The organism is Cellulosimicrobium sp. CUA-896 (assembly GCF_001942335.1).
Lineage (GTDB): Bacteria > Actinomycetota > Actinomycetes > Actinomycetales > Cellulomonadaceae > Cellulosimicrobium.
This window is the reverse complement of the sequence record NZ_MKKH01000020.1, coordinates 1-53,003: the sequence shown is the minus strand read 5'-3', so window position 1 is coordinate 53,003 and position 53,003 is coordinate 1. Positions and strand designations below refer to the sequence as shown.

The window sequence follows — 53,003 nt, the reverse complement described above, 5'->3', positions numbered from 1 at the left end:
CCGGAGCCGACACCGGACCCGGAGCCGACACCGGACCCGGAGCCGACACCGGACCGGAGCCGACGCCGGACCCGGAGCCACCCGCGCCGGAGGTCGCCCCGCTCGTCGTGTCGTCCGCGCCGCCCGCCGGCGCGCTGACCGTGTTCCCGGTCGTGCGCGGGACGGGCGATCCCGGCGCGCTCGTACGGGTCACGGACCGGCACGGTGAGGTCGTGGCGAGCGCGACCGTCACCCCGGACGGCGGGTGGGAGGTCGCCGTGACCCGCCTCGCCGGCGTCGGCGAGCACGCGCTGCACGTCGCCCAGGTCGTCGGGGACGAGGCCTCGACGCCGTCGGCGCTCGGCCCGTACGTCTTCGACCTGCCGCGCGTGCTGTCACCGGGCCCCGGCGAGCTCGTCGCCGGGCAGCTCGGCGGCTGGTCCTGGTCGGGTCCGCTCTACACGACCGACATCGTCCTGGACGGCACGCCGGGGCTGCGCGTCGAGGCGTTCCTCGACGGCCGGCCGACCGGTACCGTCCACACGCTCGGCGACGCACCTCTCGTGCGCCAGGCCCGCGACCTCGCGCCCGGCGGCCACACGCTCTCGGTGCGCGTCGTCGACCCGGCCGCACCGGGCCCCGGCTACGGCCCGACCGTGACGGTGCCGTTCACGCTCGTCGGCCTGCTCTGAGCCGACCGGTCTCAGGCCCGCGCGGTCTCACGCGCGCGCCGTGCGCTCGAGCACGCCCCGCACGTAGGCGGCCTGGCCCGCGTGCTCCAGGCTGTCCACGGCGACGCTCACCAGGCGCGCCCCCAGCGTGATGGGCGGGTCCCAGCTCTCGTCGACGACACGGTCGAGGTCGGCGTCGGAGAGCGAGCCGAGCACGTCGGCCGACTCCGCCTGGACGGCGTGCACGTACCCGAGGAGCTCGTCGGCGCTCGCTCGGACCTGCGCCACCTCGTCCGGCGACTGCCCGTAGCCCGACGCCGAGTCGTCGAACGGCAGGTCCAGCCGGCGGGCCCACCCGTCACGCGTCCACACCTCCTCGCGCCCCACGGCTGCGGCGACCTGGGTGTCCTGGCCACGGGCGAGGTGCCACGCGAGCCACGCGATCGTGTTCGCCCCGGGGTCCAGCCGCGCCGTGAGCGCGTCCTCGTCGAGTCCCTCGACCGCCCGGTCGGCCGTCGGTCCGATGCGTCCGAACAGGTCCTCCAGCAGTGCGCGCGCGTCCACGTCTCACCTCTCGTCGGTCGATCGGGTGCACGTGCAGCCTCTCCGCCACCGCGCCTCCCCGCGACCCGGGCCACCACCCGGGACCGCCGAGCCCCGGGTTGTGTACCGCCGGGACCGCCGAGCCCTGGGTTGCGTACCGCCCGGCCTGCCGAGCCCCGGGTTGTGTACCGATCAGGGCCGCGAACGGCGCACGACCCGGGGTTCGGCACCGACAGCGTGCGGTACGGAGCGGCGGCCTCACGCGAACGTGACGACGACGGTCCCCGCCTTGTGCCCGTGCTCGACGTGGCGGTGCGCCGCGGCGATCTCCTCGAGCGGGTACGCGGTGTCGACGACGGGGCGCAGCGCACCCTCGACCCCGAGGCGCAGCGCGGTGCGCAGGTCCTCGCTCTTCTGCGCCTCCGACCGCAGCCCGGTGAAGGCGACCACGCCGCGCCGGCCTCGCGTGCGTCGACTCGTCCACAGGGTTCGCCACAGGATCGCCGGCGACGGCACCGTCACGAGGTACACGCCGTCGTCCGTGAGCAGGTGACGGCAGCGCCGGTACGAGCTCGCGCCCGCGACGTCGAGCACGACGTCGTACCGGTCCCGGCGCGCCGTGACGTCCTCCGCGGTGCGGTCGACCACCTCGGCCGCACCGAGGTCGCGGACCAGGTCGACGCCGCGCGGTCCGCACACCGCGGTGACGCGCGCCCCGGCGTGCACGGCGATCTGCACCGCGGCCGTGCCGACGCACCCCGACGCGCCGACCACGAGCACCGACTGCCCCGCCGGACCCGGCCGTGCACCTGGAGGAAGGGCAGCGCCGTCAGAGGTCCGGACGCCAGCACGGCGGCGTCGACGTCGCTCAGCGCGTCGGGCACCGGCTCGAGCACGCCGTCCTCGCGGAGCACGACCAGCTCGGCGTGCGCACCCGCTCCCATGCGCGTGACGCCGACGACGCGGTCCCCGACCGCGAACCGGGTCACCCCGGGTCCGACGGCGACCACCTCGCCCGCGACCTCGCCGCCGAGCACCGGGTACCGCGGTCGGCGCAGCCCGAAGGCGAGGCGCGCGAACCACGGCCTGCCCGACCGCGCGGCGACGAGCGCGGCCTCGAGCGTGCTGGCTTGGTTGCGCACGAGCACCTCGCCCGGGCCCGGCTCGGGCGCCGGGACCTCACGGACCCGCACCACCTCGGGCGGGCCGTACGTCGTGGACACCGCTGCTCTAATGGCACCGCCCTCTCTCGCGGAGGTCACGTCCAGTAGACACGGTGCAGCGGGCTTGCGACACCCCGTGACGGCGACCGCGTCGACCGGGCGCCGTCGGGCACGCCAGTCGGTACGTTGGAGCGGCCGGCGGCGCTCGCGGCGGCGGACATCGCGGACGGAGGGTCGGATGGAGTTCCCGTTCCAGCTCACGGAGGACGAGATCCTCACGCTCATCGCGCTCGCGGTGTCGGCGCTCGCGGCGATCGTGGCGGTGAACGTGCTCGCCCCGAAGGCGGGGGTCGCGGCACCGCTCGTGCTCGTGCTGCTCGGTATCGGGGTGAGCTTCCTGCCGTGGGTCCCGGCCATCGAGGTCGAGCCGGAGTGGATCCTCGCGGGGGTGCTGCCGCCGCTGCTCTACTCGTCGGCGGTGAGCATGCCGACGATGGACTTCCGCCGCGACTTCACCGCGATCGGCGGGCTGTCCGTGGCGCTGGTCGTCATCAGCTCGGTGCTCCTCGGCCTGCTGTTCACGGTGCTCGTGCCCGGCATCCCGCTGTCCACGGGGATCGCGCTCGGGGCGATCGTCAGCCCGACGGACGCCGTCGCGACGTCGATCGTCAAGCGGCTCGGGGCGTCGCCGCGCGCCGTGACGGTCCTCGAAGGGGAGAGCCTGCTCAACGACGCGTCCGCGCTCGTGCTGCTGCGCTCGGCGATCGCGCGACGGCAGCGAGCGTGTCGCTGTGGTCCGTCGCCGGGGAGTTCCTGCTGGCCGTGGTCGTCGCGGTCGCGGTCGGGTCCGCGGTCGGCCTCGTGGGTCTGTTCGTCCGCGCGCGGCTGGCGCGGCCGTCGCTCAGCGTCGCCGTGTCGTTCGTCGTCCCGTTCGTCGCGTACCTGCCGACGGAGCGGCTCGGGGCGTCGGGGCTCGTCGCCGTCGTCACGGCCGGCCTCGTGACGGGCCACGGGGCGGCGAGGCACCTGCGTCCGCAGGACCGGATCTCGGAGGCGTCGAACTGGCGGACCGTCGAGCTGCTCCTCGAGGGCGGGGTGTTCCTCCTCATGGGGCTCGAGCTGTTCGCGCTCGTCGAGGACGTCGTCGACGAGCGGGGCGACCTGTGGGGCGCGGTCGGGGTCGCCGCCCTCACGATCGTCGCGGTGCTGCTCGTCCGCGCCGCGTACGTGCTGCCGCTCGTGCGGTCCGCCGGGCGCCGCGCGCGGCGGGGCGAGCAGGTCCGGGGGGCCATCACGGGGATCCAGCGGCGGCTGGACGAGAAGTTCGGGCCCGACGGCGCCCCGCGGGACCCGACCGCGAGCGCGGCGGACGGCGCAGGCACCGGCGTCACGGCGCAGATGCGGGCGATCGACCCGCGGCTGGCCGGGCCGGCCCCGTCGCTGCACGCACCGCGCGGCCGGTCGGCGCGGCAAGCCGACCCACAGGAGCGCGTCGGGCGGGCGCGCAGCGTGCTGCGGCGACGAGTCGCCGACATCGACTATCTGCGCGAGCAGCCGCTCGGGCCGCGCGAGGGTGTGCTGCTGGTCTGGGCCGGCATGCGCGGCGTCGTCACGGTCGCCGCCGCGCAGTCCCTGCCGGCGGAGACGGCGCACCGGTCGTTCCTCGTCCTCGTCGCGTTCACGGTGGCCGCGGGGAGCCTCCTGCTCCAGGGCGGCACGCTCCCGTGGGTCGTGCGGCGGCTCGGGCTCGCGGGCGGCGTCTCGCCCGGCGACGTCGACCAGCGGGCCGTGCGCGCCGAGCTCGACGCCGCGGCCGCCTCCGTGGTCGACGCGCCCGACCTGCGCCGCACCGACGGACGGTCCTTCGACCCCGGGGTGGTCTCGCGCGTGCGCCGCGACGTCGTGCGCGAGCTCGAGACGCGCGACACGGACGCGGCGACGTCGGCCGACGTCTTCGCCCAGTACAAGGAGCTGCGCCTACGGGCGATCGCGGCCCAGCGCGACGTGCTGCTCGACGCCCGCTCGTCCGGCGTCTACAGCTCGCAGGCCCTCAGCCACGCGCTCGACCTGCTCGACGCCGAGCAGATCGACCTCGAGCTGCGCCGCGGGCCCGTCGTCGTCGACGACGGCTGAGCCCCGGTGCCGGCGGCGGCCCCAGGAGAGCAGGGGCGCGAGATAGAACTTCCGGTCGCGAGGTAGAACCCGCCGCGTTCTACCTCGCGACCGCGCGTTCTACCTCGCGACGGGACCCGCTCAGACGGGCGGGCGGACGTCCGCGGCGGCGAGCGGCCGGTCGAGCCCCGTGACGCCGAGCTCCAGGCGCGCGATGCCGTCGAGCGGGACCGCCGACGACGCCCCGAGCCCGTCCGAGCGCCCGGCCTGCGTCGCGGACCACGTCGCGACGACCTCACGGGCGCCCGTGTCGTCGACGAGCACGAGCTCGTAGGTGCCGCCCGCTCCGGCGTCCGCCGGGTAGGAGCACGACCAGTCGAGCCGCGTCCCCCACGCCACGGGCGTGAGCACGAGCTCGGCGCGCACGTCCGTGCCGTCGACGGGCAGCAGCTCGACGGTCGTGGCCGGCGTCACCGGCGCGCCCGGGGCCCGCTCCGCGGGCGACGCCACGGGGTCGGGTTCCGCGCCGGGCCACCCCGCGAGCACCGCACCCGTCGCGCCCCCGGCCACGACGAGGGCGACGGCCGCGGCGGCGAGCAGCCCGCGGCGTCGGGCACGCCGGTGGCGCGACCTCGCGGCCAGGTCGGAGAGCGGGACGACGTCGGCGTCCCGTCCGGGCTGCCCGCCCGCCCCGCCGTCCGACGCACCGCGCGTCGCGCCGTCCGCCCCACCGTCCTCGCCGCGTCCCCGAGGGGCTGCGGGGCGCGCGTCGGGGTCGGCGAGCGCCGTCGCGTGCTCTGGGGTGAGCATGCCGAGGATCCCGGGCATGCCCGCGAGCGCGGCCACGGACTCACGGCACGCCGCACATGTCGCGAGGTGCCGCTCGAAGTCGCGGCGTTCCTGCGGACCGAGCGCGCCGAGGACGTAGGCGGCGTCCCAGTCGTGGTACGGGTCCGGGGGAGGGGCGGTGGTCATGAGGTGACTCCCTTCTCCTGCAGCGCCAGGCGCAGCGCGCGGAGCGCGTAGTGCATGCGGGACTTCACGGTCCCGGGCGGCACCCCCTGCTCGGCCGCCAGCTCGGCGACCGACCGGCCGCGGTAGTAGGCGCCGACGACGACGGCGCGGTGCTCGGGCGAGAGCGCGACGAGCGCGTCGCCGACGAGCCAGGCGTCGAGGACGGCCTGCGTCGCGTCGTCCTCGCCGTGCTCGGGCAGGTGCGGGCTCGCGAGCTCGCGCCGGTGGTGCGCGCGCCGCGAGTCGTCGACGACGAGGTTCCGCGCGACGGTGAACAACCACGCGCGCACCGACCCCTCGGGCCGCTCGAGCACCTCCGGGTGGCTCCACGCACGCAGCAGCGTCTCCTGCACGACGTCCTGGGCGCGGGCGTCGTCGGTCAGCCGGGCGACGTACCGGTGCAGTGCCGCCCCGTGCGCCGCGTGGACCGCGCGCAGCAGCTCGTCGGCGACCGGTCCCGCGGACCCGACCGTCGTCCCGGTCCCGTCGTCGGTGACCACCGTGCTCAGGAGGCCTGCGTGAGGGCGAGGCTGAACTCGACGCTGCCCGTGTCCTCGACCTCGACGAACCCGAGGCTGGGCGCCTCGACGCCGTAGTCGGCGAAGGTGATCGGGATGTCCCCGATCACCTGGACGTCGTCGCCGCTCGTGCCGATCTGCGCGTCGACCGTGACGGGCTGCGTCACCCCACGGATCGTCAGGTCGCCGGCGAGCTCGACCGCGCCCGCGGCGTCGGGCACGTCGACCGGCTCGGTGAGGACGAACGTCGCGGTCGGGTGCTCGCCGACCTGGAGGGCGGTGTCGCGGAAGTAGGCGTCGCGGTTGGCCACGTCGGTCGCCACCGTCGTCATGTCGACGACCACCTCGCGTCCGTGAGGGACCCGTCGGCGAGCGTCACCGACCCGGTGACGTCCTCGGTGCGGCCCGTCACGGTCACGTCCTCGCCGTTGAGGATCTCGTCGAGCCGGTACCCCGCGAAGGAGCCGGCGCCGACGTCCCAGGTCCCCTCGAGCGCATCGGCGTCGAGCGTGCTGCCGGTCGCGGCGTCGAGCGTCGGCGCGGCCTGCGCGCGGTCCTCGGACCAGTCGGCGTAGAGCCCGGGACCGAACACGACCGCCGCTCCTCCCAGCACGACCACCGCGGCACCGACCCCCAGCAGGACCGTCGTCCTCGTGCGCACGTGCGTCTCCCTCCGTCGTGGTGCGCCGCGCCCCCTGCGCGACACGTCGTCACCCGGTAGACGGGACGGGGCGCCGTCCGGTTCACCCGGGGCCGCACGAGGTTCAGGGCAGCGGGGCGCAGAGGCAGAACGGGTGGCCCTCGGGGTCGGCGTAGACGCGGAACGGGTCCTCGGGGTGGCCCTCCTCCTCGGGCGTGCCGGTGAGCGGCGTCGCCCCGCACGCGAGCGCGTGCTCGTGCGCGGCGTCGAGGTCGGGGACGCGGAGGTCGACGTGCACGCGTGCGCCGCCGGGCCACGGCGGCACGGTCGCGTCGGAGCGCTGGAACGCGAGCCGCGTGATGCCGTCGCCGGGGGACTCGAGCGTGAGCCAGTCGTCGCCGGCCGGGTCGGGCGCCTCGTGGCCCGGCGTCCACGCCCACCCGGTGAGCCGGTGGTAGAAGTCCGCGAGCGCCCGCGGGTCGCGCGCGTCGATCGTCACGTTGCGCAGCGGCATCGGGATCGCGGGGCCCGTGGGCGGGTGCGGCGCGTCCACCGGCTCAGCCCACCGTCTCGCGCAGCCACGCGACGTCCGCGGGGACGTCGGCGTGCGTCTCGCAGACGACGGAGGTGTCCGCCGCCCGCACGACGCCGAGCAGCAGCTCGGGGTCGATCGTCCCGGCGGTGAGGCTCGCGTGCCGGTCGGCACCGGACCCGGCGGCGTCGCGGCTGTTGTTGAGGTGCACGAGGTCGACGCGCCCAGTGATCGCGCGGACCTGCTCGACGGCGGTGGTCAGGTCGATGCCGCCCGCCCAGGCGTGGCACGTGTCGAGGCAGAAGCCGACGTTGTCCGCCCCGTCGGCCTGCTGGACCGCGGCCCACAGCCCCTCGATGCGCTCGAGCCGGCGGGCCATGGAGAAGTCGCCGCCCGCCGTGTTCTCGATGTAGACGGTGATGTCCGTCTCGAGCGCGTCGATCGCCTTGCGCCAGTTGTCGAACCCCTTCGCGGGGTCGTCCTTGCCGGTGACGTGGCCGCCGTGCACGACGAGGCCCGTCGCGCCGACCGCCGACGCGCCGTCGGCCATCTGCTGCAGGAGCTTGCGGCTCGGGATGCGGATCCGGTTGTTCGTCGACGCCACGTTGATGACGTACGGCGCGTGCACGACGAGCTGGAGGTCGGCCTCCGCGGCGTCGGCCTTGAGCGCCTCGGCGCCGCCGGGGTACGTGAACTCGGGGCCCTTCCACGACTGGGGGTCGCCCAGGAAGATCTGCGCGACGTCCGCCCCGAGGGCGCGGGCCTGCGCGATGACGTCCGACTGGTCGAGGTGGGCTCCGATCCGCATGGCCCCAACCTACGCGGCGGGACCGACGTCCGTCGTGGTGCAGGACGCGACCTCGGCGCCGTCCACGAGCATGCGCGTCGTGAGCGACCAGCCGTCCGGGTAGCGCTCCACGACGTCGCCCGGGACGCGGGCGGTGTCGGAGGGCACCTGCTCGCCGGTCCACGTGTCGGCGCGCTCCGCCGGGTCCTGCACGACGGTGAACGGGTCGCCGCCCTGCCGGTCGGTGATGGTCGCCTCGAGCCGCACCCGCTGGTTCCCGGGCCGCGGGTCGAACCACTCCCAGCGCGCGTCGACGGGGTCCGGCTCCTGCGGCTCGTCCCGCGTGACCCACAGGCGGGTCTGCGTGGACCAGCTCTCCTCGAGGGTGACGGACACCGCGGTCGGCGCGACGCCCGGGCCCGGGGCGTCGAACGTGCACCGCGCGTCGAGCACGAGCGCCGAGCCGCCGCTGGACGTGTACGACGTGGAGAACCCGATTCCCAGCGCGCACACGAGGCCCGCGGCGACGCTCACGACGGTCGAGCGGGCCGCGCTCGGCGGGTGCCGGAAGCGGGCGAACCACGGGTGCGGCGGGGGTTCGCGCGTCTGGACGGCGACGGTCCCGACGACCGAGTCCGCGACGGTGCGACGCTCGGCGTGCCACAGCGGACGCAGGTAGCCGATGAGCAGGATCGCGTCCAGCAGGTGCGCGACGACGCGCAGCACCGCGGCGAGGAATCCTGCCGGGCGACGCGTGTCCGCCCGCACGATCGCGACCCCCGCGACGCGCTTGCCGGGCGTCGCGCCCGCATATCCCTGGAGAGCGAGCATCGCGACGACGACGAGCACGAGGAGCGGGCTCGACGTCCACGGGGCGACCACCGTGTCCGACGGGGCGGTCTCCCCGACGCCGGGCGCGAGGTCGGGGGGACGCCGGCCGTGTCGAGCAGGAGCCACGTGGCGCCGGACAGGACCGCCAGGTCGAGGAGCGTGGCGACCACCCGGCGCGACCACGGCGCGTACGGGAGCGACCACGGGTCGATCGGCTCGGGCCCCGCGGGGACGGCGCCGTGCGGGGTGGCACCGGCAGACCCGTCCAGGCCGGTCGGTGCGGACGTCACGGGCTGCGGCACGGCGTCATCCTGGCAGACGCCTCAGGTCACGGGAAGGCCGAGCGGTCGTCGAGCGCCGACCGCGGTCGGTCAGTAGCCGGCGCTGCGCCGGATGACGTCGCGGCGCAGGTCGAGCAGCGCCGCGCGAGCGCGCCGACGGCGGTCGGCCGGGTCCACGGTCAGCTCGTCCCCGGCGTTCGCCGGCTGCCGCGGCCGGCCCGTGGCGGCGAGCCCGAGGTCGAGGTCCTCGAGGCGGGTGACGCGGTCGGCCCGTCGGGTGCGGGGACGTTCCGCGGGGTCCGGGGCCGTCGTCGTGCCGGGGGAGGAGAAGAGGGGGCGGTGGTCGGGCACGAGAGCCTCCGAGGGGTCGGACCGGCGGGACGCCCGTCGACCGGCGACGCGCCGGTCCGACGGTGGCTGGTGCGCCGGTCCTGTGACCGGCGCACGACCATCGTCCGACCGCGACGTTTCTCCCGGTCGACCACCGCGTTTCCTCCGTGTTGCAGCTCGTGGGCCGTCGGACGACGTGCCGGGCGCGATCGCCTTCGGTCGGCGGGCGTACGGCTGAGCGCCGGGGACGGGGCATAGAGGGCGCTGACCCACCGCGCCGCGGCGGGTCCAGGACGGACGCCGTTCCCGGACGGGAGGCGGAGGGAGATCGGGATGCGCATGAGCTGGTCCGCGGGCGCGGTCGGCGACGTCGACGCGTCCGGTCACCGCGACGAGCTGCCGGACGGGACGACGACCCCCCGTCCACCGAGCGCCGCGGAGCCCGACGCCTCGCCGCCGACGGACGTCGACCCCGCCAGCGCCCCCTGACCCTCCGGCGGCATCGCCGCCGCCCGTGCCCCCGATCGGAGGTCCCGCCGTGACCCGCACGTCCGTCCACCAGGTCGTCCTGCCCACGCTGTGGGGCTACGCCACCCTGACCCGCCGCAGCCACCCCGCGCTCCCGCAGGGCGGCAGCACCCGCCGCGTGGACACCGTCCTGCCGCCCGTGCTCTCGCCGCACGAGCTGGCCGACTTCCACCGCCGGCTCCGCGCCCGCCCCGGCGCGCTGCGCCGCCCGACGGCGAAGCCCGCCGAGCGCCGCCTCCGCGAGGCGCTGCGCACCGCGATCGACGTGCGGACCACGGGCGTGCTCGAGCACAGCCCGCAGACGGACCTGTTCGGCCTGCACGACCTCGCCCTCGACTCCCTCGTCCGCGCCATGCGCACCGCGTCGACCCTGACCCTCGCCGAGCACGAGGAGGCGCTCGCCCGCCAGCTCGTGTGGTGCGGGTTCGTCGCCGCGCGCGACGGCGAGGTCGGCAACGCCCTCGACGCCGCGGCCGCGCTCCGCCAGCTCGCGACGCAGCACGCCGACGCGCGCAGCGGCGACGCCGCGGCCTGACCCGCTCCGACCGGACGGCGCCGCCCGGCGGTGGTCAGCGGACGACGGGGTCGATCGCGACCTCCGCCGACCACCGGGTGCCGCACCCCATCGGCTCGCTCTGCCACGGGACGCGCGCCTCGTGCATTTCGATCACGTCGCGTCCGTGAGCTGCTCGAGGCCCAGGATGACTCGAGTCGCCCTGCCTTTCGGGCTCGCACTATTCACCCGCAGCGGCGTCACGAGGCCCTTTTTCTCTGAAGTGGGGGCCATTAGGCTCCGGGCACGAGTAGATTCCGAGCGAGGGGTTTCAAGGTGGAGATCGGCGAGCGGTTGGCGTCGTTGGCGACGAAGGTCGAGCAGCAGAAGGCATCCATCGGTACGGAGGAAGCGACGAAGAACGCTTTCGTCATGCCGTTCATCTCCTTGGTGCTGGGATACGACGTGTTCAACCCCAGCGAGGTGATCCCGGAGTTCACCGCTGACGTCGGGACGAAGAAGGGCGAGAAGATCGACTACGCCATCGTGAAGGATGGCGAGCTGCAGATGCTTATCGAGGCCAAGACTGTTGGGGCACCGCTCAGCCTGAACCACGCCTCGCAGCTGTTCCGCTACTTCGCGACGACGAACGCACGTATCGCGATCCTCACCAACGGCCAGCACTTCCACTTCTTCACCGACCTCGACAAGCCCAACCGGATGGACGAGAAGCCGTTCCTCCAGCTGGACCTGCTCGACCTCGACGAGACGCTCATCCCCGAGGTGCAGAAGCTCACCAAGGACGCCTTCGATCTCGACTCGATCGTCAGCGCCGCCGAGGAGCTCAAGTACATCGGCGCGATCAAGCGCGCACTAACCTCCCAGTTCCGCGAGCCGGACGACGAGTGGGTCAAGGCGCTGACGAACCAGGTCTACGACGGCTCGTTCACGCAGAAGGTCAAGGAGCAGTTCCGCGTCCTGGTCACCAAGGCGATGAAGCAGTTCCTCGCCGACCAGGTCAACGACCGGCTCAAGGCAGCGCTCGGCGGCCAGACCTACACCGACGCGACCGTACCCATGACCGGGACCGAGGCCGCCGAGGAGAGCGTCGCCGATGCCAAGCCGTCCGACGAACGCGGCATCGAGACCACTCTCGAGGAGGTCGAGGGCTACCAGATCGTGCGGGCCATCGCCTGCAGCGAGGTCCCGCCGGCGCGCATCGTCCACCGCGACACCAAGAGCTACATGGGCATCCTGCTCGACGACAACAACCGCAAGCCGATCGCGCGCCTGCACTTCAACACCGGCCAGAAGTATCTCGGCCTGTTCGACGAGGACAAGGTCGAGACACGACACCCGATCACGTCTCTCGACGAGATCTACGAGCACGCCGAGCACATCCGCAAGACCGTGCACAACTATCTCTAGTCCTCGGCGCCCGATTGCCGCGACTACGCAGGCCCTGCACGGCCTCGGCAGCGGCAACCGCTCGTACTGCGGAGCACTCAATTCGTTCCGGTGCGCGCTCTAGCGATGTGCGTCCGTCACCCCTCGGCGGCCGGCGGTTCGGCGACCGCCGCAGCCTGATCGGCGACGTCGTGCGCGTACGGCCGGGACCGGTTGTACGCCGTGACGGCGGTGTTCCAGCCGTCGTCGGTGGTGAGCGTCCCGCCGCGCTCGCACAGGTAGGCGGCCGCGCTGAGGACGGCGTCGTCGACGTGGTGGGGGTCGGTCTCGCCGTCCCCGTCGCCGTCCTGCGCGTACTGCTCCCATGTCGTCGGGATGAACTGCATGGGCCCGACCGCGCGGTCCCACTCGTCGTCGCCGTCGAGGAGGCCGCCGTCGGTGTCCGGGATCGCCATCACGCCGTCGCTGCCGTCCAGCGGCACGCCGGTGATGGGCGGGGCCACCAGTCCGTCGGTCGACACGGACGACCCGCCGTAGCTGCCGTGGACGGACTCCACGGCACCGATCCCGGCCAGCGTGTTCCACCCGATGCCGCACTGCGGACGGTCGGTCGACATCCGTAGCGACGCGCCGGCGTAGGCCGCGACGACGCGCTCCGGGATCCCGGTGCGCTCGGCGGTGCGGGCGGCCCAGGCCGGGTCGGGGAGCTCGGCGATCGGCCGCTCGGCGAGCTCGGCATCGTCGAGGCCGCTCGCGGGGAGGTCCTGCGCGGGAGCGGCAGGGTAGCCGCGCTCCCGGTACGACGGCGGGTCGCCCGCCGTGGTGCACCCGGCGGCGAGCACGGCGAGGAGCGCGACCGCGGCTGCTCCGCGGGCTGCGCGTGCTGTGCGTGGGATCGTCGTCCTCCGGGGTTCGTCGCGCCGCCGAGGGAGGAGGTCGGCGCAGGCTTGCACGCTACGCGTCCTGACGATCGCACGGCCGGTCCCTCCCGAGACGTCCTCACAACCCCCACGCCTCGCCCGGCGCGCGTCTCGGCACCCCGCCGTCCGACGTGCCTGCGGGCGTGCATCTGCCTACGGTCGGGTGCGAGCACGGCTCCACGTGATCCAGGGGAAGGAGCGAGCATGACGAGCACCGACGAGAGCGGCGACCTGTGGCAGGAGTTCCACGACGTCGTGAACATGACCTCCCGGGAGCTGCGCGAGTGGCTCGCGACCGACGCCTCCGGCCCTGGCTCGGACGCCCTGCCGGACCAGGCGGGCGGCGACCTGTCGCGGGCGGTCCTGGAGATCCTCGGCAAGCGCCGCACGGACCTCACGCCCGCGGACGCGGAGGCGATGCGGCGCGTCGTCGACCGCATCACCGAGATCCGCGGGTCGGCGGAGGAGCCCACGGCGGGCGACACCGAGTGGCGGCACCGCCTCATGTCGCTCGGGCACGACCCGCTCAAGGACCCGGACGCCTGAGGGCCGCACCTCCCGCCCGAGCCCGCGGACGGACCGAGCGCGCGTGACGACCGGGTCGCCGACCGTCGTCGTGCTCGGGCAGGTCGCGCGCGACCTCGTCCTCGCCATCGACACGCTGCCGGACGGCGGAGGGTCGACGGCGGTGCGCGAGCGCCGGGAGCTGCTCGGCGGCAAGGGCGCGAACCAGGCGCTCGCGTGCCTGCGCCTCGGCCTCGACGCCGCGGTCGTGGGCGTGGTGGGCGACGACGACGCCGGTCGCGACGTGCTGGCCCAGGCGCGCGCGGACGGGCTCGACACCGACGGTGTGGTCCGGCGCGGTGGCTGCGCGACGGCGCTGCTCACGACGTCGTCGAGGCCGACGGCACGCGTCGGCTGCTCGAGGACGTGCCGTGCGGCACGCTGCTGACCGCGGCCGACGTCCGCGCGTCGGCGGCCCGGCTCGAGGCGGCGGACGCCGTGCTCCTGCAGCTCCAGCAGCCGCGCGCGGCGGTGCTCGAGGGACTGCGCACGGCCGCGCGCGCCGGGGCCCTGGTCGTGGCCGACGGCGCGCCGCCCGACGGCGACGTGCGCGAGCAGCTCCTCGCGCACGCGGACGTGCTGCGTGCCGACGCCGCCGAGACGGCCGCCCTCGTCGGGCGCGACCCCGGCGACGACGTCGCGTCGACGGTCGAGGCGGCGCGCGAGCTGTGCTCCGACGGACCCGGGCTCGTCGCGCTGGCGGCCGGCCGCGGGGAGAACGTCGTGGCGTGGGACGGCGGGCACGTCGTCATGCCGCCCCTCGACGGACCCGTGGCGGACCCGACCGGTGCGGGCGACGCGTTCACGGCCGCGCTCGCCGCGGGCCTCCTGCACGGGCGGGCGCACGAGGAGACGGCGTGGTGGGCGTCCGCCGCCGCCGTGCTCGCCGTGGGCACGGTCGGCGGGCGGCCGTCGTTCGACCTCGCGGCCGTCCAGGAGCGCGCCGCGCGGGCCCGGGTCGACGCGGGATAGGCGACCGCGCGCCGTCGGGCACCGGCACCCGGCCGGAGCCCGACGACGCGGCGGTCAGGCCCCGAAGGGGAAGCGCCCGTCCGGGTCGTACTGGCTCCGGACCTCACGCAGCCGTGCGAGCGTCTGGGGCGACCACGCCCGCGCGAGCATCTCCTCGGTCCACGGCGCCGGGAGGAAGTTGACGTTCGTCTCGCTCGCGGCCCACGGCGCCGACCACGCGGTGAAGTCCGCGAAGCTCGCGACCATCGCGGGGACGAGCGGCGGGTTCATGCCGACGAAGGCCAGCAGGTAGTCGCCGGTGCGCCCGCCCACGGCCGAGCCGCCGGGCACGTCCCGCGCCACGGCCCCGCCCAGGTGCCGGATCTCCGCGCCGAGGAACGGCGAGTCGCCCCCGGGGCCGTACGCGCCGAGGTACCGGTCGACGAACGCGTCGTCGATCGTGCGCAGCTCCGCGCCCGCGACCCACGACGGCCCCGGGTCGTCCGGGTCGGCGTGGATCGTCGCGATCGCCGCCGCCGGCATCTCGCCGATCGTGTCGACGAGCGCCGGTGCGACCGCGCGCAGCGGCGCGGCCAGGCGTTCGCCCTCGGCCGCGTCGCCGGGGTAGGCGAATCGGAGGTTGAGCACGGTCCGCCCCCGCAGCGGCTCGGGCACGAACGGCAGGTCGGGCAGCGAGAGGATCACGACGGAGGTCGTGACGTCGTCGGGCGCGGTCGTCGTCCAGCGCGTCCACGCGCGCAGCACGTCGGCGGCGTCCGCGCCGTCGACGGTGAGCGACCCGCCGTACAGGGTGCGCAGCGGGACGAGCTCGACGTCGACCCGCGTGACGATCCCGAGACCGCCCTTGCCGCCACGCAGCGCCCAGAACAGGTCGGGCTCGTGCTCCGCGGTCGTCTCGACCACGGACCCGTCCGCGAGCACGACACGGAGCCCGCGCACGCGGTCGGAGGAGGCGCCGTGGCTGCGCGCGAGCGGGCCGAGGCCGCCGCCGAGGAGGTAGCCGACGACGCCGACGCTGCCCGACGAGCCCGTGATCGGGGCGAGGCCGTGGCCGGCGGCCACCTCCACGACGGACCGCCAGCGGGTGCCGGCGCGATCCGCGCGACGCGCGTGGACGGGTCGATCTCGACGCCCGCGAGCGACTGGGTGTCGACCACGACGCCGTCGACGATCGGCGTGGCGCCGCCGTGGCCGGTCGCGTACGGACGGACGGTCAGGCCGTGCTCCGCCGCGAACCGCACGGTCTCGACGACGTCGCGCTCCGACGCGGCGAGCACGGCGAGCTGCGGGTCGTTGAGGATGAGGGTGCTGTGCGCGGGGACCGCGTCCCCCGGGGTGCGGCCGCCGTCGACGACCTCGCGCCGGGCGAGGACGGAACCGGTGACTCGGGTGCGGAGCGCGGCGACGTCGTCGGGCAGCGGTGCGGTCGTCGCGGACGACGAGACGGTGCTGGACATGCGGAACCTCCGGTCGATGGGCCGGCGCCTCGAGGCGCCCACACCGGAGGGACGGCCCGCGGCCGGCTCTGTGACATCGCAGGTCAGCGGGGCGCCGCGGCGGCGCGACGCCGCGTCAGCGGGCGAGTGCGTCCAGCACCCGGCGGACCGAGGAGCCCAGCCCCCACCGCTCGGCGAGCGCGTCGAGCGCGTCCGGGTCGGCGGGAGCCGCCGGCAGCGCGTCGTCGACGTCGCCCACGGGAGCGTCGCGCGCGACCTGCACGACCGTCGGCGCGACGTCGAGGTAGTCCGCGGCCTCCGTGAGCCGGCGGCGCTGCGTCGCGGTGAGCCCGGGGTCCGCGGCGTCGCGCGCGGCGAGCACGCCCGCGAGGTCGCCGTAGCGGTCGAGGAGCGCGACGGCCGTCTTCTCGCCGATGCCCGGGACGCCCGGCAGGCCGTCGCTCGGGTCGCCGCGCAGCACGGCCATGTCCGCGTACCCGGCGCCGGTGCGCACGCCGTACCGCTCGGCGAGGCGCCCCTGGTCGACGAGCTCGAGGTTCTTCACGCCCTTCGACGGGTACAGGACCCGCACGCCCGCCGCGTCGTCGACGAGCTGGAACAGGTCGCGGTCGCCGGTGACGACCTCGACGCGGGCGCGCTCGGCCGGCTCGACCGGGGTGGCGCCGTCGCCCGCACGGCGCGCGACCTCGCGCGCCGTGAGCGTGCCGATGACGTCGTCCGCCTCGTACCCCGGCGACCCGACGCGCGCGATCCCGAGCGCCGCGAGCACCTCGACGATCACCGGCACCTGCGGCGAGAGCTTGTCGGGCACCTCCTCGACGCCCGTCGTCCCCGGCTCCTCGCGCGCGACGCGGTGCGCCTTGTACGACGGGATCGCCTCGACGCGGAACGCCGGCCGCCAGTCGTCGTCCCAGCAGGCGACGAGGCGGTCGGGTCGCGGTCGGTGACGAGCGTCGCGATCATGTCGAGCAGACCGCGCACCGCGTTGACCGGCGTGCCGTCGGGCGCCTTGAGCGAGTCGGGGACGCCGAAGAACGCCCGGAAGTACAGCGACGCGGTGTCCAGCAGGAGAAGGTCGGTGCCCGTGGTGCCGTCGCTGCCGGCCGCCGGTGCCTCGGTGCTCTCGGTCATGGCGCCATCCTGCCGCACGCCGCCGACGGGCTCCCGAGCGACGCACTTCTGCGCGAGAGATGCACCTCCGGGTGCATCCCTCGTCCCCGGGTGCAGCGCTCGACCGATGACTGCGCCGCGCCGCGACGGTCGGTCCTGGAGCGGGGCACCGGCCCCGCCCGGCCCCAGGAGGCGACATGCTCGACAAGGCGTTCAGCGGATTCTCGGTCGACGACGTCGACGCTGCCCGGCGGTTCTACGGCGACGTGCTCGGCCTGCCCGTGCGCGGCGACGACATGCTGTGGATCGACGTGCCCGGGACGACGGGCGTCCTCGCGTACCCGAAGGGCGACGCGCACGAGCCGGCGTCGTTCACGATCCTCAACTTCCCGGTGCCCGACGTGCCGGCCGCCGTCGCGGCGCTGCGCGAGCGCGGGGTGGCGTTCGAGCGGTACGCGGGCACGCCCGTCGAGACGGACGAGGACTTCGTGTTCCGCGGCGGCGGCCCGCTCATCGCGTGGTTCACCGACCCGGCGGGCAACGTGCTGTCGGTCATCGAGGACGACGGCGCGTGACCGATCCTGTGCCGAACCCCGGGTTGCGCGCCACCGAGCCGCCGTCCTGACGGACAACCCGGGGTTCGGCGGGCTGCGGTACCCGGCGACCCGGGGTTCGGCGCCGGTGGCGGCCGCGCTCATGCGCCCCCGAGCCCCTCCTGCCGCGCGCGGACGATCGCGGCGGCGCGGTCGCGCACGGCCAGCTTGGTGAGCACGTTCGTCACGTGGTTGCGCACCGTCTTCGGGCTGAGCACCAGCCGCCGCGAGATCGCCGTGTTGTCGAGCCCGGCGGCGACGAGGTCGAGCACCTCGCGCTCGCGGTCCGTGAGCTGCGGGAACGGCACGCGCGCGGCGGACCGGCCCCCGACGACGTACGCCATCGCCTGCTCGGCGACCGCCGGGGCGAGGATCATCGCGCCGTCGGCCACCGACCGCACCGCGCGCTCGACCTCCGCGGGGCTCGCCGACTTCACGAGGTAGCCGCGGGCGCCCGCGCGCACCGCGGCGACGACGACGTCCGCGTCCTCGTGCATCGTCACGACCAGCACGCGCGCGCCGGGCCGAGCGCGGACGAGGTCGCGCGTGACGTCGACCCCCGACCCGTCACCGAGGTCCACGTCCACGAGCACGACGTCGGGGGCCGCGGGAGGCATCGGGGCCGGCGTCTCGGCGCTGTCGGCCACGCCGTCGAGCCCGAGCACCGACCGCGCCTGCGCCGCGGACGCGGCCTGCCCGACGACGCGCACGCCGTCGAGCGAGCCGAGCAGCGCGACGAGCCCGAGCCGGAAGAGGGGGTGGTCGTCCACCACGACGACGTCGATCGACCGTGGCCCCGCGTCCGAGGTCGCGCCGTCCGCCGCGCCGCTCACGCGACGACCTCGTCCGTGGCCGTCCCGACCCTCGTGGCGAGCGACACTCCGCCCGGCACCAGCGGCAGGACGGCGCGCACGCGCGTCCCCGGCCGCGCGCCGTCGGTCACCGGCCTGCCGGTCACCGGCCCGCCGGGCGCCAGACCTCCGGACCCGTCGTCGTCGGGCACGGCGGCCGTGACCTCGACGCGCCCGCCGAGCTCCTCCGCGCGCTCGCGCACCGACCGGGAGCCGACCCCCGCCCGCGCACCGGGCGCGACGCCGACGCCGGCGTCCTCGCACATGACGACGAGCGCGTCGTCGAGCACCTCGACGGTCAGCCGGCACTCCGCCGTACCCGAGTGCCGCGCGGCGTTGACGACCGACTCGCTCGCGATCGCGTACGCGGCGGCGGCGACGCGCGGGTCGAGACCGGCGCACGGGTCGCAGCGCACGTCGACGACGAAGCCCGCGACGGCCTGCCGCCCCGCGAGCTCGCCGAGGGCCGCCTCGAGCCCGAGCTCGTCGAGCGACGGCGGCAAGAGGCTGCGCGAGAGGGAGCGCACGTCCTCGACGCGCCGCTCCGCCTCGGCGCCGAGCGCGTCGAGGATCGCCGTCGCCGCGGCGGGGTCGGTCTCGAGCACGTTGCGCGCGCCCTGCAGACCGAGGCGCAGCCCGGTGAGCCAGGGCCCGACGCCGTCGTGCAGCTCGCGCCGGATGACGCGCCGCTCGGCGAGGCGGGCGCGCGTCGTCGCGTCGCGCGCCGCCTCGAGCTCGCGCGCGCCCTGCGCGAGAGCCAGCCCGGCGCCGAGCACCGGCAGGAGCTGGTCGAGCGCGTCGCGCGTGCGCGGGTCGAGACGCTCGCCCGCGCGCGCCACCCCGTGTACCCGCCCGAGGACGCGCCCGCCGTGCTCGACGTCGCGCACGACCGCGGCCCCGGGCGCCACGTCCCCGACGTCCCCGGACGCGGTGACGGGCCACTCGACCGTCACGGACTCCAGCCGCAGCGCCTCGCGGATGCCGACCGCGAGCCCGGCGACCAGGTCCTCGGCCGTGGAGGCGGTGGACAGGTGCCGCCCGACGCTGAGGGCGGCGCGGCCCGGGTCGCCGCCGTCGCCGTACACGAGCGCGCGGACGCGCCGCCGCAGCCACGCGTGCAGCGGCGTGACGGCCACCGCGACGCCGACGGCCGCGAGGACCTGCGCCGCCGGGCCGTCGACGACGGTCGCCGCGACCACGACGACCACTCCGTAGACGAGGGCCAGGGCGAGCGCGAGCATCGCGGCGACGGTCGCGCGCGACAGCGCGAGGTCGACGCCCCACAGCCGGTTGCGCAGGACGCACACGAGGATCGCCGCGGGGAACAGCGCCTGGCACGCGAGGTGCGTGAGCGGGAGGGCGAGCACGACCTCGGTGTCGGCCCACGTGCCGAGCAGCGGCACGAACGACAGCGCCATGAGCGCGGTGCCGAGCGCGAGCAGGCCGAGCCCGCGTCGGTCGGAGACGGGGCCGCGGCGCCAGCGCCACGCCGTCGCGGCGGCCGTGACCAGACCGACGACCACGACCGCGGCGATCGCCGGGCGGGGGTCGCCGGTGGGTGCGAGCAGGAACAGCGCGATCGAGGCCGCGCCGGCGGCGACGCCGCACCACGCCCCGGCCCCGAGCCGGCCGGACCGGACGAACCACGGGACGAGCACGAACAGGCCGACGGTGCCCGGGACCCACGCCCAGCCGTACGCGTCGGTGAGCGGTGACAACGGGGGGAGCGCCGGGTGGGTCGAGGCGTAGCTGCGCCACGCGCCGCCGAGCGCGGCCACGCCGCCGCCGACCGCCGCGAGCGCGACGAGCCAGCCCACGACGTGCGGACGCCGCGCGAGGACCACCGCCGCGACGGTGCCGTAGACGAGCGCGACGGTCGCGTCGACGACGACGAACAGGAGGTCGCCGAGCAGCAGGGGTACGCCCGACGTGAGCTGCAGCAGGAGCGCGGACACGCCGAGGGACCAGGTGACGACCGCGACGGTCACCCCGATGGTCCTGCTCGTGCGGGAGGTCCCGGCGCGGCCGGGCCCGGGCTCGGCCACGGCCACACGGTAGAGCCGCGCCGGGCCCGAGGAGAAGGGCCCGGCGCGCACATCACCCGTCCGCCCGAGACTCAGCGCCGGTCCCCGAGCGCGAAGCCCAGCGCCGTGACCAGGAGCCACACCGGTCCGACGAACCCGGCCATGTACTGCAGCGGGGAGATGCCGGTCAGCAGCGCGAGGCCACCGAGCACGACGCCGACGACGCCGATCCAGCGCGGTGCCGCCGAGTGCCGCAGCGCCGCGACCCCGAGCGCGACGCCGCTGACGCCCGCGCCGACCCACAGCCACGGGATCGTCGCGACCCAGTCGACGTAGAACGCGCCGGACTCCGGGACGACGAGCTCGGGCTCGGCGAAGGCGAAGAGGAACTGCGTGTCGAGGCCCGAGCCGAGCAGCCCGGCGACGGACACGAGCACGAGGCCCCAGCCCGCGACCGTCGGGACCAGCGAGCCCGCGGGCGCCTGCGCGTCGAGCCGCCGCTTGAGCCCGGCGGCGAAGACGAGCACGAGGAGCGCGCAGACGATCGTCGCGGTGTGGAAGACGAGCTGCGTGCCGAGGCGGCCGGCCATGTCGGCGACGATCGCGTCGGCGTCGCCGGCGGTCTCCTCCCAGTTCGCGCCGAAGGTCATCGAGGCCTGCACGGAGACGAGGCCGAGGGCGCCGGCGGCGACGCCGGTCCACGCCCAGGCACGCGACGTCGCGCCACGGCCGCGGCGGGACGAGGCGCCGGCGACGGGCGCGGTGGTGGTGATCGGGTTGTCCTGCATGGTCGTGCCTTCCTGGTCGGGCGCGGTGCTGCGCCGGTGCTCATGACCGGCACAGGCTGCGGCGGGACGTGTCCCGGGCCCCAGGGGCGGGTGTCCCGACCTGCCGGGCGACCGGGCAGGCCGCGACGCCGTCGGGTTCGGGTGGCAGTGCGGTCCGGGGCGCAATACCGTCGAGGCGCCCGCAAGGACGCGGGTGCACTGCGCACCATCGACCGGTACGACGCGAGTACGACGGAAGAGGGTTTGACGTGGCAACGCTGACCGTGTGGAAGTTCGACACCCCCGACGGCGCGCAGCGGGCGGAGGACGCCCTGCTCGCCCTACAGAAGCAGGAGCTCATCCAGGTCCAGGACGCGGCGATCGTGTCGTGGGAGGAGGGGAAGAAGAAGCCCAAGACCCGCCAGGCCAACAGCACCGCGGCGGTCGGCGCGCTCGGCGGCACGTTCTGGGGCCTGCTGTTCGGGCTGATCTTCTTCGTGCCGCTCCTCGGCGCCGCGATCGGCGCGGCGACGGGCGCGCTGGCCGGCTCGCTGACCGACGTCGGCATCGACGACGACTTCATCGACTCCGTCCGCAACAAGGTCACGCCGGGCACGTCCGCCCTCTTCGTCATGCGTCCGGCGCGGTGCTCGACCGCGTGCACGAGCAGCTCCAGGCCCAGGGCTTCCACGGCGAGCTCATCCAGACCAACCTCTCCGCCGAGGAGGAGGCGAAGCTCCGGGAGGCGTTCGAGGAGAACGTCTGAGCGACGGCCCCTGAGGAGGCGTCGTGGGCGCGGCGATCGGTCAGTCCCTGCCGGTCGCGGTCGGCGTGCTGGTCAGCCCGCTGCCGGTCGTCGCCGTCGTGCTCATGCTCGTCAGCGGCCGCGCCCGCGCGAACGCGACCGCCTTCCTCGTCGGCTGGTTCGTGGCGGTCGGCGCGGTCGTGCTCGTCGTCGCCCTGCTCACGGGTGCGGCCGGGCCGGACGACGCCGGGTCCCCGGCCTGGGTGGGCGTCGTCAAGATCCTGCTCGGTGTCCTCCTGCTACTCGTCGCGCTGCGTCAGTGGCGGCAGCGGCCGCGGGAGGGCGCCGAGCCGCCGACCCCGCGGTGGATGGCCGCGATCGACGCCTTCACGCCGGTCCGCGCCGCGGGACTCGCGGTCCTGCTCGGCGCGGTGAACCCCAAGAACCTCCTGCTCGCCGTCTCCGGCGGGGCCGCGATCGGCACGGCAGCCTCGGGGGACACGACGACGGCCGTCGTCGCCGCGCTGGTGTTCGCGCTCGTCGCGTCCCTCGGCGTCGCGGCGCCGGTCGTCGTCTACCTCACGGCGGGGCCGCGGGCCGCGACCCTGCTCGCCGAGCTGCGCGCCTGGTTGGTCGGCAACAACGCCGTGATCATGGCGGTCCTGCTGCTCGTCCTCGGCGCGAAGATGATCGGCGACGGGATCGCCGCGCTCTGACGCGTCGTCAGTCGATCCCCTCCGCGCGCCGCTCGTCGACCTCGCGCGCGGCCGCCTCGCCGGCGCGCAGGTTCGCCCGGCGGCGGCTCGACGCCCGCGCGTCGGACCCGCCGCCGCGACCCGCGGGTCCGTCCGGACGCTCGTCGTCCCCCGGGTCGTGCAGCATGTGCGACTCGACGAGCTCGTGCCGCTGGAGGTACGTGTTGGCGACGGCCTGGATCGTGGCGGCGATGGGCAGCGAGAGGAAGGCCCCGAGCGGCCCGAACACGGCGCCGAAGCCGATGACGACGACGAAGCTCACCGCGGGGTTCATCTCGAGCGCGCGGGCGGACACCTTCGGGGCGAAGTAGAGGTTCTCGAGCTGCTGGTAGCCGATGATGAACGCCAGCACGCCCAGGGCCTGCGGCAGCCCCTGCGACGTGAGCGCGACGACCACCGGCAGGGCGCCGCCGATGTACGTGCCGATCGTCGGGACGAACTGCGAGACGACGCCGACGAACACCGCGAGGGGGACCGCGTACGGCGTCTGGAGGATGAGCAGGAAGACGAGCGTGAACGCGGTCGAGAGCGCCGCGAGGACGATGCGTGAGTTGATGAAGTCGGAGACCTTGACCTGCGTGATCTCCCACAGCCGCAGCACCTCGGACTGCCGGTTCGGCGTCAGCCACCGGCACACCGCCGCGCGGAAGCGCGGCCCCGCGGCGAGCAGGTAGTACGTCACGAGCAGGATGGTGAGCGTCGCGAAGATCCCGCCGAGGATCGTGGAGCCCACGAGGATCGCCCCGGACGCGACGTCCTGGCCGAACTCGGTCGCCGCCTGGCGCAGGAGGTCGTCGGAGTCGGGGATCTGCACGTCGAAGCGCTGCTGCACCCAGCCCTGGGCGCTCGCGTACAGCTCCGGCACGTTCTCCACGAGCTGCACGAGCTGCTGCACGAACAGGTTGCCGAACAGCGCGAGCACCGCCGCGATCACGACGAGCGAGCCCAGGAGCGCGACGGCCGCCGCGACCCCGCGTCGCCAGCCGTGCCGCACGAGCCACACGACGATCGGCTCGAGCGCGAGCGCGACGAAGAACGCGATGAGCAGGTTGACCCCGAGGCCCTCGAGCGCGCCGAGCGCGTACCAGGCGAAGATCCCGACGAACACGGTGACGACCGCGAGGACCAGCGCACGCGGGAGCCAGCGCGGCGGCGGCGCGAGTCGTGCTGGATCGGGCGCGTGCCGACGTCGGGCACCCCGGCCCACGGGTCCGGCGGGCGGTGCGCCGCCCCGGGGGCGTCGGCGTCCCCGGGGCGCGCGTCGGCGGGCGCGGCGGGGCGGTCGGCAGCGGGCGACGGCTGCTCGCCGGGCGCGTCGTGCGTCGTCATGAGGTGAACGTAGCGGCCCGGGCGGCACGCGGCCGCACGGCGTGCCGCCCGGCTCCGGATGCCGTCCTGCGGGAGCGGTGCCACGATCGAGGCGCAACCTCGCTCCGCTCGTCCGCTCCGGATCCCCGGGAGGGTCGCATGGTTCGTTCGTCGCAGGTCACCGGCTGGGTGGGATGGATCTGGTTCGCGGGCATCGTGCTCGTGACCCTCGGCTTCTTCAACGCCATCAGCGGCCTCGTGGCCGTCTTCTCCCCGAACAGCCTCGTCGGCGTCACCGAGCAGGGGGTCGTCGTCCTCGACGTCTCCGCGTGGGGCTGGATCCATCTCGTCATCGGGATCCTGCTCGTCATCACGGGCTTCGCGCTGCTGTCCGGGCGGGGGTGGGCGCGCATGGTGGCGATCGTCCTCGTGGTGCTCAACGCGGTCGCCCAGTTCACGACCCTCCAGGTGACGCCCTGGTGGTCGATCATCACGATCCTGCTCGACGTGTTCGTCCTCTGGGCGCTCGTCGTCCACGGCGACGAGGCCGAGCGCGCCGCCCGCTGAGACCCGGGCTGACGAGAGAGGGAGGGGCGCGATGGCCACCTTCACGGTCTGGAAGTTCGACACGCCGGACGGCGCCGACGGCGCCTCGGCGATCCTGCACGACGCCGCGTCGGCGGGGCACGTCCGCCTCGTCGACACCGCGGTCGTCACGTGGCCGGAGGGCGCGTCGAAGCCGACGACGCGGCACGGCCACCAGGACGAGTGGCGCGGCACCGGCTGGGGCGCGTTCTGGGGGCTGCTCCTCGGGACCCTGTTCCTCGCCCCCCTCGTCGGCGCGGCCGCGGGCGCGGCGATCGGGGCGGCGTCGAAGGCCATGGCCGCGGTCGGCATCGACGCCGACCAGCTCGACCGCATCCGCGCCGGCGTGACGCCCGGGACGTCGGCCCTCTTCGTCGTCACCGAGGACGGCGACCTCGACGCCGTCGGGGAGCGGTTCCACGGGGTGCACGGAAAGCTCGTCGCGACGAACCTCACCGACGCCGAGCGGCAGACGCTCCTCGAGACCTTCGGCTGAGCACGGACCGGACCGACGCCAGGAGGCGCGCATGCCCACGACCAACCCCGCGAGCCCGTTCATCGCCCGGCAGCAGGAGGAGCTGCGCGACCGGCTGCCGTTCCACGACACCCGCGACGTCGACGACGCGGCGCGCGGCCTCGTCGCGCGCCGGGAGCCGGGCGCCGTCACCGCGCAGGACGGGCGCGTCGTGTGGGACGGCGACTCCTACGCGTTCCTCGACGGCGACGCGCCGGACACGGTGAACCCGAGCCTGTGGCGGCAGTCGCAGCTCGTGGCGCAGCAGGGCCTGTACGAGGTGGTCGAGGGCATCTACCAGGTGCGCGGGCTCGACCTGTCCAACGTCACGTTCGTCGAGGGCGACCGGGGCGTGATCGTCATCGACCCGTTGATCTCGACGGAGACCGCTGCGGCGGCGCTCGCCCTGTACCGCGAGCACCGCGGCGACCGCCCGGTGACGGGCGTGATCTACACGCACTCCCACGTCGACCACTTCGGCGGCGTCAAGGGCGTCACGACGCAGGAGGACGTCGACGCCGGCCGCGTCCCGGTGCTGGCGCCGGCGGGGTTCGTCGAGCACGCGGTCGCCGAGAACGTGTATGCGGGCACGGCGATGTCGCGCCGCGCCGGCTACATGTACGGCGCCGCGCTCGCGCGCGGCCCGCAGGGCCAGGTCGGAGCCGGTCTCGGTCAGACCACGTCCCTCGGGACCGTCACGCTCGTCCCGCCCACGGTCGAGATCACGACGACCGGTCAGGAGGAGGTCGTCGACGGCGTCCGGATCGTCTTCCAGATGGCCCCCGGGACCGAGGCGCCGTCGGAGATGCTCTTCTACTTCCCCGACCGCAAGGCCCTGTGCGCCGCGGAGGACGCGACGCACAACCTGCACAACCTCCTGACGCTGCGCGGTGCCCTCGTGCGCGACCCGAACGTCTGGGCCCGCTACCTCACCGAGACCGTGGACCTGTGGGGTGACGACGTCGAGGTCGTCCTCGCCTCGCACCACTGGCCCACCTGGGGCAACGCGCGAGTCGTCGAGTACCTGTCGCTGCAGCGCGACCTGTACGCCTACCTGCACGACCAGACCCTGCGCATGCTCAACCAGGGCCTCACGGGGGCGGAGATCGCCGAGGAGATCGTCCTGCCCCCGGCGCTGGAGAACGCGTGGCACGCGCGCGGCTACTACGGGTCCGTGAGCCACAACGTCAAGGCGGTCTACCAGCGCTACATGGGCTGGTTCGACGGCAACCCGGCCCACCTGTGGGAGCACACGCCCGTCGAGCGCGCCCGCCGTTACGTCGAGCTCGGCGGCGGCGCCGACGCGTCGTGGAGACGGCACGCGCGGCGTGCGACGCCGGCGACTACCGGTGGGCCGCCGAGCTGCTCAACCACGTCGTCTTCGCCGGCCCGGAGCACCGGGGCGCGCGCGAGCTGCTCGCCGACACGTACGAGCAGCTCGGCTACGGCGCGGAGAACGGGACGTGGCGCAACTTCTACCTGTCCGGCGCGACCGAGCTCCGCGACGGGGCGTTCGGCACCCCGGCCCAGACGGCCTCGCCCGACATGGTCGGGCAGCTCACCCCGACGATGCTGCTCGACGCGCTCGCCATCCAGGTGGACGGCCCGCGCGCCTGGGACGAGACGCTCTCGATCGACGTCGTGCTCACGGACTCGGGCGAGCGCTACCGGCTCCGGCTGCGCAACGGGGTGCTGACCCACACGGCGGCGCCGCAGCGCGAGGGCGCCGACGCGACCCTGACGACGACCGCCCGCGCGCTGCCCGCCCTCGCGCTCGGCGGCCTGACGCCGGAGCGGCTGGCAGACGCCGGGATCGAGGTGTCGGGCGACGCGTCGGTGCTCTCCCGGCTCGGCGCGGTGCTGGACCCCGGTGACCCGGACTTCGCCATCGTCACGCCGTGACGGTGGGCGGCGGTCGCTCGCCGCGACGCGAGCCGGCGCCTGTGGCACTGTCGTGAGGACGGTCCGGCGCACGAGGACGTGCGCCGACAGGGGCACGTGACCGAAGGGCACCTCGATGGGGCATCGACGGGCGACGGGGAACGGCACGACGAGGGCTGCGCGGACGCAGCGGGAACGGCGCGGGCGGAACCTGCGGCGGGCGTGGGCCGCACTCGGCTCCGCGCTGCTCGCCCTGCCGCTCGCGCTCGTCCCGGCCGCGCCGGCGGCGGCGGCGACCTGGGGGATCCAGAAGACGGAGATCAGCACCGGGCCGTACCAGCCGGGACAGGACGTGCAGTGGGTCGTGACCGTCTCGTGCTCCGACCCGAACCAGGACCCGTGCGTCCCGACCACGATGACGGACCCGTTGCCCGACCACCTCGAGCTCGTCAGCGCGTCGATCCAGAGCCCCGGCGCCGGCACGGTGAACCCGCAGCTCGACGTCGACACGGACACCGACACGGTCACCTACACGGCCGACAGCGTGAACAACGGGCAGCAGTCGCAGATCCTCGTCACCGCGGTGGTCGCCGACGACATCCCGTACAGCGCGAGCGGCGTGCCGATCACGAACACCGCGACCGTGGACTCGGACAACGCGGACCCGAGCAGCGCCTCGGACGAGATCGTCCCCGAGGTCCCGCTGGCCCTCGACTCCGAGGCGACGAAGACCATCGAGCCGCCGGGCGCGATCGCGAGCCCCGGCACGCCCGCCACGGTGACGGTCGGCGGGACGAACACGTCCAACGACCCGGTCGACACGCTGGTCGTCACCGAGCCGGGAGACCCGGCGCCGGACCCAAACCCCTTCACCTACCTGGCCTTCACCGGTTGGGGGGCGGTGGTGTGGCCGGACGGAGCGACGTCGGCCGACGTCACCTTCGCCTGCGCCGACGGGTCGGCACCGAGCGGCACGAGCACCACGCCCGGCACGCTGCCGGGCCCGCCCACCGACTGCACCGTCGAGGGGTTCACGGTCGCCTTCGACGGCGACATCCCGATCGGCGCCTCCGCGTCCGTCCCGTTCAGCACGGTGCAGACCGACGCCGTCACCGCCCTGACGGGGACGACCACGATCACCAACACGACGCAGTCCGAGGTCGTCCACGGCGACGACGCGTCGGACCCGGCGGCCGCGGACGACACGTACGTCATCACGCCGCCGAACAACGCGGTGACCCCCAGCAAGTCCTTCGACCCGGACGTGGTGAGCGCGGGGGCACCCTCCACCGTGACCATCGGCGCGACCAACGACGGGGACCCGACCACCGAGCTCTCCGTCACCGAGCCGTCGCCCGGCACCGACAGCCCGTTCGAGGGTGACGACCCGCTGACCTTCACCGGGTGGGGCACGGCCGACGCGCCCGGCGTCGTCCGGTGGCCGACCGGGGCGGACGCCGCGAGCGTCGCCTGGACGTGCTCCGACGGGTCGACGCCGACCGCCGCGGCCACCGCCCCGGACGCGCTGCCCGACCCGCCGGGCGGCTGCGTCGTCGTCGGGTTCACCGTGACGTTCACCGGGAGCATCGTCACGGGTGGCGATGCGTCGCTCCCGTTCCAGGTGGACACCGACCCCGACCAGGACGAGGACGACGTCCTGCACCCGAACGAGATCACGGCCGCCGTCCCCGGCGCCTCGGGAACCGCGGACGCGACGCTCGAGACGCTCACCGACCGGCTTGCGACCGCGACGACCAAGTCGATCACCCCGTCGGAGATCCCGGCTCTGCCCGGCCAGACGGTCGTCGTCGGGCTGCCCACGCAGCTCCTGCCCTTCGGCGCGGACGGGTCCACGACGAACGCGGACCAGATCGTCGTCCAGGACCCGACGGACCCGAGCGACCCGGGCGCGTTCTGGGGCAGCTTCACCGCGACGTCGGTGCGCTCCACGGACGTCCCGGCCGGCACCGAGCTGACCGTCAGCTACTGGGACGGCACCGCGTGGGTCGAGGCGCCCGACTGCGACAGCCCCGTCGAGGCGCGGCGACCGTGAACTGCGACCTGCCGGACGACGCCCAGGGGGTCCGGCTCGTCTACGACGACACGACGGGCGCGGGCATCCCGCCCGGTACCAGCGTCGCCCCGAACGTCGTCGCCGCGTACACCGGACCCGAGGACGCCGACGACCCGATCGAGAACTGCGGCGCGTCGAGCGCGTCCAGCGACACGGTGGCCCCCACCGAGCCCGCCGAGGGCTGCGACACGGTCGACCCGTTCCCCGTCCCCGTCGGCCCGGGGGACCTCGACTTCCTCGCCAAGGACTTCCTCGCGCCCGAGGGGCAGTCCGGGACGCCGTACACCGTCCGGGCACGCACCCAGGACGAGATCACCGCGCAGATCACGTGGTCGACGAACGGGTTCGAGAACGTCGACCCGATGGTGATCGGCGACGTCGCGGACCCGGTCGCAGGCGACGACCCGGCGATCGCGGGGTCGTTCTACGACGCGTTCGACCTCGTACGGGTCGAGGCCGTCGACCCGTCGGTCGACCCGCTGATGGTCTACGACGCCGTCACGGGCGTCGAGCTGTTCGTCGACGGGGCGTGGGTCGACGCGGCCGGCGACCCGTGCAGCGTGGCGGCACCGTGCACCACCTCGTTCCCCGGGTACACGCTGACGCCCGACGAGCAGGAGGACGCGACGTCGGTGCGCCTCACGTACACCGAGTCGCCGACGCGCGAGCAGTTCCCGGCGGACCCGACGCAGCCCGCCGCCGGTTCCGGCGTGGCACGCTCCACCCAGGCGGACGGGCGGCACCTCGACCTCACGTTCCGGCTCCGCGACGACCGCCGCAGCGGCGGGCCCGCGCTCGGCCGGGACCAGGGCGAGATCTACAACAACCCCGACGACCCCGGCCTGGTCACGGACACCGCGCGCGGCACCGCGACCTTCAACCCCCCGGGCGGTGGTGCCCCGGTCGTCCGCACGGACACGGACGCCGACGACGTCCTCGTCGTCGACGAGCCGGTCAACGTCGGGATCGACAAGGAGTGGACCGGTGGTCCGCTGTCGGTGCCGCCGGAGGGCACCCCGTACGCGGACTTCCCGTCCACGACCGTGACCATCACCGGGTCGAACAGCTCGGTCGCGCGCGTGGACGAGCTGCGGATCGCCGAGCCGTCCTCGGCGAACGACGACCTCGTCGTCGAGCCCGAGGTCGCGGCGGGCACCAGCCCCTTCGACGTCTTCACGCTGACCGACGTCGTCGACGTGGCCCCGCCGGACGGGACCGCGACGACCACCGTCACCCTGACGGCGGTGGACGGGACGACGACGGACCACACCGAGGCCGAGGCCGAGGCGCTCACGGCCGGCGACCTCGCCGACGTCGTCGGCGTGGAGGTGACGTTCGACGGCAGGATCGCGTCCGCCGAGTCGGGCGACAACGAGGGCGTGCTCGAGATGGTCCTGAAGCTGCGCGAGCTCGACCGGTACACGGGGGAGCGCGTCGCGGTGGACCACGACCCGAACCCCGTGCCGAACAGCGCCGGCGCCGAGGTCGTGGACCCGGGCGGGACCACCGGCCAGACGCCGCAGGCGTGGGACACCGCCGAGGTGGAGCTCCAGGACGCCGACATCACCATGGAGCAGGGCAAGTCCTTCAGCCCGGCGACGATCGTCGAGCCCGGCACGGACGCCGAGGAGAACCCGACGTCGGTCCTGACGATCACCGGTCGGCCGACCGGCCCGTCGCGCGCCGTCGAGATGACGCTGACCGACGTCGACGGCAGCTTCTGGAACCAGTACGACCTCGTGGGCCTCGACGCCTCGGCGCTCACCGCGCCGATCGACCAGGTCCAGGTCGACGCGTGCACGGGCGGCACCTACGGCGCGGTCGGCGACACGTTCGTCGGCTGCACGTGGACCGACGGGGAACCCGGCGAGGCCTTCGCACTGCCGGACGGCGTCGACGCCGCCGAGGTCGTCGGGCTCCGGTTCACGTTCACGCGCGAGGACGGGGCCATCTGGGAGAACCCCGCCAACCCGCTGCAGGCCGTGGACCTCGAGGTGCAGGTCCGCGACACGCTGCGCTCCGACCCGGGCACGCCGGTCCCGAGCGACCTCGCGCTGAACGACCCTGCCCCGGGAGAGGACGCCCCCGGTGTCGCCACCAACGACGTGACGGCCACGGTCACGGGTGCCGACCTGGTCTTCGACCCGTCCGACCCGGCGAACCCGGCCCCGGTGACCGCCGACGCGGACGCGTCGGCGACGATCGTCTACGAGCACGCCGAGAACGGCGTGAGGATCGTCAAGGACTTCGACTCCGACATCCAGGACGGCACCCAGCCGCCCGGCGCCCCGTTCCCGATGAACATCACGGTGACGAACGTCGGCAACCGGCCGGTCTACGACCCGGTGGTCTTCGACGACCCGATGCCCAGGGACGCCGACGGGCCGCAGCTGCGGCTCGCGGACGTGGCCGAGCCGTTCGGCTACGCGCTCACGGAACCCACGGAGCTCGACCCGCCGCAGCCCGCGCCCCCGGGGCAGCCGAACGGCCCCCAGATGCCGACCGACCCGGACGACGTCACCGTCGACCGCACGGGCAACATCGCCGGCCTGACCTTCACCTTCCCGCCGGGGACGGTGCTCGAGGTGGGTCAGGTGTACACCATCACCGTGCAGGTCGAGTTCCGCACCACCCTGCCCGCGAACACGCGCGTCGAGAACACGGCGGGGATCACGGGTGACCGCCCGTGGGACGTGTGCCAGGCGCGGTCCGGCGAGACGGGCGCTCCCGTCCCCGGCCGGGTCGACGAGGCCACGGGGGCGTGCGAGGCGGACGCCGACGTCACGCCGATCCCGTCCGGGGTCCTCGCCGAGTCGAAGTACGTCAAGGCGACGGACGACGCGTACCCGCTGGGCGTCGTCGTCGACCCGGACCAGACGCCGCCGGGCGGCGTCGACCCGGAGGACTGCGCGCCCGTCGAGCCGGCCGACGCCCCCGAGTTCTACGCCTACCCGTGCACGCCGGTCGTCCCGCCGGGTCACGACGAGACCTGGCGCATCCGGGTCGACAACGTCGGCAACCTCCCGATGGACAAGGTGGTGATCTACGACCGGCTGCCGACACCCGGCGACACCGCGTCCGACCCGACCAGCACCTCGGCCCGCGGCTCGCAGTGGACACCCGTCCTCAACCCTGGCGCCCCGCCCCGGGTCGTCGACGCGCCGGCCGGCAGCAGCACGACCTTCTACTACACGACGGTCGAGGACTACTGCGCCGTCGACCTCGCCGACCCGGTGGACGAGCCGGCCTGCCCGGACGACCCGGAGACCGGGTGGGCCCGGCTCACCCCCGGGACCCCGGCGGAGACCTACGCGCAGATCACCGCGTTGAAGGCCGTCGTCACGATGGCGGACGGCAACCCGTTCCGTCCGGGGAGCTCGCTCGCGCTCGAGGGCACCACGACCACGCCGCCCGGGGTGCCGGAGTCGGGTGACCGGTCGATCGCGTTCAACTCGGCCGCGGCGTCGGGCGTCGTCGTCACCCCGGCCGGTGACCGGATCAGCTCGCTGTCGGCGGAGGGCACGAAGGTCGGCGTCGCCACCGCCGTCGGGTCGCTGCAGGTGGACAAGGCCGTCGCGGGCGAGGCCGCGCAGTACGCGCCCGACACGTTCGCGATGACGGTCGAGTGCACGGCGGCCCCCGGGTCGTGGGTCGAGACCGAGCTGGAACCGGTCGAGATCACCGTGACACCGGGCACCCCCACGGTCGTCGAGGACATCCCCTGGGGCTCGGAGTGCACGGTGACGGAGGACGGGAGCGACGGCCAGTCACGACTCGTCCTCACCCCCGGGACGGTGACGGTCGACAGCGGGACCGCGGACGAGCCGGTGCTGATCGGAGCCGTCAACTGGTACGACCTGTCGAGCATCGTCGCGGAGAAGGAGGTCGTCAGCGACGCGGTCGACCAGGACGGCGACCCGGTGGTGTTCGGCCCGTTCGACGGGACGGTCGAGTGCACGTTCCTCGGCGAGCCGGTGTACGCCGACGGCTACGGCCCGGACGACCCGATGACGTTCGAGCTCGAGGACGGCGGGTCGGTCGAGTTCGACGGCCTCCCGGTCAACGCCGAGTGCACCGTCACGGAGACCGGGGCGGGCAACGCGTCGTCGACCACGATCACGGTGCAGCAGGGTGCCTCCGGCGAGCCCGTCGTCACCGACGGCACGTCGGCCGACCTCACGCTGGCCGGGGACCTCGTCGGGCAGCCGCGCAACGCGGTGACCCTGACCAACACCTACGACGTGGGCGTGATCGACCTGCGGAAGGTCGTGGACGGTGAGGGCGCGGAGCAGTACGGCGCCGGACCGTTCACCGTCCAGGTCGTGTGCACGTTCGACGACGACGACGGCACCGGGCCGCAGACGGTCTACGACGGCACGGTCGTGCTCGGCGGCGCCGGACCGCTCGACGCGCAGGTCGCGGACCTGCCCGCCGGCGCGGAGTGCGACGTCACCGAGCTCGACGACGCGGGCGCCACCGGCGCGGTCGTCGTCCCGTCGACGGTCGTCGTGGACGCCGACGAGCCCGTGCAGGTGGTCGTCACCAACACGTTCGACGTGGGCACCGTCCAGGTGGACAAGGAGCTCGCCGGGCTCGGCGCGCTCTACGGGCCCGGGCCCTTCGAGGTCGAGCTCGCCTGCACGTACGAGGACGTCCCCCTGACCGTCCCGGGCGGGGCGACCCGCGTGCTCGTCCCCGGCGACCCGGTCGTGTACGAGGGGCTGCCCGTGGGCTCGGCGTGCACCGTCACGGAGACGGACACGTTCGGCGCGTCCTCCACGACGATCTCCGTGGACGGCGGGGAGCCCGTGGACGGCACGACGGTCGACGTCGAGGTGCCGCCCGCCGACGACGGCCGGCCGACGACGGTGACGGTCGCGGTGACGAACACGTTCCTCACCGCGCCGCTCGTCGTCCGCAAGGTCGTCGACGGCGACGGGGCGGCGCTCGCGCCGGCGATGCCGGACCTGCCGCCGCTGCCCGGCCTGCCCGACGGTCCCGTCGACCCGGACGAGCTCGCACAGCTCCTCCAGGAGCTGGAGACCTTCCTCGCGTCGGTGCCCTTCGACGAGCTCCCGTACGCGGTCTCGCTCGCGTGCACGACGGCGCTGGGCGCGCCGGTGGAGGTGGTCCCCGGCGGACCGGACCGACGGTTCGGCCCCGGGTTCCCCGCCGTGTGGTTCGGCCTCCAGGACGGCGACGAGTGCACCGTCACGGAGACGGCGACGGGCGGTGCGACATCGGTGGCGGTCGACCCCGACCCGGTCGTCGTCGACGGCGCGGCGACGGTCCTCGACCCGGTCGAGGTCGTCGTGACGAACACGTTCGACGTCGGGCGCGTCGTCGTGACGAAGGACCTCGACGGGCCCGGTGCCGGCGCGCACGACGACGGCACCTTCGTCGTCGCGCTGGCCTGCACGCAGGACGTCGACGGCGTCGAGACGGACGTCGTGCTCCCGGGCGGTGCCGAGCGGGACCTCACGGCCACGGGCGACTGGAGGGCCGTCTGGGAGCAGGTGCCCCAGGGTGCGACGTGCACCCTGGCGGAGGCCGACCCCGGCGACGCGGAGAGCGTGACGATCGTCGTCGACGGCGTCACGGTCACGACCGACCCCGCCGACGGCACCCCCTCCTCGGCGGCGTTCGACGTGCCGACGGGCGACGCGGCGCAGGTCGACGTGCTCGTGACCAACGCCTTCCCGACCGAGGACGTCCCCCCGGGCGGCGGAGGCGGGACCGGGTCCCTCCCACGGACGGGCGCGTCCGTGCAGGCCGCCGCCGCGCTGGCCGTCCTCCTGCTCGTGACGGGGTCGGCATCGTTGGCGCTGCGCCGCCGCAGGGAGAGCTAGCCGTCGGTCACCGCGCGTGAGGAGCGGTCGTCGAGGCGTGGCGGCAGGCCGAAGAGCGGAAACCACGACGCCGTGTCGAGGAACGCGTTGATCGCCACGACGCGCTCGCCGTCGTGCTCGACCACCTGCAGGGCCCACGGTTCGTACCCGCCGCCCTCGGCGCGCCGGTACTGCCCGAAGCCGAACGTGCCGTTCACCGCGACCGGGACCAGGCGCGAGCCTCGCACTCCCACCCCGGCCCGACCATCCAGCGCACGATGTCGTCGGTGCCGCGCATCCACAGCGGGTACGGCGGCATCGAGAGCGTCGCGTCGGCGTGCAGGATCGCGACGAGCGCGTCCATGTCGTACCGCTCGAACGCGTCCATGTACCGCTCGAGCAGCAGCTTCTCCTCCGCGCCCAGCTCCTGGGTGCTGATGCCGCCCGCGCCGGGCGCGGGACCGTCGCCGTCGCCGTCACGGCCCGCGTCGCCGTCGACCCCGGAGCTGTCCCAGTGCGCGCGGGCCGCCATCGTCGCGCGGGCGCGCTGGAGGGCGCTGTTCACGGACGCCACCGTCGTCTCGAGCAGCTCGGCGACCTCGCTCGCCTGCCAGCGCAGCACCTCCCGGAGCAGCAGCACGGCGCGCTGCTTCGGTGGCAGGTACTGCAGGGCCGCGACGAACGCGAGACGGATGCTCTCGCGGCCGACCGCCACCTGCGCCGGGTCGCCGTCGTGGGGGAGCACGCGGTCGTCGGGGACCGGCTCGACCCACGTCTCCTCGGGCAGGACCTGCCCGAGGTTCTCCACCTCGGCGGGCTGCGGGCCGCCCAGCCCCATCGGCGCTCGCGGCGCTTGCGGTTGCCGAGGGCGTCGAAGCAGACGTTCGTCGCGATCCGGTAGAGCCACGAGCGCAGCGAGGACCGGCCCTCGAAGCGGTCGTAGGACCGCCACGCGCGCAGGAGCGTCTCCTGCACCGCGTCGTCGGCCTCGAACGCCGAGCCGAGCATGCGGTAGCAGTAGCCGGTGAGCTCGCGGCGGTAGCCTCGAGCGCCGCGTCGAGCTCGTCGCGGCCCGGCAGGGTGGCCGCGGGCCGCGGTGCGTCGGCGGGAGCGTCCGCGGGACGGTCGACGGGTAGGACGACGTCGGTCATGGCGGCTGCCTCTCCGGGGGAGCGGTGGGGACGTCCGGGCCGCGGTGTGGCCCAGACCACACGCTACCGCCGGGTCCCGACAGTGCCCAGGGCCGGTTCGGCGAGGGCGAGCTCGAACCAGACGGTCTTGCCGCCGGCCTCCGGCGCGTCGTCGTGCAGGTCGACACCCCACCTGCTCGCGCACCGCTCGAGGAACATCACGCCCCGGCCGCCCGGCTCGTGGGGTTCCGGGGACCGCAGGCGCGGCGGCGCCGTGGACCCGTCCCGCACCCCCACCCGGAGGGCGCGGTGCCCGACCTCCACGTCGGCGTGCACCGGTCCGGGTGCGTGCTGGACCGCGTTGCTCAGCAGCTCGCTCGTCAGGAGCATCGCGACCCGCCGTACCGCGGGCGACACGTCGCAGCTCTCGAGCACGTCGTCGACCCAGCGCCGCGCGGGGCCGATCGCGGCCGTCGTGTGCTCGACCGAGCGGTGCGCGACCGCGGGGCGGCCGGGCCGCGGCGCCCGCGGCACCGCGTGCCGCACGCGCAGCGCGAGGACCGCGACGTCGTCCCGCTGCCCGCCGCCGATCAGCCCGCGCACCAAAGCGTCCGGGAGCGCGTTCGTCGCCGTGCCGACCTGGGCCGCGAGCGCGGCCCGCAGCGCGTCGAGACGCTCCGCGAACGACGTGCCGCGACGCTCGACCAGTCCGTCCGTGTACAGCAGCAGCGTGTCGCCCGGGTGCAGGCGCGCACGATGGTCGTGGCGCGCCACGCCCGGCACGACGCCGAGCATGAGGTCGGCCGCCGTGTCGAGGGCCTCGACCATGCCGTCGGCGCGCAGGACGAGCGGGGCGGGGTGCCCCGCGTTGGCCCACGTGAGGTCGAACCCCTCACCGGCCCGGTCGAGCCGCGCGACGAGCGCGGTCGCGCTCGCGTGCAGGGTGAGGCCGCGGTTGGCGCGGTCGAGCAGCCGCAGCAGGACGGCGGGCGGCTCGTCCTGGCACCACGCGAACGTGCGCAGCATCGACCGGAGCTGGCCCATCTGCGCGGCGGCTCCCATGTCGTGGCCGGTGACGTCGCCGATCATGAGGACGCACGCGTCGTCGTCGAGCACCACGGTGTCGTACCAGTCGCCGCCGACCTGGTCGGTGCGGCGGGCGGAGACGTAGGTCGCGGCGAGCTCCGCGTGGCGCACGGCGGGCAGCTCGGAGAGCATCGCCGCCTGGAGGGTCGTCGCGACGCGATGCCGCTCCTCGAGCAGCCGCACCCGGTCGAGCGCGTGCGCCACGTACGAGGCGATCGCGGTCTGCACCTGGCGGGAGTCGTCGTCGAGCTCGTCACGGCGCTCCCAGGCGAGGGCGACGACGCCCAGCAGCGCGTCCCCGGACAGCACCGGCAGGAACGTCCGGGCCTCGACGCCGTCGTCGGCGATGAGGGCCGCCGCCTCCGGGAAGGCCGCGGCGAAGGCGGCGTGGTCGCGGAAGTACAACGGCGCCCGGGTGCGTGCGGCGACGGCGGCGCCGCGCTCCTCGTCGAGCCGGATCCGGCGGAACGTGCGCGGCACCCCCGGCTCGAGGTGGTCGAGCGTCGTGTAGGTCAGGCGCGTACCGGTCGGGTCGAGGAGGGACAGGCCGGCGTACCGGGCGCCGATCGCCCCGACCACGGCGGCGAGCTGCTCGGCGACCCCCTCGACGGACTGCGCCGCGGCGAAGGCCTCCGACAGGCCCAGCAGGAGGCGGGCGCGCCGCGTCGCGTCCTGGGCGACGCGCTCCAGCGCGACGGCCCGGTCGTGCGCGAGCCGCAGCCCGAGCTCGGCCGTGCACGCCGCGGCGAGGTCCTCGAGCGTCGCGAGCTCGGCATCGGCCCACGTCCGCGGCCGGTCGTCGACGGCGGCGAGCGCCCCCACGGCCCGGCCCTGCGGGTCGCGGATCGGGAAACCGGCGTACGCGACGACGCCGAGGTCGTCGATGGCGCCGTTGTCCGCGAGGCGGGAGACGTCGCGTGCGTCCGTCACGACGAGCGGCTTGTCGTCGTCGACGACGAACTGGCAGAACGAGTGCGTGAGCGGGGTGCTGCGCAGCGCCTGGTAGGGCGAGGGGAGACCCACCGCACCAGGCAGGAGCTGCTGGTCGTCGAGGACCAGCGTGACGAGTGCGGCGGGGACCTCGAGCTGCCGCTGCACGAGGCGCGCGAACCGGTCGAAGAACTCGTCGGCCGACGGCGTGGCGAGGCCCGCGTCGACGAGCTCGCGGATTGCCTGCGCCTCGGTCATGGACCATTATTTGCAGGCCCGAGCGTCGGACCGCATCCCGGTGTCGCGGACCGGGCGTGGCGGCGGGTGAAAATCCGCGGCGTCCGGCCTGCTCAGGTGCCGCCGCGCGAGCGCAGGTCGGCGATGGCGTGCTCGGCCCCGTCGGCGTCGAGGTAGGTCCCGCCGCGGACGAGCGCGACGAGCTGAGGGTCACCCGGGTCGCCGTGCTCCCGGCGGGCACGGGCGCCGTCGAGCAGGAACCGCCGCACGAGCGGGTGCCCGGTGGGCACGTCGAGGTCCCGCACCTCCTCGGGCGCGAGGTCGTCCACGAGGACGGACAGCGCGCGCAGCGAGTTGCCGTGCCCGACCACGAGCAGCGTCTCGCCCCGCACGAGCGCCGCGCGGGTCTCGTCCCAGAACGGCCGCAGGCGGTCGACGACGTCGGCGAGGGACTCCGTGTCGGGGCGCAGCTGGGCGCGGCCGTCGTCGGGGAGCCCGGCGAGCACGGCGTCGACGGCCGCGCGGGCGGGGGTGCCCGGCGCGAGCGGCGGCGGGCGGTGCTCGTACGAGCGGCGGTAGCGCCAGAACGCCTCCTCCCCGTGCTCGCTGCGCACGACCGCCCGCGGGACGTCGGTGAACGCGCCGTAGTGCCGCTCGACGAGCCGCCACGCGACCTCGACCGGCGGGCGGCCGGGGAGGTCCCTGGCCACGATCTCGGCCGTGGCCGAGGCCCGCAGCAGCGGGGACGTCAGCACGCGCCGCGGGGCGAGCTCGGGGTGCCGGGCGACGGCGTGCGCGAGGAGGTCGCCGGCGCGGCGGGCCTCGTCGACGCCCTGCGCGGAGAGCGGGACGTCGAGCAGTCCCGTGAAGCGGTCCTGCGCGTTGTACGTGCTCTGGCCGTGACGGAGCAGGACGAGGACGCCGGGCCCGTGCGCGACGCCGCGCTCGGCCCGGACGGCGCGGGCGGCGTCGTCGTCGGGCACGCGTCCAGCGTAGCCACGCCGTGGGGTGCGAGCCTCTCAGACCTTCAGCAGATCAGACTCCAGCAGATCAGACCTCCAGCAGACCGCGCTGGTGCGCGAGGGACACGGCCTCGGTCCGGCCCGACGCCCCCAGCTTGGCGAGCACGTTGGACACGTGCACGCTCACCGTCTTGGCGGAGATGTACAGGCGCTCGCCGATCTGCCGGTTGGTCAGCCCCTGCGCGACGAGGAGCAGCACCTCCTCCTCCCGCTCGGTGAGGACGGCGGTCGTCGACCGGCGCAGGCCGGGCAGGTCGAGGCGCGCGCGGCGGGCGAGCGCGCGCACGGCCTCCGCGAGCGGTGCGGCACCCATGTCGTCCGCGTCGTCGAGCGCCTGCGCGGCCTCGATCTCCGCGGCGCCGCGGTCGCCGGCCGCGCACAGCGCCTCGGCCCACCGGAACCGCGAGCGCGCCGTCTCGTACCGGTAGCCGTAGTCGAACGCGCGGGTGGTCCGCTCCCACAGCGCGGGGTCGTTCTCGCCGGTGAGGCGCGAGTGCTCGGCGGCCGCGCGCTCGAGCCACGCGAGACCCTCCGGGCCGAGCCGGCCTCCCCGGGGGCGGCCGCGCTCGGCGGTCGTGCGCGCGGCGTCGAGCAGGGCGTGCCCACGCTCGACGAGGTCCGCGACCTCCGGCGCGGCGCTCGCGCCCTGCACGCGCAGGCCGTCCGCGGCGTCGGCGAGCGCTGCGAGCGCGAGCGCCGACAGCCAGATGCGCCCGAGGAAGTAGTCGCTCCACGTGCGCCCCAGGTGCTCCACGAGCTCGACGGCGAGGTCGACCGCCTCCTCGTGGCGGCCCGCCCAGGTGAGCGCGTCGATCGAGCAGCCGCCGGAGATGAGCGCGATCTGCCGTCGCGGAACCAGTCGCGCCGCAGGGCCGCGCCGCGGTCGACGGCGTCCGCGTCGCCCCGCGCGACGGCGGCGTAGAGCTGCACGCACGAGAGGGTGGGCACCGAGCTCTCCGGCACGGTCTCGTCCGACGCGGGCGTCGGCGTGAGGTCGCCCAGGGCGTAGCGGGCGAGGTCGACGAAGAGGCGCAGCTCGACGCCGTAGACGCTCCAGCCGATCCCCGTGGCGCGGGCCCGGTCGAGCCCGTCGCGCGTGATCCGCAGCGCGTCGTCGAGCCGGCCCGCGTAGTAGCGGTTCGCGGCGATGTTGTACCAGCACCGCAGCTCGGTGAGGATGTCGCCCGCGTCGACGGCGCGCTCGCGCGCCTGGGCGAGCAGCTCGGCCGCGCGGTCGTCGTCCTCGACCTCGAGGACCGCCATGGTCGTCAGGACGTCCGCCTCGACGTCCGGCGCGTCGACCCGGTGGGCCTCGTCGAGCGCCTCGGCCGCGACCTGGGTCGCGAGCTCGTCCTGGTCGGCGTTGAGCGCCGCGCGCGCCCTGGTCGCGAGCGTCCAGGCACGGTCCAGGGACGGCGGGTCGGCCGGCAGGATGGCGAGCGCCGCCTCGGTGTGCGCGAGCACCTCCTCGACGCGCTCGGTGCCGAGCAGGTAGCGGGAGAGCACGTGGCGCAGCGAGGCCTGGCGCAGCGGGTCGTCCGCGGTCGCCTCGACGACCTTGCGGGCCAGCGCGACGGCGCGGTCGGGGTCGCCCGCGCGGCTGGCCGCGCCCGCGGCGGCGAGGGAGACCGCGACGCGGTCCTCGCCGAGCAGGTCGGCGGCGTCCGGGACGGCCTGCCACAGGGACAGCGCCTGCTCGAGGTGGCGGAGCTCCTCCGCGGGCGCCAGCACGCGCGCGGCCTTGCGGGCGGCGGCGCGCGACGCCACGAGGGCCGCCGGCAGGTCGTGCGCCGCGAGCGCGTGGTGCGCGCGCAGCGCGGGGGAGCCGAGGGTGCGGTCCTGGTCCAGCGCGGTGAGGTACGCGCGGTGGACGGTCACGCGCTCACCGGGCAGCAGGTCGGACGCGACCGCCTCGGCGAGGAGGGCGTGGCGGAAGACGACGACGTCGCGCCGCTCGCCGCTCTCGATCGCGAGGACGTGGTGCGCGATCGCCTCGCGCAGCGCCCGGTCGAACGCGCCGGGGTCGGCGTCGGGCGACGCGTCCTGCGCGAGGACGGCCCGCAGCAGCGGCTCGGACACCTGCCGGCCGGAGACGGACGCGGCGCGCACCAGGTGCTGGACCGGGGGGTCGAGCATCTCGAGGCGCGCGCGCAGGACGTCGGCGAGGGACCACGGGAGCTCGCCGTCCGGCCCGGCTTCGACGAGCTCCTCGGCGAAGTACGCGTTGCCCTCCGAGCGCGTGCGGACGGACTCGAACGCGGCGTCGCCGAGGCGGCCACCGGCGACGGCCGTCGTGAAGTCGCGCAGCTCGGCGGCGGTGAACGGCCGGAGGTCCACGTGCTCGACGCGCGGGTGCCGGCGCAGCTCGGCGAGCACCGGGCGCAGCGGGTGCCGGCGGTGCAGGTCGTCGGTGCGGTAGCTCGCGACGACGACCACGTGCTCGGTGCGCAGGCGCGCGACGACGAAGCGCAGGACGTCGCGGCTCGACGGGTCCGCCCAGTGCAGGTCTTCGACGACGAGGACGAGGGGTGCCTGCGCCGAGCCGGACGCGGCGAGCGCCGCCGCGATGGACTCGAACAGCTGGAGGCGCTCGCCCTGGCTCTGCTCGCCGGCGGCGGGCAGCGTCGCGTCGAGCAGGCGGGCCAGGGCGGGGCGGGCCGCGACCGTCGCGTCCACGGCCTCGTGCGCCGCGCGCAGCGTCGTCAGCGCCTCGGTGAACGGCAGGTAGGGCAGGCCGACCTCGCCGAGGTCGACGCAGTGGCTCCACACGACGGCGGCTCCGCCGTCCGCCGCGAGCTCGGCCGCGCGGGTGAGCAGCCGGGTCTTGCCCACGCCGGCGTCGGCGCCGACGAGGACGACGCCGGGCTCGCCCCGGCGCGCACGCTCGACCGCGGCGGCGAGCTGGTCGAGCTCGGGGCCGCGGGCCACGAACGGCGCGCGGACGGAGGGCCGGGGCACGGACCACATCCTCGCAGCGCGCACCGACACCGGGCCAGAGGCGCCCGCCGGGGCGGGCGCCGGCGCGGTGGACGTGCCGGTCACCGCCGCGGGCCGCCGTGGCGGTGCCGGCGGTGGCGCAGCCAGTGCAGCAGCACGGGCTCGCCCCGCTGGTAGTCGTCGCGCAGCTGCTGCTGGCGGTAGGAGAGCTCGGCCTCGAAGGCCGGGCCGAACGGCGTGCTCATCGTGGTCCCCTGTTCCGCAGGCTCCGTGCCTGCCTGACGTCCACGATCGTCCTGAGCACGTCGGCCGGGGATCGGTCGTCCGGGCACGATCGGGGCGCGGGTGCCTCAGACGGGACGAGGCCTGCGCGTGCGCGACGTCTGAGGTACCTCAGACGGGCGGCCCGCCGGGCGCCACGGCCTCGGTGAGCTTCCTGGTCCCGGGCGCCCGGTGCCGGGCGCCGGGCCGCCGTCGGGAGACGGATGTGTGGCCCAGGTCACGTTCCCGTTGCCAACCGCCCGACCCGGTCGCAGACTGGTGCATGACCGGACCCGCCGTGTGGGGCGACCTGGGGGTGACCTCGTGACCGACACCTACGACATGCTGCCGATGCTGGGCCGTGGCAAGCACCGCAACCCGAAGAAGGGTGCGTGCTTCATGGAGCTCGCGTCGTATCTCGCGGGGGAGCGCTGGAGCGACCATCCCCGCTGCACCCACCCGCTGCTCGCCATGCTGGCCCGCGCGGTCAACGACCTGACGGTGGACCCCGAGCGGCCGCGGCTCGCGCCGCTCATCCCGTCCGTCATCGGGCTGACGAGCGACGACCCGCACTGGGACGTGCGGATCGCCCTGCGCGCCGCGCAGACCGCGCTCCCGATCTCGCCCGCCGAGCGCCAGCAGACGCTCGCGGTCGCGATCATCGGCGCGGAGCGCATGCTCGACGTCCTCGACGACCGCCCGGCCGGCACGCTCAGCGCGGAGTCGGCGGACGCGCTCGCGACCTGTCCTCGGACCGCGCGCTGGGCGCAGCGGTTCTGCGAGGGCGCCCGGCTGCGGCCGAGCCGGTTCGTGCGGGACGCCGCGCCGAGCATCATCTCGGCCGCCGTCCAGGGCATCGCCGAGGCGTGCGTGCCGAACCCGGACGAGCGGCTGCGAGAGCTGCTGGTCGCGACGATCGACGACTGCCGCACGTGGGCCGACGCCGAGCCCGCCCCCGCCCTCGAGCCCGAGGCCTGGACCGCCGTCGTGAGAGCTGCGGGCGCAGGCGCCAGATGACCGCCGACCGGGCTCCGAACGTCAACGGCGACGGGCTCGACGACCCCGCGCTCGCGGCGGCGCTGCAGGCGGCCGTGCGGCCGCACGTGCGCCCGAGCGGGACGGTGTGCGCGGAGTGCGACGCCGCCGGTGGCTGGTGGGTCCACCTGCGGCGGTGCGCCACGTGCGGGCACGTGGGGTGCTGCGACACCTCGCCCGAGCAGCACGCGAGCGCGCACTACGACGCGACGGGCCACCGCCTCATGCGGTCGTTCGAGCCGGGCGAGGACTGGTTCTGGGACTTCGAGAGCGAGCAGGTCCTCGAGGGCCCGCACCTCGCCGCGCCGCTCTCGCGCCCTCCCGAGCAGGAGTCGCCCGGGCCTCTCGACCGCGTGCCCGCGAACTGGCGCGAGCTCATCCACACGTGAGCGGCGGCGCGCCCTGACCGGGGGGCGCCGCCCGCCGCTGGAGTTCACCCGGCCCTCACCTGGACGATCGTCCAGATGCGCCCCTACGCTGAAGTCACACGGTGAGCCCCTGCATCGCCGTCGGCGCCCTCGTCCACCCCCCTGCGGACGAGGGCGCCTCTTCTTTTCGCGTCCCTCGGCGCCGGCCCTCTGCGCCCGGCTCTGCGCCCGCCCTCTGCGCCGGCCCTGTGCTCGATCTTCTGCGCCCGACTCTGTGTGCCCCGACGCTCACGCCTCGGCGGACCGCTCCGACGTCTCCGGCCCCGGCGCCCCGACCACCTCGCCGTCCGGCCCGAGCGGCGGGACGAGCACGAGCTCCTCGGCCTCGGGGTCGACCCAGCGCTGGTAGCCCGGCCCGCTCAGCGCGGTCTCGAAGCGCACGGCGACGCGTCCGTCGTCGCCCACGCGCACGACCCAGCCCCGGCCGTCGGCCTCGGTCCGCACGTCGAGCCCGGGGGCGACGGCTGCCGCGGTCGCGCGCCGCAGGCCGCTGCTGCCCGGCTGGACCGGCTCGGCGGGGGCACGAGCCGCGTCCGGGGCGTCGGCCGGTGCGGCCTCGGTGCCGGCCGGTGCCGCGTCGTCGAGGGGCAGCATGAGCTGGGCGTGCTCCGACAGCGCGTGGAACGACGTGCCGAGCAGGCGCACGGGCTCGGTGACGTTGGCCAGCCCGAGCGCGCGGTGGGCCGCGTCCCGCAGCGCGCCCGCGTCCGACGTCGGGCGCGCGAGCGTCACCGACCGCGTCAGGGTCGTGAACGACGCGAGCCGGACCTTGACCACGACCGTCCGTGCCGCCGCCCCGTGGCGGTCGAGACGCGCGAGCGCGGAGTCGACGACGCGGTCCAGCGCCCGGGCGACGGCCGCGCGCCCGTGCAGGTCGGTGTCGAACGTGTGCTCGGCGCCGGCGGACTTGCGCTCGCGCACCGTCGTCACCGGGCGGTCGTCCCAGCCGCGGGCCACCCGATACAGGTTCGTGCCACCCGCCTCGCCGGCGACCATGACGAGCGTGTCCAGCGGCTGGCGCCGCAGGTCGCGACGGTGCGCACGCCGAGCTCGTCGAGGCGTGCCGCGGACACCGGCCCCACGCCCCACAGGGCCCGGACCGGCATCGCGAGCAGGAACACGTCCTCGTCCTCGGGTCGGACGACCCGTACCCCGCCCGGCTTGGCGGCCTCCGAGGCGAGCTTCGCGACGAGCTTGGAGCGACCGAGCCCGAGCGAGACCGGCAGGCCGCTCAGCTCGCGCGCCCGTGCCCGCACACCCTGTGCGAGCTCCTCGAGGTCGGTGCCCGGCCCCGCGGCGGCGTCGAGGTCGGCGAAGGCCTCGTCGATGCTGATCTGCTCGACGAGGTCGGTGACCTCGTGCAGCGCGGCCATGATCCGCGCGGAGTACGCGGCGTAGGCGTCGAACCGTGGCACGAGCACCGCGGTCGAGGGCGGGCACAGCCGCCGCGCGAGCTCCATCGGCATCGCGGAGCGCGCACCGTGCGCGCGCGCCTCGTAGGAGGCCGTCGCGACGACGCCGCGCGGGCCGACCCCGCCGACGAGCACCGGCCGGCCCCGCAGCGACGGGCGCTGGTGCTGCTCGACGCTCGCGAAGAACGCGTCGGCGTCGAGGTGCGCGACCGTCGCCCGGGCGCGCAGCACGGGCGCGCGCAGCACGCGGTCGGGGCTCACCGCACCACTCTGCCCGCCGGTACCGACACCGGCGCGACGCAGGGCGGCTTCGTCCGGGACGTTCGGCCCTGTCCCGGCGGCGGGAGCCCTGCTCATGATGGTGGTGCGGACCGGTGGTCGCGTCGGCCGCCGCGCCCACCGCCGGCACGGGAGGAGGCGGCCATGGAGGGTCGGAGCACGTACGTCGAGCGGATCGTCGAGGCGGGCATGCGCGCGCCCAGCATCCACAACGTGCAGCCGTGGTCCGTCGAGACGGACGGCGAGACCCTCGACGTCCGGGTGGACCGCGCGCGCATGCTGCCGGGCATCGATCCGGCCGGGCGCGAGACGTTCCTCAGCTGCGGCGCGTTCCTGCTCAACGTGCGGGTGGCCGCCGAGCGCGAAGGGCTGGACGCCTCCGTCCGGCTGCTCCCGCGCCGCGACGACCCGCTGCTGGTCGCGCGCGTCACCCTGGCGCCCCTCGTCGCGCCGACCTTCGACGAACCGGGGCTGGACGACGCGCTCGCGACGCGGCGGACGGCGCGCGGGAACACCCCCGACCGGCCGGTGGACCCCGACGTGCTGGCGGCGCTGCGTCGCGCCGTCGTCCTCGAGGACGCGGACGTCACGTTCCTCGACCCGCGCGACGCGGCGCGGGGGCACCTGCTGTCCACCATGCGCCGCGCCGAGGCGCTCGCCTCCCTCGCCCCCGCGCGGGTGGCGATCGACCGCGAGTGGCTCGGGGTGCCCCGTGGGCGGTCCGACGGCGTCCCGGTGGACTCGCTCGGAGGATGGTTCGCCGACCCGGTCCTGGACGTGCCCGCCCCTGCGCGGGACGAGGCCGGTGGGGCACGCACCTTCGAGGGCCGCGCCACCGTGGCCGTGCTGACGACGCCCGGGGACCGGCCCGACGACTGGCTGGTGGCCGGCCAGGCCCTGGAGCGGATGCTCCTCGTCGCCGCGACGCACGGCGTCCACGCGGCGTTCGCCACGCAGGTGCTGGAGGACCCGTCGACCCGCAGCGCGGTGGAGCGCGCGTACTGCCCGGAGGCGAGCGCGCAGATGCTGATGCGCCTCGGCTACGGCGCGGCGGGGCCGACGACGCCGCGGCGCGAGCTCGACGACGTGCTCCGGCGACGCGCCGGCACGCACGCGGCTACGGCCCGGCGGGGCGGGTGAGATTTCCGCCGACGAGGTGTTGTGCATCTGTGGTGGAAGATGTTTGATTCTGGTGAGCGGTGCTCGGCGCCCCGACCGACGGTGGTCGGGGCGGAGCGGACCACGGCGGTCCCGGCGCGCCCCGCTCGGCACAGTGATCACTCGACGAGGAGGACCACGCATGCATCGCGTGACAGCGATATCACCGCGACGGGGGCGTCGGCAGAGACTGCTGGCGGCCGCACTCGCCGCCGCACTGACCGTCCCGCTCGCCGCCGTCTCGGCGACGACGGCCGGTGCGCTCCCGCAGGCCCCGGCGGACGAGCCCGCCGCCGAGGACCCCCAGGTGCAGCACGGGCTTAAGGGGGAGTACTTCCTGTCCGGCGGGCCGTCCTGGCCGCTGGAGGACCTGCGCGCCACCATCCCGGACGAGCGGGTCGAGTTCCCGAACCTCGTGCCGATGTTCCAGGAGCTCACGGGGCGCGGCGAGCGCACCGCGGCGCGCTGGACGGGCAGCATCACGCCGGACTTCAGCGAGGCGTACACGTTCTCCGCCATCGGCGACAACGGGTTCCGCCTGTGGATCGACGACGAGCTCGTCATCGACCACTGGGTCGACGACTGGGACGTCGAGCAGACGTCCGCGCCGGTCGAGCTCGAGGCGGGCCAGGCGTACGAGTTCCGCATGGAGCTGTTCCAGAACACGGGCGGCTCCAACCTGCGGTTGCGGTGGCAGAGCCCGTCGCAGGAGCGTGAGATCGTGCCGACCGACGCCTTCACGTACCCCGAGGACTTCGTCGTCTTCCCGGCGGCCGCCGCGCTCGAGAGCGACGGGACGAGCCTCAACGTCACGTTCGAGGACGCCGTCGGCGGGGTCGACGAGAGCCTCGCCGAGCACCTCAAGGTCCAGGTCGACGCGCTCTCGTGGCCCGTCGCGGAGGTCGCCGCGCAGGACGACGTCCTCGGCGTGACGATCGGCGCGCCGGTGGACCGTGCGTCGTCGGTCCGGCTGACGTACGACGGCGAGGGCGACCTCACCGTCGGCGGCGAGCCGGTGGGCTCGCTCAACCTGCCGGTCGCGAACGGCTCGGAGTACCGCCTCGCCACGCCGTGGGCGGACGACTTCGACCCCCAGAACCCGCTGCCGGAGTACCCGCGCCCGCAGATGACACGCGACGCGTGGCAGAACCTCAACGGGATCTGGCAGTTCGAGGCCGCTCCCGAGGACGTCGGCGACGACTGGATCCCGGCAGCCGGCGAGGACCTCGCCGAGGAGATCGTGGTCCCCTACGCCGTGGAGTCCGCGCTCTCGGGCATCGAGCGCCGCGAGGACGACATGGTCTACCGCCGCACGATCTCGGTCCCCGAGGACTGGGCCGTGGGCGGCGACGGCGCGAACCGCCTGCGCCTGAACTTCGGCGCGGTCGACTACGAGGCGACCGTCTACCTCAACGGCACCGAGGTCGGCTCGCACCGCGGCGGCTACGACGCGTTCTCGATCGACGCCACCGACGCGCTCGTCGCGGGCACCGAGCAGGAGCTCGTCGTGCGCGTGGTCGACACGACGGACGGCAGCAACCAGGCCGTCGGCAAGCAGACGCTCAGCCCGGGCGGCATCTTCTACACCCCGACGTCGGGCATCTGGCAGACGGTGTGGATGGAGCCGGTCCCGGCGGCGGCGATCGACGCCGTGGTCACCACGCCCGACATCGAGGCCGGCATCCTCGCGGTCACCGCGCAGTCGGCCAGCGCGTCCGACGGCGCGACCGTCTCCACGGTGGTCCGCGACGCCGACGGCGCCGAGGTCGGCACCGCGACGGGCGCGGCGGGCGAGCAGCTCGTCGTCGACGTCCCGGACGCCCACCTGTGGTCGCCGGACGACCCGTACCTGTACGACGTCGAGGTGACCCTCACCGACGGGGGCACCACGGACACCGTGCAGTCCTACGCGGGCATGCGCTCGATCGAGGTCGACGAGGTGAACGGTGTGAACCGCATCCTCCTCAACGGCGAGCTCACCTACCTCATGTCGACGCTCGACCAGGGCTACTGGCCCGACGGCATCTACACGCCGGCGTCGGACGAGGCGTACGTGTTCGACATCCAGGCCCACAAGGACCTCGGGTTCAACACGCTGCGCAAGCACATCAAGGTCGAGCCGGCGCGGTTCTACTACCACACCGACCGTCTGGGCGTGATGGTGTGGCAGGACATCCCGAGCGGCTGGTTCGCGAACGGCGACACCGACCCCGCCTCCCGCGACTTCTGGGAGTCCGAGATGAAGGAGATCATCGACGAGCACCGCTCGGTGCCCTCCATCGTCGGCTGGGTGACCTTCAACGAGGGCTGGGGCGAGTGGGACCTCGCGGAGACCACGCGCATCGGCAACGAGATCGACGCGTACGACCCGAGCCGTATCCTCAACACGCACTCGGGCTACAACTGCTGCGCGTCGAAGGGTGACTCGAAGACCGGCGACATCATCGACCACCACATGTACACCGGGCCGGCGACGCCGCAGCCGGACGCGACGCGCGCGTCCATCGACGGCGAGCACGGCGGCTTCTCGCTCAGCGTCCCGGGCCACATGTGGCCGGGCGTGTCGGCGAACCCGTACGGCGGCGTCGCGAACTCCGAGGCGCTCACCGACGCGTACGTGCAGAACACCGAGAAGCTCGTGCGCCCGGCGCAGTGCTACCTCTCGGGCTCGGTGTACACGGAGATCTCCGACGTGGAGAACGAGCTCAACGGCTTCTACACGTACGACCGCAAGGTCCTGAAGATGGACGCGGCGCGCGTGAAGGACGTCAACGAGCGCGTCATCGCCGCCGCGCGCCAGGGCGTCGAGCCGTCCGACCCGGGCACGCCCGGGCTCGCCGGCGTCGGGCGCTGGTCGTTCGACGAGGGCGAGGGCGGCACCGCCGCGGACTCGGTGGGCGACCACCCGGCGTCGGGCACCGGCACCTGGGTGGCCGGCCACGGCGACGCGGGCTCCGCGGTGCGGCTGAACGGCGAGGACCAGGCGTTCGAGACCGAGGGCCCGGTGCTCGACACGACCGGCTCGTACACGGTCTCGGCGTGGGTGCAGCTCGACCGCATCCCGGGCAACTGGTCGACGATCGTCGGGCAGGACTCGGCCACGGGCTCGAGCGCGTTCTACCTCCAGTACGGCGGCGGCGGCCGGTTCGCCTTCTCGTACGAGGGCGGCCCGCGCGCCGAGCACGTCGTCCAGCCGGTGCTCGGCGACTGGTACCACGTGGTCGGCGTCCGTGACGCGGACGCGCAGACCCTCACGCTGTTCCTCAACGGCGAGCAGGTGGGCCAGGCCAGCGTGTGCGGCGGCGTCAGCGCGTCCGGCCCGCTGACGATCGGCCGCGGCCAGTGGAGCGGCAACCCGGTCGACTACTGGCCGGGCGTGATCGACGACGTGCGCGTCTTCGACCGCGCGCTGTCGGCCGACGAGGTCGTCGCGGTCCACGCGGGCGACGACGGCGAGGAGCCGGAGCTCGACGTGACGGCGACGGCGCAGGCCCGCTGCCTGGCGGGCAAGGCCTACGTCGCGGTCCGCGCGACGAACGACGGCGACGTGGCGCTCGACGTCACGCTCGACACGCCGTTCGGCACGAAGACCGTCTCCGGTGTCCAGCCGGGCGCGAACGCGTACCAGGCGTTCGCGGTCCGGTCCGGGTCGGTCGACGCCGGCTCGGCGACCGTCACGGCGTCGGGCGACGTCGACGGCGAGACGGTCACCACGGAGGTCGACGCGCCGTACGACGCGCTCAGCTGCGGCTGACGCTCCCGTCCCGCGGGGCGGGGCCCTGGGCCGGCCGGGCCGGCCGTTCCGACCAGGGCCCCGCCTCGCGGTGGCGCAGGTGCAGCACGCGGGCGACGCCGGGGGAGTCGGGGTCGTCGACGATCTCCTCGCCGTCCAGCCAGCACGCGATAACGTGGGCGAGCTCGCCGGGATGGCTGAAGTTCATCGCGTGCGCCGCGCCCTCGATGAGCACCACGTCGACGTGGTCGGGCGTGAGCCCGCCGACCTCCCGCACGCGCGCGGGCGGGGGCATGAGCGGGTCGCGCGTCCCGACGACGGCGAGCGTGGGGACCGGGGTGTGCAGCATCCGCTCGAGCGACGGGAACCGCGTGAGCTCGCTGAACAGGTGGAGCGTCGCGACCGGGCCGAAGCGCAGGTAGTCGGGGACGGCGGTGCGCGCCATGGCCGGGCTCTCGCGCACGGCGTCGCGCGCGAGCTGGGAGACCGCCCGCGCGAACGGCTGGTTGTGGACGCCGCCGGCCGGCGACGCGAGCACGAGCGCGGCCACACGGTCGGGCGCCTGGTGCGCGACCTCGAGGCTCACCGGCCCGCCCATCGAGTTCCCGACGAGCACGACGCGGTCGAGCCCGAGCGCGTCCAGCACGCCGAGGAGGGCGAAGGCGAGGTTCGGGATGCCGAGCGCCGCGCCCCACGCCGGGCTGTGCCCGTAGCCGGGCAGGTCGGGGACGTACGTCGTGGCCCGGTGCGCGAGGCGGGCGGCGGTGGGGAGCATGCACGCGCCGGAGATCGCGAACCCGTGCACGTGCACCATCGGCACGCCGCCGGGCACGTCGGGCCCGACGCGGACGAACACCGGGTGACCCGCGACGTCGACCTCGCGCTCGTCCCACGCGACGTCGTGACGGGCGTCGTGCCCGGTGTCGAGCACTCGCGGCGGGTGCCGGTCAGGACGCCGGCGCGGACCCGGCGACATTGACCATCCAGACGACGCCGAACCGGTCGGTCACCATGCCGAACTCGTCGCCCCACGGCGCGGTCTCGATCGGCATGGCGTTCGTGCCGCCGTCGGACAGCGCGGCGAACCACTCGTGCAACCGCTCGCTCTCGTCCGGTCCGCCGGACAGGGCGATCGACGGGTTCACGGAGACGGGCATGCCCGGCGGCACGTCGGAGGCCATGACGGCACCGACGCCCGGCACGTCGACCTGCGAGTGCATGACCTGATCCGCCTGGGACGGGTCGTCGACCGGCCCCACGGAGGCGTAGGTGTCGACGTCGGGCTCCGCGCCGAACACGGCGCCGTAGAACTCGATGGCCTCCCGGGCGTTGCCGCCGAAGGTGAGGTACGGGCTGAGCTGCACGGTCATGGTCGGGCTCCCTCGCTCCGGACGGTGCTGACGACGGGTGGACCGCCGTCGTGCCACGGACTCATCGTGCTCGTCGTGCGGTCGTCGGGCAAGGGCGACCCGTGCGACGGGTTCGGGCCGGACTGACCGACACCCTGCGTACCGTGACGATCACCAGCGAGCGGGCCGGCAGACGCTTCGACGGTCAGAGGTCGGCGCATGAGGCCGAACGTCACGCGCGGCGACGGGATCGCCGACGTGATGGTGTACCTCGCGGAGAGGGGGCGGCACGACGAGCACACGAACCCCCACGAAGTCGCGGGGCACGGCGTCTCATCGTGGACGTGCCGCGCAGTCGGTGGCTTGGCCGTTCAGCTGGATGTCGGAGCAGACGATGAGTTACGCCGGGATCGAGATGGTGCGTGTCGACCCGTCCGCCTCGTAGGTGACTTCGACGGTCTCGCGCACGAATCGGCCGGGGTTCGGAGCGCTGACGCCGATGAGCAGTTCGTAGCCCTCCATCGTGTCCGGTCCATCCCCAAGGGGACGACGCCGTTCTGTGGTCCGGGTTGACGATGCTGTACCCGACCGCATCGGGGTAGTGGTCGACCGTGGCACTCACGTCCCGCTGTGCTGGAGGGAAGTCGGGAGCCCACTGTGTGGCACCGGTCATCCGGTGCTCAGGGCCGAGGACCAAGACTCCGACGATCTCGAGGCCGCTGTCCTCTGGGGTGAACGAGCCCCCGGTGATGGTCACTTCACCTGGAGTGTCGAGGTAGAGCACCTCGAGCCCGTCGGTGAAGGGCTCGTCGGACGCGGCCTCGACCGTCCAGCCATGGGGGTCGGGTAAGCGAAACTGTGGAATCGGCGCGGGCTCGGCCTGGCACCCGGAGACGAGGAATGCCAAGCCGAGCGCGACGACCACCCTCTGGTGGGTCTGCGTCACGGAGCCTCTTGCGCTTGAGAAGCGGGTCGCCAGAGCAGGACGAGGGGTGTCGTCCAGCGCAGGCTCTCCATTGAAACCCACTCTCAAGAGGTGCTCGCACAGTGCTGAGCGGTAGAACTAGACCACTCGTAAGGCCATGGTGTCTAGTGACACCATGGGACTGCTGCCGGATCCGTTGACACGGGGTTAGTGGTGATCATGCCGCAAGCGCGGCGTTCTGGGCGGTGAAGGCGAGCTCGTACTCGACGGGGGTGAGCTTGCCGAGGGCTCGCTGGCGTCGACG

The 53,003-nt window shown here is 74.9% G+C and carries 46 protein-coding genes and 7 pseudogenes; 22 read left to right on the top strand and 31 right to left on the bottom strand.

Features of this window, described 5'->3' with window-relative positions; all coding sequences use genetic code 11:
• Positions 1–671: Ig-like domain-containing protein (locus BJF88_RS19565; RefSeq protein WP_255371884.1), on the top strand; the 671-nt coding region annotated here is incomplete at its 5' end.
• 27 nt (positions 672–698) lie between these two features.
• Here the strand turns inward: BJF88_RS19565 and BJF88_RS08040 are convergent.
• The 3 genes and pseudogenes from BJF88_RS08040 to BJF88_RS23305 form a co-directional block, all read right to left on the bottom strand.
• The gene (locus BJF88_RS08040) at positions 699–1,214 is read right to left on the bottom strand and encodes a DinB family protein (protein WP_075828428.1); all 516 of its coding nucleotides are present in this window, start codon (positions 1,212–1,214) and stop codon (positions 699–701) included.
• A gap of 237 nt (positions 1,215–1,451) precedes the next feature.
• Positions 1,452–1,967: a zinc-binding dehydrogenase gene (locus tag BJF88_RS21785; RefSeq protein WP_255371883.1), complete on the bottom strand. Its 516-nt coding sequence runs from the start codon at positions 1,965–1,967 to the stop codon at positions 1,452–1,454.
• 182 nt (positions 1,968–2,149) lie between these two features.
• A pseudogene (locus tag BJF88_RS23305) lies at positions 2,150–2,641 on the bottom strand (alcohol dehydrogenase catalytic domain-containing protein); the annotation flags it as partial.
• Here BJF88_RS23305 and BJF88_RS08030 point away from each other — a divergent pair.
• Positions 2,595–4,489 (top strand): annotated as a pseudogene (locus BJF88_RS08030) (cation:proton antiporter). The pseudogenes BJF88_RS23305 and BJF88_RS08030 overlap by 47 nt on opposite strands.
• Before the next feature lie 120 nt (positions 4,490–4,609).
• Here BJF88_RS08030 and BJF88_RS20355 read toward each other — a convergent pair.
• The 8 genes from BJF88_RS20355 to BJF88_RS07995 all read right to left on the bottom strand — a co-directional run bounded on the left by BJF88_RS20355 (position 4,610) and on the right by BJF88_RS07995 (position 9,422).
• The gene (locus BJF88_RS20355) at positions 4,610–5,443 is read right to left on the bottom strand and encodes a zf-HC2 domain-containing protein (protein WP_075828427.1); all 834 of its coding nucleotides are present in this window, start codon (positions 5,441–5,443) and stop codon (positions 4,610–4,612) included.
• A complete protein-coding gene (locus BJF88_RS08020; protein WP_075828426.1) occupies positions 5,440–5,982 on the bottom strand; it encodes a sigma-70 family RNA polymerase sigma factor in 543 nt (180 codons plus the stop codon). The genes BJF88_RS20355 and BJF88_RS08020 overlap by 4 nt, the downstream gene beginning before the upstream one ends.
• A gap of 5 nt (positions 5,983–5,987) precedes the next feature.
• Positions 5,988–6,332: a YceI family protein gene (locus tag BJF88_RS23300; protein ID WP_369824517.1), complete on the bottom strand. Its 345-nt coding sequence runs from the start codon at positions 6,330–6,332 to the stop codon at positions 5,988–5,990.
• Positions 6,329–6,661 carry a hypothetical protein gene (locus BJF88_RS23295; protein ID WP_369824516.1) on the bottom strand — a complete coding sequence of 111 codons (333 nt, stop codon included), beginning with the start codon at positions 6,659–6,661 and terminating at the stop codon, positions 6,329–6,331. The genes BJF88_RS23300 and BJF88_RS23295 overlap by 4 nt, the downstream gene beginning before the upstream one ends.
• A 103-nt stretch (positions 6,662–6,764) precedes the next feature.
• Positions 6,765–7,193, bottom strand: a complete 429-nt coding sequence (locus tag BJF88_RS08010) for a VOC family protein (protein ID WP_255371882.1) — start codon at positions 7,191–7,193, stop codon at positions 6,765–6,767.
• Positions 7,194–7,197: 4 nt separating this feature from the next.
• The gene (locus BJF88_RS08005; protein WP_075828425.1) at positions 7,198–7,980 is read right to left on the bottom strand and encodes a deoxyribonuclease IV; all 783 of its coding nucleotides are present in this window, start codon (positions 7,978–7,980) and stop codon (positions 7,198–7,200) included.
• A gap of 9 nt (positions 7,981–7,989) precedes the next feature.
• On the bottom strand, positions 7,990–8,841 hold the full coding sequence (locus BJF88_RS08000; protein ID WP_158068903.1) for an RDD family protein: 852 nt from the start codon (positions 8,839–8,841) through the stop codon (positions 7,990–7,992).
• A 320-nt stretch (positions 8,842–9,161) separates the two neighbouring features.
• Positions 9,162–9,422 carry a hypothetical protein gene (locus tag BJF88_RS07995; RefSeq protein ID WP_075828423.1) on the bottom strand — a complete coding sequence of 87 codons (261 nt, stop codon included), beginning with the start codon at positions 9,420–9,422 and terminating at the stop codon, positions 9,162–9,164.
• A 318-nt stretch (positions 9,423–9,740) separates the two neighbouring features.
• On the opposite strand from BJF88_RS07995, the gene BJF88_RS19560 reads away from it, so the two are divergent.
• The 3 genes from BJF88_RS19560 (at position 9,741) to BJF88_RS07985 (ending at position 11,850) form a co-directional block, all read left to right on the top strand.
• Positions 9,741–9,890: a hypothetical protein gene (locus tag BJF88_RS19560; protein ID WP_158068902.1), complete on the top strand. Its 150-nt coding sequence runs from the start codon at positions 9,741–9,743 to the stop codon at positions 9,888–9,890.
• Positions 9,891–9,939: 49 nt separating this feature from the next.
• Entirely contained in the window at positions 9,940–10,464 is a 525-nt protein-coding gene (locus BJF88_RS07990; protein ID WP_075828422.1) for a hypothetical protein, read from the top strand.
• 294 nt (positions 10,465–10,758) lie between these two features.
• Entirely contained in the window at positions 10,759–11,850 is a 1,092-nt protein-coding gene (locus tag BJF88_RS07985; RefSeq protein WP_075828421.1) for a type I restriction endonuclease, read from the top strand.
• 116 nt (positions 11,851–11,966) lie between these two features.
• On the opposite strand, the gene BJF88_RS07980 is transcribed toward BJF88_RS07985, so the two are convergent.
• Positions 11,967–12,671 (bottom strand): lytic transglycosylase domain-containing protein, encoded by a 705-nt coding sequence (locus tag BJF88_RS07980; protein WP_083648981.1) that lies wholly within the window; start codon positions 12,669–12,671, stop codon positions 11,967–11,969.
• A gap of 282 nt (positions 12,672–12,953) precedes the next feature.
• Between BJF88_RS07980 and BJF88_RS07975 the strand changes: the two genes are divergently transcribed.
• From BJF88_RS07975 to BJF88_RS21775, 3 genes are read left to right on the top strand one after another with little or no spacing between them, the layout of a single operon-like run.
• Positions 12,954–13,295, top strand: a complete 342-nt coding sequence (locus BJF88_RS07975; protein ID WP_075828420.1) for a DUF3140 domain-containing protein — start codon at positions 12,954–12,956, stop codon at positions 13,293–13,295.
• Between the two features lie 43 nt (positions 13,296–13,338).
• Positions 13,339–13,701: a carbohydrate kinase family protein gene (locus tag BJF88_RS21780; RefSeq protein ID WP_255371881.1), complete on the top strand. Its 363-nt coding sequence runs from the start codon at positions 13,339–13,341 to the stop codon at positions 13,699–13,701.
• Positions 13,680–14,285: a PfkB family carbohydrate kinase gene (locus BJF88_RS21775; protein ID WP_255371880.1), complete on the top strand. Its 606-nt coding sequence runs from the start codon at positions 13,680–13,682 to the stop codon at positions 14,283–14,285. Before BJF88_RS21780 ends, BJF88_RS21775 begins: the two co-directional genes overlap by 22 nt.
• 54 nt (positions 14,286–14,339) lie before the next feature.
• Here the strand turns inward: BJF88_RS21775 and BJF88_RS21770 are convergent.
• A pseudogene (locus tag BJF88_RS21770) lies at positions 14,340–15,742 on the bottom strand (FAD-binding oxidoreductase).
• Positions 15,743–15,857: 115 nt separating this feature from the next.
• A pseudogene (locus BJF88_RS07960) lies at positions 15,858–16,873 on the bottom strand (5'-3' exonuclease H3TH domain-containing protein).
• A gap of 176 nt (positions 16,874–17,049) precedes the next feature.
• On the opposite strand from BJF88_RS07960, the gene BJF88_RS07955 reads away from it, so the two are divergent.
• Positions 17,050–17,427 (top strand): VOC family protein, encoded by a 378-nt coding sequence (locus BJF88_RS07955; protein WP_075828419.1) that lies wholly within the window; start codon positions 17,050–17,052, stop codon positions 17,425–17,427.
• Positions 17,428–17,546: 119 nt separating this feature from the next.
• Here the strand turns inward: BJF88_RS07955 and BJF88_RS07950 are convergent, their stop codons facing one another.
• The 3 genes from BJF88_RS07950 to BJF88_RS07940 all read right to left on the bottom strand — a co-directional run bounded on the left by BJF88_RS07950 (position 17,547) and on the right by BJF88_RS07940 (position 21,108).
• Positions 17,547–18,278: a response regulator transcription factor gene (locus BJF88_RS07950; protein ID WP_075828418.1), complete on the bottom strand. Its 732-nt coding sequence runs from the start codon at positions 18,276–18,278 to the stop codon at positions 17,547–17,549.
• Positions 18,275–20,341, bottom strand: a complete 2,067-nt coding sequence (locus BJF88_RS07945; RefSeq protein ID WP_222843959.1) for a histidine kinase — start codon at positions 20,339–20,341, stop codon at positions 18,275–18,277. The genes BJF88_RS07950 and BJF88_RS07945 overlap by 4 nt, the downstream gene beginning before the upstream one ends.
• Positions 20,342–20,412: 71 nt before the next feature.
• Positions 20,413–21,108: a hypothetical protein gene (locus BJF88_RS07940; RefSeq protein ID WP_075828416.1), complete on the bottom strand. Its 696-nt coding sequence runs from the start codon at positions 21,106–21,108 to the stop codon at positions 20,413–20,415.
• A gap of 68 nt (positions 21,109–21,176) precedes the next feature.
• Between BJF88_RS07940 and BJF88_RS23290 the strand changes: the two are divergent.
• From BJF88_RS23290 to BJF88_RS07930, 3 genes and pseudogenes are all read left to right on the top strand, one after another.
• Positions 21,177–21,665, top strand: a pseudogene (locus tag BJF88_RS23290) (DUF1269 domain-containing protein); the annotation flags it as partial.
• Positions 21,666–21,745: 80 nt separating this feature from the next.
• A complete protein-coding gene (locus BJF88_RS21760) occupies positions 21,746–21,853 on the top strand; it encodes a DUF1269 domain-containing protein (protein WP_255371879.1) in 108 nt (35 codons plus the stop codon).
• A 23-nt stretch (positions 21,854–21,876) separates the two neighbouring features.
• Positions 21,877–22,548, top strand: a complete 672-nt coding sequence (locus tag BJF88_RS07930; RefSeq protein WP_075828415.1) for a GAP family protein — start codon at positions 21,877–21,879, stop codon at positions 22,546–22,548.
• Between the two features lie 7 nt (positions 22,549–22,555).
• Here the strand turns inward: BJF88_RS07930 and BJF88_RS07925 are convergent, their stop codons facing one another.
• Positions 22,556–23,695: an AI-2E family transporter gene (locus BJF88_RS07925; RefSeq protein ID WP_255371878.1), complete on the bottom strand. Its 1,140-nt coding sequence runs from the start codon at positions 23,693–23,695 to the stop codon at positions 22,556–22,558.
• 389 nt (positions 23,696–24,084) lie between these two features.
• Between BJF88_RS07925 and BJF88_RS07920 the strand changes: the two genes are divergently transcribed.
• The 6 genes and pseudogenes from BJF88_RS07920 to BJF88_RS07900 all read left to right on the top strand — a co-directional run bounded on the left by BJF88_RS07920 (position 24,085) and on the right by BJF88_RS07900 (position 34,798).
• Positions 24,085–24,462 (top strand): hypothetical protein, encoded by a 378-nt coding sequence (locus tag BJF88_RS07920; protein ID WP_255371877.1) that lies wholly within the window; start codon positions 24,085–24,087, stop codon positions 24,460–24,462.
• 31 nt (positions 24,463–24,493) lie between these two features.
• Positions 24,494–24,976 carry a DUF1269 domain-containing protein gene (locus BJF88_RS07915; protein WP_075828414.1) on the top strand — a complete coding sequence of 161 codons (483 nt, stop codon included), beginning with the start codon at positions 24,494–24,496 and terminating at the stop codon, positions 24,974–24,976.
• A 31-nt stretch (positions 24,977–25,007) separates the two neighbouring features.
• Positions 25,008–26,443 (top strand): annotated as a pseudogene (locus BJF88_RS07910) (alkyl/aryl-sulfatase); the annotation flags it as partial.
• A gap of 96 nt (positions 26,444–26,539) precedes the next feature.
• A complete protein-coding gene (locus tag BJF88_RS23285) occupies positions 26,540–26,896 on the top strand; it encodes an alkyl sulfatase C-terminal domain-containing protein (RefSeq protein WP_369824518.1) in 357 nt (118 codons plus the stop codon).
• Between the two features lie 115 nt (positions 26,897–27,011).
• The gene (locus BJF88_RS07905; RefSeq protein ID WP_075828413.1) at positions 27,012–28,928 is read left to right on the top strand and encodes a hypothetical protein; all 1,917 of its coding nucleotides are present in this window, start codon (positions 27,012–27,014) and stop codon (positions 28,926–28,928) included.
• Complete coding sequence (locus BJF88_RS07900; RefSeq protein ID WP_075828412.1) at positions 28,925–34,798, top strand: DUF5979 domain-containing protein; 5,874 nt, start codon at positions 28,925–28,927, stop codon at positions 34,796–34,798. Before BJF88_RS07905 ends, BJF88_RS07900 begins: the two co-directional genes overlap by 4 nt.
• Here the strand turns inward: BJF88_RS07900 and BJF88_RS21750 are convergent.
• The 8 genes and pseudogenes from BJF88_RS21750 to BJF88_RS19555 all read right to left on the bottom strand — a co-directional run bounded on the left by BJF88_RS21750 (position 34,795) and on the right by BJF88_RS19555 (position 42,364).
• Positions 34,795–34,995 (bottom strand): hypothetical protein, encoded by a 201-nt coding sequence (locus tag BJF88_RS21750; protein ID WP_255371875.1) that lies wholly within the window; start codon positions 34,993–34,995, stop codon positions 34,795–34,797. The two genes, BJF88_RS07900 and BJF88_RS21750, sit on opposite strands and share 4 nt — an antisense overlap.
• Positions 34,992–35,615, bottom strand: coding sequence for a sigma factor-like helix-turn-helix DNA-binding protein (locus BJF88_RS21745; protein ID WP_255371874.1), 624 nt, complete (start codon positions 35,613–35,615; stop codon positions 34,992–34,994). Before BJF88_RS21745 ends, BJF88_RS21750 begins: the two co-directional genes overlap by 4 nt.
• Before the next feature lie 59 nt (positions 35,616–35,674).
• Positions 35,675–35,785, bottom strand: a pseudogene (locus tag BJF88_RS21740) (sigma factor); the annotation flags it as partial.
• 206 nt (positions 35,786–35,991) lie between these two features.
• On the bottom strand, positions 35,992–38,181 hold the full coding sequence (locus BJF88_RS07890) for a SpoIIE family protein phosphatase (RefSeq protein WP_075828411.1): 2,190 nt from the start codon (positions 38,179–38,181) through the stop codon (positions 35,992–35,994).
• A 92-nt stretch (positions 38,182–38,273) separates the two neighbouring features.
• Positions 38,274–39,143, bottom strand: coding sequence for a 2,3-bisphosphoglycerate-dependent phosphoglycerate mutase (locus BJF88_RS07885; protein WP_075828410.1), 870 nt, complete (start codon positions 39,141–39,143; stop codon positions 38,274–38,276).
• A gap of 67 nt (positions 39,144–39,210) precedes the next feature.
• Positions 39,211–39,381 (bottom strand): LuxR C-terminal-related transcriptional regulator, encoded by a 171-nt coding sequence (locus BJF88_RS21735; RefSeq protein WP_255371873.1) that lies wholly within the window; start codon positions 39,379–39,381, stop codon positions 39,211–39,213.
• Positions 39,354–42,140, bottom strand: coding sequence for an AAA family ATPase (locus tag BJF88_RS07880; protein WP_255371872.1), 2,787 nt, complete (start codon positions 42,138–42,140; stop codon positions 39,354–39,356). The genes BJF88_RS21735 and BJF88_RS07880 overlap by 28 nt, the downstream gene beginning before the upstream one ends.
• Positions 42,141–42,220: 80 nt before the next feature.
• On the bottom strand, positions 42,221–42,364 hold the full coding sequence (locus BJF88_RS19555) for a hypothetical protein (protein WP_158068901.1): 144 nt from the start codon (positions 42,362–42,364) through the stop codon (positions 42,221–42,223).
• 340 nt (positions 42,365–42,704) lie between these two features.
• Here BJF88_RS19555 and BJF88_RS07875 point away from each other — a divergent pair, with 340 nt between their 5' ends.
• Positions 42,705–43,397 carry a hypothetical protein gene (locus tag BJF88_RS07875; RefSeq protein ID WP_255371871.1) on the top strand — a complete coding sequence of 231 codons (693 nt, stop codon included), beginning with the start codon at positions 42,705–42,707 and terminating at the stop codon, positions 43,395–43,397.
• Positions 43,394–43,804, top strand: coding sequence for a UBP-type zinc finger domain-containing protein (locus tag BJF88_RS07870; protein WP_139315972.1), 411 nt, complete (start codon positions 43,394–43,396; stop codon positions 43,802–43,804). The genes BJF88_RS07875 and BJF88_RS07870 overlap by 4 nt, the downstream gene beginning before the upstream one ends.
• Before the next feature lie 267 nt (positions 43,805–44,071).
• Here the strand turns inward: BJF88_RS07870 and BJF88_RS18235 are convergent, their stop codons facing one another.
• On the bottom strand, positions 44,072–44,839 hold the full coding sequence (locus BJF88_RS18235; RefSeq protein WP_083648976.1) for a hypothetical protein: 768 nt from the start codon (positions 44,837–44,839) through the stop codon (positions 44,072–44,074).
• Positions 44,770–45,516 carry a DNA polymerase IV gene (locus BJF88_RS19550; RefSeq protein WP_158068900.1) on the bottom strand — a complete coding sequence of 249 codons (747 nt, stop codon included), beginning with the start codon at positions 45,514–45,516 and terminating at the stop codon, positions 44,770–44,772. Before BJF88_RS19550 ends, BJF88_RS18235 begins: the two co-directional genes overlap by 70 nt.
• A gap of 162 nt (positions 45,517–45,678) precedes the next feature.
• Here BJF88_RS19550 and BJF88_RS19545 point away from each other — a divergent pair, with 162 nt between their 5' ends.
• On the top strand, positions 45,679–46,674 hold the full coding sequence (locus BJF88_RS19545) for a hypothetical protein (RefSeq protein WP_075828409.1): 996 nt from the start codon (positions 45,679–45,681) through the stop codon (positions 46,672–46,674).
• 160 nt (positions 46,675–46,834) lie between these two features.
• The gene (locus BJF88_RS07855) at positions 46,835–50,446 is read left to right on the top strand and encodes a LamG-like jellyroll fold domain-containing protein (protein WP_083648974.1); all 3,612 of its coding nucleotides are present in this window, start codon (positions 46,835–46,837) and stop codon (positions 50,444–50,446) included.
• On the opposite strand, the gene BJF88_RS07850 is transcribed toward BJF88_RS07855, so the two are convergent.
• From BJF88_RS07850 to BJF88_RS21730, 3 genes are all read right to left on the bottom strand, one after another.
• Positions 50,433–51,356, bottom strand: coding sequence for an alpha/beta fold hydrolase (locus BJF88_RS07850; RefSeq protein ID WP_075828407.1), 924 nt, complete (start codon positions 51,354–51,356; stop codon positions 50,433–50,435). The genes BJF88_RS07855 and BJF88_RS07850 overlap by 14 nt on opposite strands.
• A gap of 16 nt (positions 51,357–51,372) precedes the next feature.
• Positions 51,373–51,795, bottom strand: a complete 423-nt coding sequence (locus BJF88_RS07845; protein ID WP_075828406.1) for a VOC family protein — start codon at positions 51,793–51,795, stop codon at positions 51,373–51,375.
• Positions 51,796–52,173: 378 nt separating this feature from the next.
• On the bottom strand, positions 52,174–52,296 hold the full coding sequence (locus BJF88_RS21730; protein ID WP_255371870.1) for a hypothetical protein: 123 nt from the start codon (positions 52,294–52,296) through the stop codon (positions 52,174–52,176).
• Positions 52,297–53,003 lie beyond the last annotated feature (707 nt).

Bases quoted from the DNA above. Each gene is read 5' to 3' on its own strand.
- BJF88_RS07870 (WP_139315972.1), top strand. From the start codon at position 43,394: ATGACCGCCGACCGGGCTCCGAACGTCAACGGCGACGGGCTCGACGAC.
- BJF88_RS19545 (WP_075828409.1), top strand. From the start codon at position 45,679: ATGGAGGGTCGGAGCACGTACGTCGAGCGGATCGTCGAGGCGGGCATG.
- BJF88_RS07955 (WP_075828419.1), top strand. From the start codon at position 17,050: ATGCTCGACAAGGCGTTCAGCGGATTCTCGGTCGACGACGTCGACGCT.
- BJF88_RS18235 (WP_083648976.1), bottom strand. From the start codon at position 44,839: ATGGTCGCCGGCGAGGCGGGTGGCACGAACCTGTATCGGGTGGCCCGC.
- BJF88_RS07845 (WP_075828406.1), bottom strand. From the start codon at position 51,795: ATGACCGTGCAGCTCAGCCCGTACCTCACCTTCGGCGGCAACGCCCGG.
- BJF88_RS23300 (WP_369824517.1), bottom strand. From the start codon at position 6,332: ATGACGACGGTGGCGACCGACGTGGCCAACCGCGACGCCTACTTCCGC.
- BJF88_RS21730 (WP_255371870.1), bottom strand. From the start codon at position 52,296: ATGGAGGGCTACGAACTGCTCATCGGCGTCAGCGCTCCGAACCCCGGC.
- BJF88_RS20355 (WP_075828427.1), bottom strand. From the start codon at position 5,443: ATGACCACCGCCCCTCCCCCGGACCCGTACCACGACTGGGACGCCGCC.
- BJF88_RS07855 (WP_083648974.1), top strand. From the start codon at position 46,835: ATGCATCGCGTGACAGCGATATCACCGCGACGGGGGCGTCGGCAGAGA.
- BJF88_RS07905 (WP_075828413.1), top strand. From the start codon at position 27,012: ATGGGGCATCGACGGGCGACGGGGAACGGCACGACGAGGGCTGCGCGG.
- BJF88_RS08005 (WP_075828425.1), bottom strand. From the start codon at position 7,980: ATGCGGATCGGAGCCCACCTCGACCAGTCGGACGTCATCGCGCAGGCC.
- BJF88_RS21745 (WP_255371874.1), bottom strand. From the start codon at position 35,615: ATGGGGCTGGGCGGCCCGCAGCCCGCCGAGGTGGAGAACCTCGGGCAG.
- BJF88_RS07975 (WP_075828420.1), top strand. From the start codon at position 12,954: ATGACGAGCACCGACGAGAGCGGCGACCTGTGGCAGGAGTTCCACGAC.
- BJF88_RS07890 (WP_075828411.1), bottom strand. From the start codon at position 38,181: ATGACCGAGGCGCAGGCAATCCGCGAGCTCGTCGACGCGGGCCTCGCC.
- BJF88_RS19555 (WP_158068901.1), bottom strand. From the start codon at position 42,364: ATGAGCACGCCGTTCGGCCCGGCCTTCGAGGCCGAGCTCTCCTACCGC.
- BJF88_RS23285 (WP_369824518.1), top strand. From the start codon at position 26,540: ATGGTCGGGCAGCTCACCCCGACGATGCTGCTCGACGCGCTCGCCATC.
- BJF88_RS07940 (WP_075828416.1), bottom strand. From the start codon at position 21,108: ATGCAGGACAACCCGATCACCACCACCGCGCCCGTCGCCGGCGCCTCG.
- BJF88_RS19560 (WP_158068902.1), top strand. From the start codon at position 9,741: ATGAGCTGGTCCGCGGGCGCGGTCGGCGACGTCGACGCGTCCGGTCAC.
- BJF88_RS07915 (WP_075828414.1), top strand. From the start codon at position 24,494: ATGGCCACCTTCACGGTCTGGAAGTTCGACACGCCGGACGGCGCCGAC.